The organism is Bacillus sp. T33-2 (assembly GCF_002860205.1).
GTDB lineage: Bacteria > Bacillota > Bacilli > Bacillales > Cytobacillaceae > T33-2.
The window spans coordinates 57,672-115,342 of record NZ_PGVB01000008.1 but is presented as its reverse complement, the minus strand read 5'-3'; the positions used below and the strand labels follow the sequence as shown (position 1 = coordinate 115,342).

The 57,671-nt window shown below is 45.8% G+C and carries 55 protein-coding genes, 2 pseudogenes and 1 riboswitch (2 of these 58 cut by a window edge); of the genes and pseudogenes, 43 read left to right on the top strand and 14 right to left on the bottom strand.

What is annotated here, in order from left to right:
- Positions 1-300 carry the 5' portion of a GAF domain-containing protein gene (locus CVD19_RS06040; protein WP_101580961.1) on the bottom strand. 180 nt of this gene lie to the left of the window's left edge, so the window shows 300 of its 480 coding nt (coding positions 1-300); its start codon is at positions 298-300; the stop codon falls past the left edge of the window.
- 154 nt (positions 301-454) lie between these two features.
- On the opposite strand from CVD19_RS06040, the gene refZ reads away from it, so the two are divergent.
- Positions 455-1,090 (top strand): forespore capture DNA-binding protein RefZ, encoded by a 636-nt coding sequence (gene refZ, locus CVD19_RS06035; RefSeq protein ID WP_101580960.1) that lies wholly within the window; start codon positions 455-457, stop codon positions 1,088-1,090.
- Between the two features lie 35 nt (positions 1,091-1,125).
- Here refZ and hisJ read toward each other — a convergent pair whose 3' ends face one another.
- Positions 1,126-1,932, bottom strand: a complete 807-nt coding sequence (hisJ, locus tag CVD19_RS06030) for a histidinol-phosphatase HisJ (RefSeq protein ID WP_101580959.1) — start codon at positions 1,930-1,932, stop codon at positions 1,126-1,128.
- A 206-nt stretch (positions 1,933-2,138) separates the two neighbouring features.
- On the opposite strand from hisJ, the gene ezrA reads away from it, so the two are divergent.
- The 7 genes and pseudogenes from ezrA to rarD all read left to right on the top strand — a co-directional run bounded on the left by ezrA (position 2,139) and on the right by rarD (position 11,231).
- The gene (gene ezrA, locus CVD19_RS06025) at positions 2,139-3,827 is read left to right on the top strand and encodes a septation ring formation regulator EzrA (RefSeq protein WP_101580958.1); all 1,689 of its coding nucleotides are present in this window, start codon (positions 2,139-2,141) and stop codon (positions 3,825-3,827) included.
- Positions 3,828-4,157: 330 nt separating this feature from the next.
- Positions 4,158-5,303, top strand: a complete 1,146-nt coding sequence (locus tag CVD19_RS06020; RefSeq protein WP_101580957.1) for a cysteine desulfurase family protein — start codon at positions 4,158-4,160, stop codon at positions 5,301-5,303.
- Positions 5,300-6,508 carry a tRNA uracil 4-sulfurtransferase ThiI gene (gene thiI, locus CVD19_RS06015; RefSeq protein ID WP_101580956.1) on the top strand — a complete coding sequence of 403 codons (1,209 nt, stop codon included), beginning with the start codon at positions 5,300-5,302 and terminating at the stop codon, positions 6,506-6,508. The genes CVD19_RS06020 and thiI overlap by 4 nt, the downstream gene beginning before the upstream one ends.
- A gap of 60 nt (positions 6,509-6,568) precedes the next feature.
- A pseudogene (locus CVD19_RS06010) lies at positions 6,569-6,789 on the top strand (small, acid-soluble spore protein, alpha/beta type).
- 133 nt (positions 6,790-6,922) lie between these two features.
- On the top strand, positions 6,923-8,509 hold the full coding sequence (gene mbcS / locus CVD19_RS06005; RefSeq protein ID WP_101580955.1) for an acyl-CoA synthetase MbcS: 1,587 nt from the start codon (positions 6,923-6,925) through the stop codon (positions 8,507-8,509).
- Between the two features lie 114 nt (positions 8,510-8,623).
- Positions 8,624-10,225 (top strand): amidohydrolase, encoded by a 1,602-nt coding sequence (locus tag CVD19_RS06000; protein WP_101580954.1) that lies wholly within the window; start codon positions 8,624-8,626, stop codon positions 10,223-10,225.
- 94 nt (positions 10,226-10,319) lie between these two features.
- Positions 10,320-11,231, top strand: a complete 912-nt coding sequence (rarD, locus tag CVD19_RS05995; protein ID WP_101581077.1) for an EamA family transporter RarD — start codon at positions 10,320-10,322, stop codon at positions 11,229-11,231.
- Positions 11,232-11,278: 47 nt separating this feature from the next.
- Here rarD and CVD19_RS05990 read toward each other — a convergent pair whose 3' ends face one another.
- The gene (locus CVD19_RS05990) at positions 11,279-12,079 is read right to left on the bottom strand and encodes an NAD kinase (protein WP_101580953.1); all 801 of its coding nucleotides are present in this window, start codon (positions 12,077-12,079) and stop codon (positions 11,279-11,281) included.
- 145 nt (positions 12,080-12,224) lie between these two features.
- Between CVD19_RS05990 and sppA the strand changes: the two genes are divergently transcribed.
- From sppA to CVD19_RS05945, 9 genes are all read left to right on the top strand, one after another.
- Positions 12,225-13,235 (top strand): signal peptide peptidase SppA, encoded by a 1,011-nt coding sequence (gene sppA, locus CVD19_RS05985; protein WP_101580952.1) that lies wholly within the window; start codon positions 12,225-12,227, stop codon positions 13,233-13,235.
- Positions 13,236-13,250: 15 nt separating this feature from the next.
- Positions 13,251-13,859, top strand: coding sequence for an RDD family protein (locus CVD19_RS05980; RefSeq protein ID WP_308314857.1), 609 nt, complete (start codon positions 13,251-13,253; stop codon positions 13,857-13,859).
- Positions 13,860-13,927: 68 nt separating this feature from the next.
- Positions 13,928-14,632, top strand: coding sequence for a DUF2953 domain-containing protein (locus CVD19_RS05975; RefSeq protein WP_142383508.1), 705 nt, complete (start codon positions 13,928-13,930; stop codon positions 14,630-14,632).
- A gap of 17 nt (positions 14,633-14,649) precedes the next feature.
- On the top strand, positions 14,650-15,183 hold the full coding sequence (gene ytfJ / locus CVD19_RS05970) for a GerW family sporulation protein (RefSeq protein ID WP_101580950.1): 534 nt from the start codon (positions 14,650-14,652) through the stop codon (positions 15,181-15,183).
- A gap of 163 nt (positions 15,184-15,346) precedes the next feature.
- Positions 15,347-15,847 carry a thiol peroxidase gene (gene tpx, locus CVD19_RS05965; RefSeq protein WP_101580949.1) on the top strand — a complete coding sequence of 167 codons (501 nt, stop codon included), beginning with the start codon at positions 15,347-15,349 and terminating at the stop codon, positions 15,845-15,847.
- A gap of 240 nt (positions 15,848-16,087) precedes the next feature.
- A complete protein-coding gene (locus CVD19_RS05960; RefSeq protein ID WP_101581075.1) occupies positions 16,088-17,074 on the top strand; it encodes a class I SAM-dependent methyltransferase in 987 nt (328 codons plus the stop codon).
- A gap of 246 nt (positions 17,075-17,320) precedes the next feature.
- Complete coding sequence (locus tag CVD19_RS05955; protein WP_101580948.1) at positions 17,321-18,508, top strand: acetate kinase; 1,188 nt, start codon at positions 17,321-17,323, stop codon at positions 18,506-18,508.
- 85 nt (positions 18,509-18,593) lie between these two features.
- Positions 18,594-19,436 (top strand): EcsC family protein, encoded by an 843-nt coding sequence (locus CVD19_RS05950; RefSeq protein WP_101580947.1) that lies wholly within the window; start codon positions 18,594-18,596, stop codon positions 19,434-19,436.
- The gene (locus tag CVD19_RS05945; RefSeq protein ID WP_101580946.1) at positions 19,433-19,945 is read left to right on the top strand and encodes a MogA/MoaB family molybdenum cofactor biosynthesis protein; all 513 of its coding nucleotides are present in this window, start codon (positions 19,433-19,435) and stop codon (positions 19,943-19,945) included. Before CVD19_RS05950 ends, CVD19_RS05945 begins: the two co-directional genes overlap by 4 nt.
- A 69-nt stretch (positions 19,946-20,014) precedes the next feature.
- Here the strand turns inward: CVD19_RS05945 and CVD19_RS05940 are convergent, their stop codons facing one another.
- Positions 20,015-20,329: an ABC transporter C-terminal domain-containing protein gene (locus tag CVD19_RS05940; protein ID WP_101580945.1), complete on the bottom strand. Its 315-nt coding sequence runs from the start codon at positions 20,327-20,329 to the stop codon at positions 20,015-20,017.
- A gap of 81 nt (positions 20,330-20,410) precedes the next feature.
- A complete protein-coding gene (locus tag CVD19_RS05935; RefSeq protein ID WP_101580944.1) occupies positions 20,411-20,944 on the bottom strand; it encodes a DUF1572 family protein in 534 nt (177 codons plus the stop codon).
- A gap of 181 nt (positions 20,945-21,125) precedes the next feature.
- On the opposite strand from CVD19_RS05935, the gene CVD19_RS05930 reads away from it, so the two are divergent.
- Positions 21,126-22,331 (top strand): argininosuccinate synthase, encoded by a 1,206-nt coding sequence (locus CVD19_RS05930; RefSeq protein WP_101580943.1) that lies wholly within the window; start codon positions 21,126-21,128, stop codon positions 22,329-22,331.
- A complete protein-coding gene (gene argH / locus CVD19_RS05925; RefSeq protein WP_101580942.1) occupies positions 22,328-23,722 on the top strand; it encodes an argininosuccinate lyase in 1,395 nt (464 codons plus the stop codon). The genes CVD19_RS05930 and argH overlap by 4 nt, the downstream gene beginning before the upstream one ends.
- A 27-nt stretch (positions 23,723-23,749) precedes the next feature.
- Here the strand turns inward: argH and CVD19_RS05920 are convergent, their stop codons facing one another.
- A complete protein-coding gene (locus CVD19_RS05920) occupies positions 23,750-24,205 on the bottom strand; it encodes a universal stress protein (RefSeq protein WP_101580941.1) in 456 nt (151 codons plus the stop codon).
- A 105-nt stretch (positions 24,206-24,310) separates the two neighbouring features.
- On the opposite strand from CVD19_RS05920, the gene CVD19_RS24615 reads away from it, so the two are divergent.
- From CVD19_RS24615 to CVD19_RS05910, 3 genes are all read left to right on the top strand, one after another.
- Positions 24,311-24,469, top strand: a complete 159-nt coding sequence (locus CVD19_RS24615; protein WP_180953540.1) for a hypothetical protein — start codon at positions 24,311-24,313, stop codon at positions 24,467-24,469.
- Between the two features lie 428 nt (positions 24,470-24,897).
- Positions 24,898-26,019, top strand: a complete 1,122-nt coding sequence (ald, locus tag CVD19_RS05915; protein ID WP_101580940.1) for an alanine dehydrogenase — start codon at positions 24,898-24,900, stop codon at positions 26,017-26,019.
- A gap of 119 nt (positions 26,020-26,138) precedes the next feature.
- Entirely contained in the window at positions 26,139-26,399 is a 261-nt protein-coding gene (locus tag CVD19_RS05910) for a DUF1292 domain-containing protein (RefSeq protein WP_101581074.1), read from the top strand.
- A gap of 121 nt (positions 26,400-26,520) precedes the next feature.
- Here CVD19_RS05910 and CVD19_RS05905 read toward each other — a convergent pair.
- The 3 genes and pseudogenes from CVD19_RS05905 to CVD19_RS05895 all read right to left on the bottom strand — a co-directional run.
- Positions 26,521-26,928, bottom strand: a pseudogene (locus tag CVD19_RS05905) (cytidine deaminase); the annotation flags it as partial.
- Positions 26,929-27,027: 99 nt separating this feature from the next.
- A complete protein-coding gene (deoC, locus tag CVD19_RS05900) occupies positions 27,028-27,702 on the bottom strand; it encodes a deoxyribose-phosphate aldolase (protein ID WP_101580938.1) in 675 nt (224 codons plus the stop codon).
- A 198-nt stretch (positions 27,703-27,900) separates the two neighbouring features.
- The gene (locus CVD19_RS05895; RefSeq protein ID WP_101580937.1) at positions 27,901-28,839 is read right to left on the bottom strand and encodes a sugar-binding transcriptional regulator; all 939 of its coding nucleotides are present in this window, start codon (positions 28,837-28,839) and stop codon (positions 27,901-27,903) included.
- Positions 28,840-29,042: 203 nt separating this feature from the next.
- Positions 29,043-29,089: riboswitch (PreQ1 riboswitch) on the top strand.
- A 109-nt stretch (positions 29,090-29,198) separates the two neighbouring features.
- On the opposite strand from CVD19_RS05895, the gene queF reads away from it, so the two are divergent.
- Positions 29,199-29,696, top strand: coding sequence for a preQ(1) synthase (gene queF, locus CVD19_RS05890; protein ID WP_101581073.1), 498 nt, complete (start codon positions 29,199-29,201; stop codon positions 29,694-29,696).
- Between the two features lie 136 nt (positions 29,697-29,832).
- Here queF and CVD19_RS05885 read toward each other — a convergent pair whose 3' ends face one another.
- Positions 29,833-30,930 (bottom strand): M24 family metallopeptidase, encoded by a 1,098-nt coding sequence (locus tag CVD19_RS05885; RefSeq protein WP_101580936.1) that lies wholly within the window; start codon positions 30,928-30,930, stop codon positions 29,833-29,835.
- Between the two features lie 163 nt (positions 30,931-31,093).
- On the opposite strand from CVD19_RS05885, the gene CVD19_RS05880 reads away from it, so the two are divergent.
- The 3 genes from CVD19_RS05880 (at position 31,094) to CVD19_RS05870 (ending at position 33,610) form a co-directional block, all read left to right on the top strand.
- Positions 31,094-31,774, top strand: a complete 681-nt coding sequence (locus CVD19_RS05880; protein ID WP_101581072.1) for a metal-dependent hydrolase — start codon at positions 31,094-31,096, stop codon at positions 31,772-31,774.
- A 120-nt stretch (positions 31,775-31,894) separates the two neighbouring features.
- Positions 31,895-32,143: a hypothetical protein gene (locus tag CVD19_RS05875; RefSeq protein WP_101580935.1), complete on the top strand. Its 249-nt coding sequence runs from the start codon at positions 31,895-31,897 to the stop codon at positions 32,141-32,143.
- A 147-nt stretch (positions 32,144-32,290) separates the two neighbouring features.
- The gene (locus tag CVD19_RS05870) at positions 32,291-33,610 is read left to right on the top strand and encodes a CBS domain-containing protein (protein ID WP_101580934.1); all 1,320 of its coding nucleotides are present in this window, start codon (positions 32,291-32,293) and stop codon (positions 33,608-33,610) included.
- Positions 33,611-33,723: 113 nt separating this feature from the next.
- On the opposite strand, the gene CVD19_RS05865 is transcribed toward CVD19_RS05870, so the two are convergent.
- Entirely contained in the window at positions 33,724-34,029 is a 306-nt protein-coding gene (locus CVD19_RS05865; protein WP_101580933.1) for a YtpI family protein, read from the bottom strand.
- A 122-nt stretch (positions 34,030-34,151) separates the two neighbouring features.
- On the opposite strand from CVD19_RS05865, the gene CVD19_RS05860 reads away from it, so the two are divergent.
- On the top strand, positions 34,152-35,084 hold the full coding sequence (locus CVD19_RS05860) for a DHH family phosphoesterase (protein ID WP_101580932.1): 933 nt from the start codon (positions 34,152-34,154) through the stop codon (positions 35,082-35,084).
- 84 nt (positions 35,085-35,168) lie between these two features.
- Here CVD19_RS05860 and ytrI read toward each other — a convergent pair whose 3' ends face one another.
- Both ytrI and CVD19_RS05850 read right to left on the bottom strand, forming a co-directional pair.
- The gene (ytrI, locus tag CVD19_RS05855; protein ID WP_101580931.1) at positions 35,169-35,678 is read right to left on the bottom strand and encodes a sporulation membrane protein YtrI; all 510 of its coding nucleotides are present in this window, start codon (positions 35,676-35,678) and stop codon (positions 35,169-35,171) included.
- Positions 35,675-36,013: a YtrH family sporulation protein gene (locus tag CVD19_RS05850; RefSeq protein ID WP_101580930.1), complete on the bottom strand. Its 339-nt coding sequence runs from the start codon at positions 36,011-36,013 to the stop codon at positions 35,675-35,677. The genes ytrI and CVD19_RS05850 overlap by 4 nt, the downstream gene beginning before the upstream one ends.
- Before the next feature lie 173 nt (positions 36,014-36,186).
- Between CVD19_RS05850 and dnaE the strand changes: the two genes are divergently transcribed.
- The 8 genes from dnaE to CVD19_RS05810 all read left to right on the top strand — a co-directional run bounded on the left by dnaE (position 36,187) and on the right by CVD19_RS05810 (position 47,425).
- On the top strand, positions 36,187-39,549 hold the full coding sequence (gene dnaE, locus CVD19_RS05845) for a DNA polymerase III subunit alpha (RefSeq protein WP_101580929.1): 3,363 nt from the start codon (positions 36,187-36,189) through the stop codon (positions 39,547-39,549).
- Between the two features lie 399 nt (positions 39,550-39,948).
- Positions 39,949-41,187, top strand: coding sequence for an NAD(P)-dependent malic enzyme (locus CVD19_RS05840; RefSeq protein ID WP_101580928.1), 1,239 nt, complete (start codon positions 39,949-39,951; stop codon positions 41,185-41,187).
- Positions 41,188-41,196: 9 nt separating this feature from the next.
- On the top strand, positions 41,197-41,811 hold the full coding sequence (locus CVD19_RS05835; RefSeq protein ID WP_101580927.1) for a FadR/GntR family transcriptional regulator: 615 nt from the start codon (positions 41,197-41,199) through the stop codon (positions 41,809-41,811).
- A 176-nt stretch (positions 41,812-41,987) separates the two neighbouring features.
- Positions 41,988-42,857 carry an acetyl-CoA carboxylase, carboxyltransferase subunit beta gene (accD, locus tag CVD19_RS05830; RefSeq protein WP_101580926.1) on the top strand — a complete coding sequence of 290 codons (870 nt, stop codon included), beginning with the start codon at positions 41,988-41,990 and terminating at the stop codon, positions 42,855-42,857.
- Positions 42,851-43,828, top strand: coding sequence for an acetyl-CoA carboxylase carboxyl transferase subunit alpha (gene accA, locus CVD19_RS05825; RefSeq protein WP_101580925.1), 978 nt, complete (start codon positions 42,851-42,853; stop codon positions 43,826-43,828). The genes accD and accA overlap by 7 nt, the downstream gene beginning before the upstream one ends.
- A 331-nt stretch (positions 43,829-44,159) precedes the next feature.
- Entirely contained in the window at positions 44,160-45,119 is a 960-nt protein-coding gene (gene pfkA, locus CVD19_RS05820; RefSeq protein ID WP_101580924.1) for a 6-phosphofructokinase, read from the top strand.
- Positions 45,120-45,153: 34 nt separating this feature from the next.
- Positions 45,154-46,914: a pyruvate kinase gene (pyk, locus tag CVD19_RS05815; RefSeq protein ID WP_101580923.1), complete on the top strand. Its 1,761-nt coding sequence runs from the start codon at positions 45,154-45,156 to the stop codon at positions 46,912-46,914.
- A 124-nt stretch (positions 46,915-47,038) separates the two neighbouring features.
- Complete coding sequence (locus CVD19_RS05810; RefSeq protein ID WP_101580922.1) at positions 47,039-47,425, top strand: FxsA family protein; 387 nt, start codon at positions 47,039-47,041, stop codon at positions 47,423-47,425.
- Positions 47,426-47,481: 56 nt separating this feature from the next.
- On the opposite strand, the gene ytvI is transcribed toward CVD19_RS05810, so the two are convergent.
- A complete protein-coding gene (ytvI, locus tag CVD19_RS05805) occupies positions 47,482-48,606 on the bottom strand; it encodes a sporulation integral membrane protein YtvI (protein ID WP_101580921.1) in 1,125 nt (374 codons plus the stop codon).
- A gap of 255 nt (positions 48,607-48,861) precedes the next feature.
- Between ytvI and CVD19_RS05800 the strand changes: the two genes are divergently transcribed.
- The 8 genes from CVD19_RS05800 to hflK form a co-directional block, all read left to right on the top strand.
- The gene (locus tag CVD19_RS05800) at positions 48,862-49,320 is read left to right on the top strand and encodes a DUF441 domain-containing protein (RefSeq protein WP_101580920.1); all 459 of its coding nucleotides are present in this window, start codon (positions 48,862-48,864) and stop codon (positions 49,318-49,320) included.
- A gap of 368 nt (positions 49,321-49,688) precedes the next feature.
- Positions 49,689-50,807, top strand: a complete 1,119-nt coding sequence (citZ, locus tag CVD19_RS05795) for a citrate synthase (RefSeq protein WP_101580919.1) — start codon at positions 49,689-49,691, stop codon at positions 50,805-50,807.
- 338 nt (positions 50,808-51,145) lie between these two features.
- The gene (gene icd / locus CVD19_RS05790) at positions 51,146-52,417 is read left to right on the top strand and encodes an NADP-dependent isocitrate dehydrogenase (RefSeq protein WP_180953545.1); all 1,272 of its coding nucleotides are present in this window, start codon (positions 51,146-51,148) and stop codon (positions 52,415-52,417) included.
- A 125-nt stretch (positions 52,418-52,542) separates the two neighbouring features.
- A complete protein-coding gene (gene mdh / locus CVD19_RS05785; RefSeq protein WP_101580918.1) occupies positions 52,543-53,481 on the top strand; it encodes a malate dehydrogenase in 939 nt (312 codons plus the stop codon).
- 127 nt (positions 53,482-53,608) lie between these two features.
- Positions 53,609-54,085, top strand: coding sequence for a MaoC/PaaZ C-terminal domain-containing protein (locus CVD19_RS05780; protein ID WP_101580917.1), 477 nt, complete (start codon positions 53,609-53,611; stop codon positions 54,083-54,085).
- 155 nt (positions 54,086-54,240) lie between these two features.
- Entirely contained in the window at positions 54,241-54,957 is a 717-nt protein-coding gene (locus CVD19_RS05775; protein ID WP_101580916.1) for a response regulator transcription factor, read from the top strand.
- Positions 54,954-56,720, top strand: coding sequence for a two-component system histidine kinase PnpS (pnpS, locus tag CVD19_RS05770; protein WP_101580915.1), 1,767 nt, complete (start codon positions 54,954-54,956; stop codon positions 56,718-56,720). The genes CVD19_RS05775 and pnpS overlap by 4 nt, the downstream gene beginning before the upstream one ends.
- 337 nt (positions 56,721-57,057) lie before the next feature.
- Positions 57,058-57,671, top strand: the 5' portion of a protein-coding gene (gene hflK / locus CVD19_RS05765; RefSeq protein WP_101580914.1) for an FtsH protease activity modulator HflK. Its footprint extends 352 nt past the window's final position; only the first 614 of its 966 coding nucleotides appear in the window; it begins with the start codon at positions 57,058-57,060; the stop codon falls past the right edge of the window.

Below are 57,671 nucleotides of genomic sequence, written 5' to 3'. Positions count from 1 at the left end.
GTGGACGTCCTCGACCCTTACTGTTTCCCTTTTGTGTGCTGCTTTCCCGCACACTCCTTTTCCAACTGGAATCCGTACACAGGCAGGCAGTCCCTGGAATGGTCCAAGAACAAGCTCTCCATCTTCCATTAGATAGAAGCCGGTCCAGTTCACCCGGTCCAAAAATTGATTTAGCAGGGCCGCTGCATTGCTCAAGTTTGCTATCGCATTTGTTTCTCCATCGATGAGTGCGCGAAGCTGCTTTATAACTAGATCATAGTTCTTTCCGCGTGCTGCATCGTAAGATTCGACTTTAAACATCGTATTTCCTCCTTATTGTTAAAAATTAATATCCATTTTATCAAATCGATCAAAAAAATGCAGACTTTGTCGTTCGGTTTATATCCGAAAATGGCTTGGCATCAAGTAAGATAAGGGTAACAATAAAAAAGGGACAAGGAAAGAGGGTCGGAGAGTGCGAAGGAATTCAAAAGACAAGATCGTAGAAGCGGCTATTTTCCTGTTTAATACAAAAGGCTTCACCGGAACCTCCATCCGCGATATCGCAGCCAGGGCTGACGTCAATGTCGCCAATATTGCTTATTACTTTAATAATAAGCAGGGTCTGCTTGAATATTGTTTTACAGTATTTTTCGAGAATTACCTGGCGGAGCTTGAAAAAGGGATTGCGAAGCTTGATCAAGGGGCGGCGGTTTGTCTGGAAAGCATCGTGTACAATCTGGTGAAATACCAGTCTGACCATCTTCACCTGACGCGTTTCATCCTGAGGGAAATGACGATTGATTCGCAGATTGTCAGGGAAATCATGTCCACCTACAATGTGAAAGAGCGTTTTTATTTTAAAAAAGTAATTGAAGCAGGATTGAAAACAAAAGAATTCCAGGCCATCTCCATTCAATTTGTCATCATTCAGCTAAAAGGCCTCTTGTCCATGCCGTTTTTGAATATGCATTATTTAACCGAGGTGCTGCACGTTTTGCCCAATGAGAAGTATTTCATAGAAAAATACAGCAATGAAATTTATAAATGGATCCATTCAGTGCTCTGCAGGGATCAGCCAGCCCGGCAAAAACATTTAGTTTCGTCGTAAAAACCGGAAGTTTGCAAACTCCCGGTTCTTTTTTGTTATGTTGCTAAAACTGTCCTGTCAATAGCAGAGAGACCCTGGCCGAGCTCTTTTGCCTGATGGGCGTCAGAACCGTATACAAGCGGAATGCCCAGGCGGACCGCTTCTTTTACGATCCAATCAGGGGGGTACGGTTCCCGGCAAAGCGGTTTTGCCGTCCCGGCGCCATTATAATCCAGCTCGTAGCCTTTTTGGCTTATCGCTGATAAAATAGCTGTTATTTCGTTTTGAAAACATCTTGAACTGGGATACTTCAATTGAAATTTACAGGCCAAAGTCATATGGCCGATCCGCCTCGGTTTATAAGGGCCCATGTCTGCCAGGATCGATTTTAGCACTGTTTGATAATATCTCTCGTGAACCATTTCGGTTGACCCATACCTTTCGGCCATGGACCCGAAGACACCTGGGCTGTAATCGAGGCAATCGTACACACCGGTATTCTGTAAGAAATGCACGGACAAAATGGCATCGTCCAAGCGAGGTCCGACCCTGTTTAAAAATGCAGTTGTCTGCTCTTCAAATCCCTCGATATAATCGATTTCCAGCCCTGCATAGATAATGATTTTCCCTGTGTAGGTGCGTTTTACCCTGTCCAGGTCAGCAAAATACTCTTCAAGCATGTCATTGTCCATCGCACTATCCCTTGTTGGGGCGGCATCGGTAAACCCGGCCGGCAAGGGAGCATGTTCAGCGAATGTAATTGTTTTATACCCAAGCGAAATTGCCATTTCTACATAGGCCTCCAAAGTATCTTTCGTCCCGTGGGGACAATACGGAGTATGTACATGGCCGTCTCTTATCATATCAAACACCCCCGACACCTAGTTTCAAACATAACGGCTTGTTTCCAAAAAACCTGTTATTTCACTAAATATATCAAAAAAAATGAAATTAATAGTCAAAAATTGTCGTTTACATGGTATCATAAATACATTAAAAAAACATTTACACTTAAGTGATGTATATAGGATCACTCGGAATTGTTTCTGAGAGGCCAGGGGGATTTAACATGGAATACATAATTGGCGCATTTGCTGTTTTACTATGCCTTTTTTTAATAGGATATTTTATGAAACGGAATTTGTTTAAAGAGGTTGACCGCTATGAAGCGTGGAAAATAGATATCATGAACCGGCCGGTGCTTGACGAGATGTCGAAGGTCAAACAACTGAACATGACAGGGCAAACGGAGCAGATGTTTGAGAGGTGGCGCCGGGACTGGGATGAGATTGTCACAAGCAAGCTTCCACATATCGAAGATTACCTTTTTGATGCTGAAGACTATATCGACAAATACCGTTTCAACAAAGCAAAGGATTCTCTTTACCAAATTGAACAGAAACTGGTTGAAATAGAAGAAAAAATTAAAAAAATCCTGTCTGAACTGAATGAACTTGTAGGCAGTGAAGAAAAGAACAGGGCGGAAATCGAAGGCCTTAAAGAGATATACCGCGAAAGCAAGAAAACTCTCTTGGCGCACCGGCATAATTACGGCCAGGCTGAAAAGAAGCTGGAACAGCAGCTTGATGAGGTCGTTGCACGATTCCAGGAATTTGACGAAAAAACTGAAAACGGCAACTATCTTGAAGCACGGGAAATTGTTTTGACCATTAAAGGCCAACTGGACAAAATCGCTTCAAGCATGGAGCTGATTCCAAGCCTGCTTCTGGAGTGCCAGACAAGCATCCCGGCACAAATCAATGTGCTAAAAGATGGCTTGAGGGAAATGGAAGGCCAAGGCTATGTGGTGGATCATCTGGATATCGAAAACAGCCTGAAGAACATTGAACTCGAGCTTGAAACCTATCTTCAGCTCCTGTATAAAACAGAGGTCCAGGAGGCTGATGAGGGAACCCGCCAAATAAAGGAACGCATTGACAACCTTATGGATCTGCTCGAGAAGGAATTCGAAGCAAAGCAATATATAAACGAGAATCAACTGCCTGTCAAAAATTTGCTCGAGACTGCGGAAGGTGAAGCTAAAAAGCTTAAGGCGGAAACTGAAACAGTCCAGGAAAGCTACCATCTATCTGAAAAAGATTTGGGAATACAAAGGGAAATTGACCAGCATCTCAACAAGCTTGCGAAGCGGTTTGAACTGCTGTCGGCAAGAGTTTCGGAGGCTGATACTGCCCAGAGCCTTCTAAGTGAAGAACTTCAGGAAATAAAAAAGCAGCTTGCATCATTGCAAGAAGAACAGAGGTCGTTCAGCGACAAATTGAGTGCCCTTAGAAAAGATGAAATGTCAGCCCGTGATAAAGTGGGAGAGCTCACCAAAAAAGCGGGAGAAATGATCAGGCTTGTCGCAAAAAGCAATCTTCCGGGAATGGCCCAGGATTACAAATACCTGCTGGATGATGCAAAGGAAAGCATCCAGAACGTATCGGAAAAGCTGCAGCAGAAACCACTTGATATCCCGGTTGTCCAACAGTACCTTGAAATTGCGGTGTTAACCGTTGAAAAGCTTGAGAACACCACAATTGAAACGATTGAAAATGTCGTGCTTGCTGAAAAAACAATCCAGTACGGCAACCGCTACCGCAGCAAATATCCTTCGGTGGCAAAAGGGTTGCAGGAAGCGGAGCAATCCTTTCGCAGCTATGATTACCGCCTAGCACTTGAGCAGGCTGCCACCTCGATTGAAGAAATCGAACCTGGTGCACTGAAAAAAATTGAAAAAATGCTTAATGAAGGATAACAAGCCAGGCCTCCAATCTACCGGATTGGAGGCCTAGTTTTTTACAGAGAATATAACAGTAGTCCCGTGCACCTAGGTCTAATAAGCAACTCATTTTCAAAACAGGCGGTTTATGTTAAGATTGACAGTCAGTAATAGGAATACAGGCTTGTTCAACAAACGGACTGCAACATTCTGTATAACTTGGTTAGCCAAAAACCGATTAATATATTTTTCGCAATGTCACCAGTATTTCCAGCCACAAAAATGGTTTTCAGCACAAAAATCGAAAAACAGGTTTCCGGCACAAAAGCGAGGACATCAAGATTTACTGCACAAAGGGGGAAGACCATGATTTATTTTGACAATAGTGCAACAACAAAGCCATACCAAGAGGTCATCGACTCTTATGTAAAAGTGTCTTCGGAGTATTTCGGGAATCCGTCCTCCCTCCACGGCATTGGCGGCCAGGCAGAAAAGCTGCTTACCCAGGCCAGGGCACAGCTCGCAAGCCTTTTGAACGTCAAGCCAAGTGAGATATTATTTACATCAGGCGGAACAGAAAGCAACAATCTGGCCGTAAAAGGTGCGGCGCTGGCATATAAAGGGAGGGGACGGCACATCATCACGACCGAGATAGAACATGCATCAGTCAGGGAGTCCGTCCAACAATTAGAAGAAGCGGGCTTCCGGATATCATACATTCCGGTAAATTCAGACGGCCATATAGATGTCCGTGCTATTGAACAAGAAATTTGTGATGATACTATCATTGTTTCCGTAATCCATGTGAACAATGAAGTGGGTTCCATCCAGCCTGTAAAGGAAATCGGAGAACTGCTAAAAGCCTTTCCAAAGGTTTTGTTCCATGTTGACTATGTACAGGGGGCCGGTAAAGTTCCGATAAACTTGTATGAGAGCGGGATCGACCTTTGCTCCATTTCAGGGCACAAATTCCATGGGTTGAAGGGCACCGGCGCATTATTCATCCGAGAGGGTGTCCGTTTGTCCCCCCTCCTGACCGGCGGGAGCCAGGAGGGTAAGCGAAGAAGCGGCACCGAAAATGTTGCCGGGTTTGTCGCTATGGCAAAAGCGCTTAGAATGACGCTTGAGCGCCGTGATACAAAAATGCCTGAAATGAACCAAATCATGACGACCTTGAGAACGGAACTAGCTAAAATAAAGCAGATTGTCATTCATACTCCTGAAGAAAATGCTGCTCCCCATATCCTGAATTTTTCAGTCGAAGGATTTAAGGCTGAGGTATTCGTGCACGCGCTGGAGGAAATGGACATATTTGTTTCAACGACCAGTGCGTGTTCGTCGAAACGTAAGTCTGCAGGCAAAACATTGCTGGCAATGGGCGTACCGGCGGCACAGGCGGAAAGTGCGATCCGCATCAGCCTGTCGTTCGATAACACGATGGATGAAGCCCGGCGGACAATACAGGCAATTGAAGCTACATTAAAAAGATTAGGCGAGGTAATGCGCAAATGATTTACGACAGGATTCTGATCCGTTATGGCGAAATCTCTACAAAAGGAAAAAACCGCAGCAAATTCGTTGAAAAACTAAGAAGGAACATCAAGCACATGCTGGCTGACTTTCCTGCTGCACGTATTGAATCTGACCGTGACCGGATGTTTATTTTATTGAACGGGGAAAATTCAGATGAGATCGGTGAAAGGTTAAAAAAAATATTTGGCATCCAATCTTTCAGCCCGGCAATCAAAAGTGAAAAAGACATTGAGGCCATGAAGGCTGCAGCAATTGGGTTGTTTAAACGCCTTTATTCAGAGGGCCAAACCTTTAAGATCACTACAAAACGGGCAGATAAAATGTTCGAGCTTGACACAAATGAGATCAATCATTTATTCGGCGGCCATTTATTAAAAAATATTCCGGGTCTGACAGTGGATGTAAGGAATCCGGACATCAACCTCCAAATCGAAATCAGGACTGAGGCAGCATACATTTCGGCGGAAACGATACATGGGGCCGGAGGGCTTCCGGCAGGATCAAGCGGTAAAGCGATGCTGATGCTGTCCGGCGGCATTGACAGCCCTGTTGCTGGTTACTTTTCGATGAAGCGGGGGCTTGAGCTCGAAGCCGTGCATTTTCACAGCCCTCCATTTACAAGTGAACGGGCCCGGCAGAAAGTGGTTGACCTGGCCAAGAAGCTGGCAGAAACACATGGACAGATCGTCCTGCATATTGTCCCATTTACTGAGATACAGCAGCTGATCCATAAGCAGGTTCCGGAAAACTACACTATGACATCAACAAGGCGATTAATGTTAAAAATTACAGATGAACTTAGAAAGCAGCGGGAAGGACTTGCAATTGTCACCGGTGAAAGCCTCGGCCAGGTAGCGAGCCAGACACTTGAGAGCATGTATGCCATCAACGAGGTGACCAATACACCCGTCTTGAGGCCGCTGATCACAATGGACAAAACAGAAATCATCGAGATGTCGCGCCAGATCGGAACACATGATATTTCGATCCTTCCATACGAGGATTGCTGCACTGTATTTGTCCCATCGGCACCCAAAACAAAGCCGCGGCGGGAAAAACTGCAGCATTATGAGAGCTTCATCGATTTCGATCCGCTTATTGCCAAGGCCATAAGTGAAACGGAAACGATAACGGTTAAACCTGGCTATGATCGGGACGTTCAACCAGAGCATGATTTATTCTGAATACATCATGCAAACTGCCAATATGTTTCAAGTATCAGGCCATGTGATATTTCACATCCTATAGGAACAAGGAGGTTATATCACAAGGCAAGCCGTGGTAACAGAAACCAACTTCTTGTACAAGGCGTCCAAGCCGCCATCGACCAATTAAAATATGAAATCGCTCAGGGTTCGGAGTTAGCCGTGGCGCCCCGCGAATCACGGCTTCATCCGGTGTTGAGATCACTGAGCATTTAGTAGTGAGGGTGCAAATGCATCCGAGCAGATTATCAAGACAATAAATAAACATTATGGCTACAAGGAGCGGGAAGACATCCCCGTTCCTTCTTTTTGCGTGTTTGTTTAAAAAATTCTAATAATTTTGTATAATGAATTCCTGAAGGTTGTTCTATTATTGTGCGGAGGGGGAGACACATGGACCGGGAGCAATTTATTGCACCAGACAGGTATAATCTAATTACTGAAATTGAGCGTTATGCAAATGTACCAGGAAGAAAAGCAATAGTTTGGGAAGATGAAAATGGAAATACCAAATCTGTTACATATGGGCAATTGCTGAGAAACTCAAACCAAATTGGGAATGTTTTTTTTAAAAGCGGACTTCAAAAGGGTGATATCATACTCGTTGTCATGCCGCGGCTCATTGAATCCTACCAGGTATATGTGGCAGCGCTCAAACTTGGCCTCGTTGTCATTCCAAGTTCAGAAATGCTGCGCCCAAAAGATCTGCAATACAGGATCAGCCATGGCGACGTAAAAGCGGTGGTAAGCTACTATCCGTTTGCCGGACAGTTTGATGAAATCGAAGAAGCGGTTCCGCTTCCGAAATTCTCTGTCGGCCGGGATGTTGAAAACTGGATCCATTTGGATCGTGAAATGGAAAACGCATCTGACCAGCTTGAAGTGGCTGATACACTAAGGGATGACATGGCGTTTTTATCCTATACCTCAGGCACGACTGGCAATCCGAAAGGCGTTGTCCACAGCCATGGCTGGGCATTTGCCCATTTACGGACAGCTTCCAAAAACTGGCTCAGCATTGAAGAAGGAGATATGGTTTGGGCATCAGCCGGCCCCGGCTGGCAAAAGTGGATTTGGAGCCCATTTTTGTCTGTGCTGGGGACAGGCGCAACCGGATTTGTCTACCATGGACGGTTTGAGCCGGACAAGTATTTGTCCCTTATGGAAAAATATCAGGTAAATGTCCTATGTTGTACGCCAACCGAATACCGGTTGATGGCCAAAGTCGAAAACCTTTCGAAATATCAATTGCCACAGCTGCACAGTGCGGTTTCTGCGGGCGAACCACTGAACAGGGAAGTAATCGATACTTTTAAGAAGTACTTTCATGTTGATGTCCGCGACGGATACGGGCAAACAGAAAATACGCTGCTTGTCGGAGTCACGAAGGGAATGGAACTGAGGCCTGGATCAATGGGCAAGCCAACCCCGGGCAACAGGGTGGACATTATTGACGAAAACGGCAATCCGTGCGCACCCGGTGAGGCAGGAGATATCGCAGTTCATGTTGAAACTCCAGCCTTGTTTAAAAATTACTACAAGGATCCTGAGAGGACCGCAATGCAGTATCGTGGAGATTATTATGTAACCGGGGACAAAGCTTCAAAAGATGAGGACGGTTATTTCTGGTTCGAAGGGCGTGGTGATGACATTATCATCAGCTCTGGCTATACGATTGGGCCATTTGAAGTGGAAGATGCGCTCGTTAAACATCCCGATGTAAAAGAATGCGCTGTTGTGGCAAGTCCCGATGCGGTCCGGGGCCATATTGTCAAAGCGTTTGTCGTCTTACGGGAAGGTGTCGACCGGAATGATCCGGAATTGGCGGCAAGGCTGCAGCAGCATGTGAAAGAGATCACGGCACCTTATAAATACCCTCGCCAAATTGAATTTTTGGAAGAGCTGCCAAAGACTACATCTGGAAAGATTCGCCGGGTGGAGCTTCGCCAGCAGGAGCTTTTCAAAGCACAGAGACAATAATGGGTGAGGCGTCAAGCTGGCTATAATAATTGATAATTGATAATGAGAGGAACTGCAGGCGCTTCCGTCTGCAGTTTTTGTTACATCAAAAATAAAAATTCAGGGAGTACAGCAATGGGAACACTCTGGTACGGCGGTAATATTTATACGATGCAAAATGAAGGCCATCAGACAGAGGCGGTCTTCACAAAAGGAAGCAGGATTGTCGGCGTAGGAGCTAAAAATCAATTGGAAACTCAATACGACGGCCAAATCCATAAGAGGGTTGACCTGATGGGATGTACGATGATCCCAGGATTGGTGGACAGCCACATACATTTGATCGGGCACGGGGAATCGCTGATTCGTCTGGACCTGTCCCGGTGTACATCTAAGCAGGAAGTCCTTGACGCTGTTCATAAGTACGCACTATCTCTGGAGGATGGAGAATGGGTCATCGGTGAGGGGTGGAATGAAAATTTGTGGGAAACTCCGGCACCTCTCCACCGCTCTGAATTGGACAGCCTGATCCCGGATAGGCCTGTCATCTTGAAACGCGTCTGCCGCCATGCTCTTGTGGCGAATTCGATGGCGCTTGAAAAGGCTGCAGTAACAGCCCAAACCGAATGCCCCGCAGGTGGTGTTATTGAGAGGGATTTAACCGGTGATCTTACCGGGCTGTTAAAGGACCAGGCCCAGGATTTAGTGACAGCTGCCATTCCAAAAGTGAGTTTGTCATACGTCAAAACCGCATTAAGGGCGGCCATTAAAGATGCTTACCGGCTCGGTCTTACGGGGGTCCATACCGAGGATTTGAATTATTACGGGAGCGCCTCGATGACGTATGATGCTTTCCGGCAGGTGATTATCGGGGAAGGTCTTCCTTTCAAGGCACATCTGCTTGTACACCATGAAGTGGCAGATGAGGCAGCAAATTTCACCGTTCCTGATTCCGGTCTGCTTGAATTGGGAGCGGTCAAGATTTTTGCCGATGGCGCCCTTGGAGGAAGGACAGCCCTGCTCAGCCATCCTTATGCCGATGATCCTTCCACTTCGGGCGTTGCCATTCATACTCACGAAGGATTAAAAAAGCTGGTGGAAAACGCTCGGAAACTGAACAAACCGGTCGCAATCCATACGATCGGGGATTTGGCGTTTGAATACGCTCTTGATGCGATCGAGGCTTTTCCACACACCGGTACTGGAAGAGACAGGCTGATTCACGCCCAAATATTGAACAAAGAGCTTGTAGATAGGGTGAAAAACCTGCCTGTCATCCTCGATATCCAGCCACGCTTCGTATCTTCCGATTTTCCGTGGGTCATTGAAAGAATAGGGGCAGAAAATATGGAATACTGCTATGCCTGGAAAACACTGATCGATGAAGGAATACATTGCGCCGGGGGCTCCGATGCCCCGATTGAACCGGCCGATCCATTGCTGGGAATACATGCAGCTGTCACAAGGACAAGGCACGGGGACAGCGAAAAAACAGCCTATATGCCAGAACAGGCTCTGTCTGCTTATGAAGCAGTGTCCCTGTTCACAAAGGGAAGTGCTTATGCCGCAGGCCATGAAAAAGACCGGGGCATCATCACCATCGGCTATACCGCAGATTTTACGGTCTTTAAGGAGGACATTTTCAACACAGACCCTCATCTCATCCCGGAAATAAACATTGAAATGACTGTAGTTAATGGCAATATTGTTTTTGAAAGAATACCAGATTTAAAATAAATAGATTGCCAGCCTTTTTTCATTCGTTTTATAATAGACATATTTCGAGTCTAGAAAGAAATGGGGTGTGCGGCTTTTGAACAACCAGAATGAAATGAAAACAGGAATTTTCTATGCCGCTTTTTCTTATATTTTATGGGGCGTGCTTCCTATTTACTGGAAGCTTCTTGGTGGCGTCGGTTCTGATGAAATCCTGGCCAACAGGGTGTTTTGGTCGTTTTTCTTTATGGTCGCCTTGCTTCTGGTAACAAAAAAAAGGCCGCTGTTTATCGAGACATTCCGCGGCCTGGCGGCCAACAGGAGACAAATGCTTGCCCTTATCACCGCGTCAATCCTGATCAGCATAAATTGGTTTATTTATATTTACGCTGTCAACACCGGCCAGATGATCCAGGCGAGCCTCGGTTATTATATTAATCCGCTCGTGAGTGTCCTGCTTGGAATGATATTTTTGAAAGAAAAGCTTTCCGTGTGGCAGTACTTGTCTTTTGGCATGGCTGCAATCGGGGTACTGATTTTGACGTTTTCCTATGGGCAGTTCCCGTGGATTGCCCTGACACTGGCAATCTCGTTTGGATTGTACGGCCTGGCGAAAAAATTGATTAAGGTCGAGGCTGCAGTGGGTTTGACACTGGAAACATTGGTAGTCATGCCTGTAGCGGCAGTGTATATGGCTGTGTTGTTCCTCAATGGAACAAGCACGCTTTTCAACTCCGCGGTGGTGGTTGACATCCTGCTTATAGGTGCAGGAGCAGCGACTGCGGTCCCACTTCTGTACTTTGCCCGCGGAGCACAGAGCATTCCGTTGTCGATGCTGGGATTTCTTCAGTATATCGCACCGACTATCACTCTGCTGCTTGGCGTGTTTATGTACGACGAAACTTTTTCTAAAGTGCATTTATTATCATTCACATTCATATGGGCGGCAGTAACCATATATTCTGTATCCCGCACGAAGCTGGCGCTTAATTTTAAGACCAGAAAAGGCAAAGGGATTGAGCTTTAAGAACTTAAATGTGCAAAGTAAAAAGCGGCCATAGCGGCCGCTTTTCCTTATAAAAAGGTCCTTTTCACTTTTTCCCAGAACGAATTGTCCTTCAGCTTGACCGTCTTTATCACCCTGCCGCTTAATTCGACATCAATTTTTTCAACGTGCTGAATGCTCAGGGCTTCATTGTCCATCCCCATGATTGGATAGTCATTCCCGTCCTGAACGACTCTTAGCGTAAGCTTCCTGCTGCCGCCCAGTATGAATGATGACCCGAGAGTCCGGAAGCGGTTGTTGTTCATTGACGCAAGTTCACTAACCTGGATGCAAGGCAGCAATGGATCGACGACAGCTCCTTTGACGGATTTGTTAAGGGCCGTGCTTCCTGTAGGAGTGGCAACAATCAGTCCGTCCCCGCGGAAGGTTTCAAAGTGGATCTGATCAATAAAAACATCCATTGCAATCGGTTTGATGATGGCTGAGCGGATGCTTAGTTCATTTAAACACTCAAAAGAGGTTTGGCCGTCAACGGTGACAGCGATTGTCGGATACTTTCTCACCTCAATCTCTACGTTTGTGATTGCCTCGATCATCCGGGACTGGTCATCTATATTGAAATCGCAGTACATGCTGAGTCTTCCGGTCGTTGAAATTCCTGCGTACAGGCAGTCGTCCCTGAAGCCGGTTTTCCGGACCGCCTGGAGAAACGCGCCATCCCCGCCTATGCTGACAATTATGTTCGCGTCCCGGTAATGTTTTACAACGGTAAAGTCATATCTTTTAGCAAGGTCATAAAGTGGCTGGACTTTCTCCAACATGGTTGAATCAGGTGAATGGTAAAAATAGAGGTTGCGGCGGCCAGGCATTTGTATTCCTCCAGACATAATGTATTCTTTTTCATATTTTGACCCAATGATTAAATATTTTGCTAAAATAGAGGTTGCTGGCATAAGTGTATCATATTGTTTGAACATTTTGATAGTCAGAGTGAATACGAGGAGGAACATCACGATGAATGGGAAAAGGTGGGCGGCACTGGCAATAGCTGCTGGTTTGTTTTTAGTTTCGGTACTGGTCAATTTTCTGTCTGCTTTTGCTTTTGAGGAAGTCGAAAGCTCTTTTACAGATTTATTTGCCGTAAGCGACGAAATGTTTGTGGAGGACATTATCGAAAACGGGAGTGAATTTGATAAAATCGCCGTTTTGTCTGTTGACGGAGTGATCCAGGATACAGGGGCACCGACAGGATTTCTTGAAACTGCCGGATACAACCATAAACTGTTCATGGACCAGCTTGACCATGTAAAAGAAGATGATGCAGTCAAGGCAATCATCCTCCGGATTAACTCGCCTGGTGGAGGAGTCGTTGAAAGCGCCGAGATCCATGACAAGATCAAGGAAATCCAAAAGGAAACTAAGAAGCCGGTCTACGTGTCGATGGGCGCAATTGCCGCTTCGGGAGGATACTATATTTCAGCACCGGCTGACAAGATCTATGCTAGCCCGGAAACAATGACCGGATCTCTCGGGGTCATCATGCAGGGGATCAATTATGAGGGGCTAGCCGAAAAGTATGGGGTAGATTTCGTGACAATCAAAAGCGGGCCATACAAAGACATCATGAGCCCGACAAGGGAAATGACAGAAGAAGAACGGAGCATCATGCAGTCGATGATCAATAATTCATATGAAGGCTTTGTGAAAGTAATTTCCGAAGGCCGGGGGATGTCGCCTGAACAGGTAAAATCAATTGCCGATGGCAGAATTTATGACGGCCGGCAGGCCAAGGATCTGAAGCTAATCGATGGCTTTGGCTATTTCGATGATGTTGTCGAGATTGTAAAAAAGGATAAAAAGCTGGGTGATGCCCAGGTGGTAAGCTATTCAGAGAACATTGGCTTTGGTTCCCTGTTTTCGATGGGAGCTCATAAGCTGATGGGCAAAGACCTGGAAATGGCCGGATTGATGAAGATTCTTTCCCAGCCTAACTCTCCACGGCTGATGTATTTGTATGCGGAGTAAGGGGGAACTTCTGCGATGAGCTCAAACGACTATAAAAATGATTTGTACCAGGATGGCGATCATGCACATAAGCTGGAACAAATGGCAGGCACTGAGAGCGGACCGCCTGCAGAAACGGCAGATACTAGCAGTGTCCGCGGGCAGTTTGCAGACGAGCCGGGTCCACAGCATCAGTCCGTTGATAGATATCATACGCAATCAATTCATACTGCAGTTCGATATGCCGGTTTTTGGATGAGATTTTGGGCCTATTTGCTCGACTTGATCGTCATTGGCAGCCTCAACCGTCTAGTGGTATATCCGCTGTTCAGGGCGTTTGATATACCGGTTGGCGTTACAGGTATATTCGAGCCTGTGTCAATCGCAACAGCTGTGATTTTTTACTTGTATTTTGTCCTAATGACGAAATTTTTTGGCCAGACGCTCGGTAAAATGGTATTTGGCCTTAAAGTCATTGACCTTGATGGAAGCAGCCTTACATGGGGAACCGTCCTGTTCAGGGAATGGATTGGCCGCTTCATTTCGGCGACTGTATATATCGGATATTTAATCGTTGCATTTTTACCGAAAAAACAGGGGCTCCATGACCTGTTCACAGACACTACAGTGATTCACAAAGGATGATGGATAAACCTGCCCGCCGGCAGGTTTATTTTTTTGTGGTTCAGCCTATAATAAAAGGCTGAAAGGTTGTGACGACGGTGACCTGGCTGATCATCATCATGCTTTTTATTGTCATGCTGGCTGTGATTCTCGTCCTGGCCAGGATAAAAATTCATTTGGATTATTACCATGGGCAGGGCAACGACCGGTTAAAGATAGTTTTCAAAGCGATGTTTGGATTAATTACATATAAGATCGATGTTCCCAAGAGCGAAAAGGCTGACGGTTCGCTGTCACTCCACGACAATGGCAGTGCGCATGCCGGGTCCAGTAGAGACACAACACAAACAGTAAGCATTGAACAAATGGAAGAGGATTTGCTGAATATATTTCATGACATTAAGGATTTCCTGGCTTGTGTGGGCGGAATGTACAAGATTGTCAGGCACTTCCTGAAAAAAGTGGAGGTTAGGAATTTGGAATGGCATACTGGGGTGGGAGCCGGGAATGCCGCACATACAGCGATACTCTGTGGTTCATTCTGGGCCGTAAAAGGGGGCATCATGGGCTTAATCAGCAACTATATGCGACTTAAAGATATGCCTGTGCTGAATGTTTGTCCAAATTTCCACCAGGCTCTGTCACAGACCCGGCTGACATGTATTTTTCATTTGAGACTCGGACATGCTATATTCGCAGGAATCAAGCTGGTTAAATACTGGAAAGGCGCTGGAATGCATTTTAAATCAAAGCCTCTGTCCCACCTTTCCGGCGATAAAATAAAATCTGTGTAGACGAGGAGGAGCTGGCAATGCCCGACCACCCACTTCAAGGACTTATGACTACGGCAATGGAAAGCTTAAAAGAAATGATCGACGTGAACACGATCATCGGTGACCCCGTGGAAACACCGGATGGAAGTGTAATTCTGACTGTATCAAAAGTAGGGTTCGGCTTTGCAGCCGGCGGCAGTGAGTTTAAATTAGACAGTTCCCAAAATTCCCAGAGTTCAAAAGGTTCGGATGGCCAACAGGGAAAGTCAAGCCACCCGTTTGGAGGGGGAAGCGGAGGCGGGGTATCGATTACACCAATTGCCTTCCTGATTGTCAAAAAGGATGAGATAAAATTGCTGCATCTCGCAGAAACCACTCATCTTTATGAGAGGATTCTCGACTTTGCACCCCAGGCTGTCGAAAAAATCCAGCAAATGCTTTCCAAGAATAATCAAGGCCCAAAAAATGATGGTGACCAGCAAAATAATAATAAAGACAAGCAGAAGAAAAAAGAAAGCGAAAGTAAAAACCAGGATGAATCTGGCGGCTCAGAAGATGAATCTGCTTCTTAAGGGATCAGAGTTGTTAACTCTTTTGAAGAGAAGGTTGACTGCTGTATGCACTAGCGCATATCCATCATATCAGCAAATGTTTTTGTCAGTTTGAAATAATTGCAAAGTGCGTGTTTAACAGATATATTTACCTTGTACATAATTTGGCAAGGAGGATGAGGAAATGGCATCAATTACATTTAAGGGGAACCCGGTTACATTGCTGGGAAGCGAAGTAAAGGTTGGGGAAAAAGCACCGGATTTTACAGTGCTTGCAAATGATCTGTCCGAAGTGACCCTCCAGGATTCAAAGGGGCAAGTAAGGCTGATCAGTGTTGTGCCTTCACTTGACACTGGGGTATGTGACGCACAGACAAGACGTTTTAACGAGGAAGCGGCAAAGCTTGATAATGTCAAGGTTCTGACTGTCAGCGTCGACCTGCCGTTTGCACAGAAGCGCTGGTGCGGGGCGAATGGCATTGAAAACGTGCAGACGCTATCAGACCATCGCGACCTTTCTTTTGGAGAGGCATACGGGACAGCAATCCAGGAATTGCGTTTATTGGCCCGTGCGGTATTTGTCGTCGATTCGAATGACCAGGTTACTTACGTTGAATACGTCAGCGAAGCGACAGATCATCCAAATTATGAAGCAGCGATTGAAGCAGCGAAACAGGCAAGATAATTCCAAAATGTTACGGAGGCCGCAGGAAAAGCTGCGGCTTTTATACTTTCGTAGCTGAAATTGAAGAAGAAAACTAGACGCCGTGGGCAATTTTAGGAATAAGTATAAGTGCAACTACGCCTCTGTCTTCGCCTTCAGGCTTGCCAATCGGCGGGATTTTCTTTATCATGCCGAATCCTTGTTCTGCGGGTTTTACCCCGTTACAATATATGAAGGTCAATTATGCAGGAGGAAAGAAAAGTGAGCGTTACTCCGGTAGAAAAGCTTTTTGCCGTTTTGAATGAGACGGCTGATATTTTAAAGGAAGAATTGTCATGTACATATTTGGATGCTCTGGCTGAGACGGGTGAGAACCTGTTTCACGGAACCATCCTCCAGGAGGAACTGAGTGAGATCACCCAGAAACGGCTTGAAAAGGTTTATAAAGATATCAATTTATCAGGATTCTCATCAGAGCAAATCCGCAAGGCTTACCAGCTGGCCATTCTAAAAGGGATGCAGGAGAACGTCCAGCCAAACCATCAGATGACCCCGGATGCAGTCGGAATGTTTATCGGCTATCTCGTGAACAGGTTTATCGGGCAGGGCTCTTATCGGCTGCTCGATCCCGCTGTGGGCACCGGGAACCTTCTTTCGGCTGTTTTAAACCAGCAGCCCGATAAAACGATAACCTCAATTGGGATCGAGATTGATGACCTGCTTATCAAACTCGCTTATACAAACGCAAACCTGCAGCAGCATGGTGTCCAGTTTTTCAATCAGGACAGCCTTGAGCCATTATTTGTGGATCCAGTCGATGCAGTCGTCTGTGATTTGCCTGTTGGCTATTATCCTAATGATGTAAGGGCGGCAGAATACGAGATCAGGGCTGAACACGGGCATACATACGCCCATCATCTGTTCATTGAGCAAGGAACGAGGCACCTGAAGCCTGGGGGCTATTTATTTTTTATCATCCCAAATGGCTTGTTTGAAAGTGAGCAGTCACCGCAGCTGCATGATTTTATAAAAAAACACCTGAATATGCAGGCAGTGCTGCAACTACCGCGGTCGCTGTTTAAGTCGGAACATGCGGCCAAGAGCATCCTGATCGCCCAAAAAAAAGGGGAAAATATCAAGGCCCCTAAACAGGCGCTTCTTGCACAATTGCCGAAGCTTTCCAACGGCCCGGCCATGGAGAACATTATCCAGAAAATAGACACATGGATAGCTGAAAATAAAGGATAAACCCAAGCCGGTGTCACAGCGCACCGGTTTTTTTGCGATTGACAGTCTGTTATTCGGGGTAAAAGAATCAGAAAATAAACTCATTTTAACTGTAAGCGATACCAATGTAAGCTTGACTTGAAAAGTGGAAAGGACAGTGTTTAAATGGGAAATTGAGAGATATAATTGCAGCCTGCTGTACAAAATAAAACTGTGCTACCCATTATTTTTAGGCCAGGCTGTTATATAAAAGGAGCGGTACATATTATGGCAAAGATTATTGCAATCAACGCCGGCAGTTCTTCTTTAAAGTTTCAATTGTTTGAAATGCCGAGCGAAGAAGTGGTCACGAAGGGAATTATTGAGAGAATCGGCATTAATGATTCCATCTTCACTATCACTGTAAACAACGAAAAAATCAAAGAAGTGTCAAATATTCCTGACCATGAAGTGGCTGTCAAAATGCTGCTGGACAAGCTTACGACACTTGGAATCATTGAATCCCTGAATGAGATAGAAGGTGTTGGCCACCGTGTTGTCCATGGTGGGGAAGAATTCGACGATTCCGCGTTAATTACGGACGAAGTCCTCAGGAAAATTGAAGAGCTGTCTGAACTGGCGCCGCTCCATAACCCGGCAAATGTAACTGGCATCAGGGCATTCCAGCGCGTGCTGCCAAATGTTCCGGCTGTTGCGGTGTTTGATACGGCTTTTCACCAAACGATGCCGGAAAACTCTTTCCTTTACAGCCTGCCATACGAGTATTATGAAAAGTATGGAATCCGCAAATACGGATTCCACGGTACTTCACATAAGTATGTTTCCCAGCGCGCAGCTGAAATGCTCGGCCGTCCGATTGAACACCTCCGCCTGATTTCATGCCATTTGGGCAATGGTGCAAGCATCGCGGCCATTGAAGGCGGCAAGTCAATCGACACATCAATGGGATTCACTCCATTGGCGGGTGTGACAATGGGTACAAGATCCGGGAATATTGACCCTGCTTTGATCCCGTACATCATGGAAAAAACCGACAAAACCGCAGAAGAAGTGCTTGAAGTCCTGAATAAGAAAAGCGGTTTGCTCGGCGTTTCTGGTTTTTCCAGCGATCTGAGGGATATTCAACAAGAAGCATCAAAAGGAAATGAACGTGCCGAACTTGCCCTACGGGTGTTTGGCGATCGAATCCATAAGTATATCGGTTCTTATGCAGCCCGCATGTGCGGTGTTGATGCCATTATCTTTACTGCAGGGATCGGGGAAAACAGTGCCTCCATCCGTGAAAGGGTATTACGGGGGCTGGAGTTCATGGGCGTTTACTGGGATCCTGCTCTGAATAAAGTACAGGGCGAAGAAGCATTCATCAGCTATCCGCACTCACCTGTAAAAGTAATGGTCATCCCGACAGATGAAGAAGTAATGATTGCAAGGGACGTTGTCCGTTTGGCGAAATAATGGTAAAAGGCAAAAGCCCCCGTGCTTTTGCCTTTTACTATTTATGCTATACTTGAATAAAATCTTTTATGTTGGAGGGTTTTGGATGCCTTTGACGGAACGGGAAAAAAAGGTGCTGAATGAAATTAAAGAGTGGGAGGAAAAGCTGTACAACTACGAGCCCAATGATTTTGAACTGGCGTACGAACGATATCTGGACCGGTCTTTTTCCTTGCTGCCGGAGGAAACCAGGTCGCAGTTTTTTTCCGTTTTTGACAGCTGGCTGTTCCATCTTCATGCACTGATACAGGGTTCCCAGCTGCAAATGGAGGCCAAGGAGAGGATTCTATCCGCAGGCCGGGTGTTCGATCCGGATCTCGAAACTGTACAGGACCTGAGAAAGCTGACGATTGAACAACTGCAATACATAGCAGACCAGCAAATATCGCGGCACCGCCTTTATTCTTTCATCCAGGGGGGATTGTCGGGCAGCGGCGGAAATCTGGTGCTTGGAACGGACCTGCCCGCCATGACGGTCATTAATCTGAGGGTGGTACAGATGATTGCCATGACGTATGGATTTGAGGTCAATACTCCATTTGAAATGATGGCCGCGCTTAAAGTTTTTCACGCAGCAACTTTGCCATCGAGGATGCAGAGCCACGGCTGGGAAGAACTGATGCGGGATTTGGAAAGTGCGGAAGACTATTATTTTTACGAAGGAAATGACCGTCTGACAGATACATCGTGGCTGGAGCAGCCGATCAAACAAATTTTTAAAGGGATCGCAATCCTGCTATTCAGGAAAAGAAAGCTTGAGGGACTTCCAGTTATCAGCATGGCAATTGGCGCGGGCACGAATTACCAGACGACAAGAAGAGTCACCGAGTTTGCGCATAGATACTACCAGATGAGATATTTTTTAGATAAAGGTGTTGTGAGACCGTGAGTAGCCAGGAGCATAAAAAGAAAGCCCCCCGACAGGTCAGGTGCAAGGTCATCACTGTCAGTGATACAAGAAATGAGGAAACCGATAAAAGCGGACGGCTTATGATGGACATGCTTGAGGAAGCCGGCCATACAATCACTGATTACATCATCGTGAAGGATGAAGCGGAGCCAATCAGGGCAGAGGTATTAAAGGGCTGCGACAATCCCGGCATAGATGCTGTGCTTACAAATGGCGGGACAGGAATTGCCCGGCGCGATGTCACGATTGAAACCGTGCAGGGATTATTTGAAAAGGAGATCCCTGGCTTCGGCGAACTTTTTCGGATGTTGAGCTACCAGGAAGATATCGGTGCTGCCGCCATTCTGTCCAGGGCTGCGGCTGGAGTCATTAAAGACCGTGCCATTTTCTCCACTCCCGGATCAACAGGGGCAGTGAGGCTTGCCATGGAACGGCTCATTCTGCCGGAAATCGGCCATGTCATAAGCGAACTCAAAAAAGATTTATAACAGAAAGTATCCCTCCGCCAGGAGGGATTTTTGTGTTATGAATCAGCTTTTTTATCAAAAGCCACTTAGTCAATGATGCACTTTTCCGGAAATATTCTGGTTCGTACGGTACCAGAGCCACAGATCGTTTATGATGGAAGCCAGTTCGGCAATCTCCGTGTTCAGGCGGCATGACCGTTTAAAGTCACTCTCGTCCGACAGCTCGGCTTGCTTTGAATTAATCTCGGCCTCAACTTCAGCAATCCTGTCCGGAATTCTCCCACGAATCTTTTCCCAATCCAAAAGAATCGACTGCCGTGTTTCATAGTTATATTGATCCCAGTCCATATTCAAAACTGGTACGGGAATTCCCAGGCGGTCATCATATTTAAAGTATTGCTCCATGTATCCGGGCCTCCAATCGTAGTATCTCTGTCTACATTCTACTACATTAAACAGGAGGCTTGTATGAATTATCTGTGTATTTCATCTTTCCGATAATTTTTGTACCAAATACTGCTGCGATTTTCCTTTAGGGATGCTTAATGACTCCCAGTCTTCCTTTAAAAGCCATTTCCCCAAATAGACGATTTGGCCGACATGATTGGAATAATGGACAATCTGCCTCTGCACCGCTTTCAGAACGCTGTGTGCCTCGCCCCTGATGAAAATCGTTTTAGAAAGGTCATCGATTGTCAGTGACCCAATCGCATTGAATACCGCTTCCCATCCTTCCTCCCATGCCGCAACTACTTCATCAGCTGACGAGTACGATTCAACAAACTCGTCGTCCCTGTTTCGGTACGGCTTTTCACCGTCTTCCGTCAAGAAATTAATCCATCTGGAAATCATGTTCCCTCTCATATGTTTGACGATAACCGCGACGCTGTTCGAGTCTGGATGGGGCGTCCAGTTTAATGCTTGGAAATCCAGCCGGGCCAGCGTCCGGTCGCCAAGTTTCTTGATAGACTCAAAATCATTTCTTACAGTTTTTAAATATTCTGTTTCGAACAAAGCCATTATATTATCCCCTTTCATCAAAAAATGTCCTGTTGAATATATTGGCTATATGTGGTGTTTATTCCTTTTAATAAAAAAACATTCATTTTTTTGTTGAAATTTTTAATGAAACCTGATAACTTTTATTTTATGAATAAAAATATATGGGTTTGTATAATTATACAAAAGGGGAGAAAGCAAAATGAACCAATCAAAAGTTGTACTCGCATATTCCGGAGGCCTGGATACTTCCGTAGCGATAAAATGGCTGCAGGAACAGGGATTTTCAGTCATAGCCTGCTGCCTTGATGTAGGGGAAGGAAAGGATCTTGAATTTGTTAAGCAAAAAGCATTGAAAATCGGTGCCATAAAGTCCTATGTCCTGGATGTAAAAGAAGAATTCGCAACCGATTACGTTTTGTTGGCTCTACAGGCGCATGCCATGTATGAGGGTAAATATCCGCTTGTATCGGCACTTTCAAGGCCGTTAATTGCGAAAAAGCTTGTTGAAATTGCAGAACTGGAGGGCGCAGTAGCAGTTGCCCACGGCTGCACAGGCAAAGGGAATGACCAGGTACGATTTGAAGTATCGATTAAAGCGTTGAACCCCAATCTGAAAGTGCTTGCGCCTGTAAGGGAATGGAAATGGTCGCGTGAAGAAGAGATTGCGTATGCGGCCGAAAATGGCATCCCTATCCCAATTAACCTTGACAGCCCATTCTCAATAGACCAGAACCTATGGGGAAGGAGCAATGAGTGCGGGATTTTGGAAGATCCGTGGGCAGCACCGCCCGAAGAGGCTTACGAGCTTACTTCAAGCCTTGAAAATGCTCCCGACAAGCCTGATACGATTGAAATCGAGTTCAAGGAAGGAATCCCGACCGCAATCGACGGGAGGGCCTATCCGTTATCAGAGCTGATCCTCAACCTCAATGCCCTCGCCGGCAAGCACGGCGTCGGCAGAATCGACCATGTTGAAAACCGCCTTGTCGGGATTAAATCGCGTGAAGTTTATGAGTGCCCTGCCGCAGTGACATTGCTCAAGGCCCATAAAGAATTGGAGGATATCACGCTTGTAAAAGAAGTAGCGCATTTTAAACCGGTCATAGAGAAAAAAGTCGCCGAACTGATATACGAGGGCTTATGGTTTTCACCGCTTAGGGACGCGCTCGAGGCATTTCTAAAAACAACCCAGCAGCATGTGACAGGTACCGTGCGCGTCAAGCTGTTCAAGGGCCATGCGATTGTTGAGGGAAGAAAGTCCCCATATTCACTGTACAATGAGAAGCTGGCAACCTATACTTCCGAAGATGAGTTCGACCATGCCGCGGCTGTCGGCTTCATCGAATTATGGGGACTGCCTACGAAGGTCCAGAGCATGATCCAGAATAAGAAGGTGACAGTGTGAAAAAATTATGGGGCGGCAGGTTTACAGCGTCAGCAGAAGAATGGGTCGATGAATTTGGCGCCTCCATTTCCTTTGACAAGGAACTTGTCATGGAAGATATAGAAGGAAGCATCGCACATACCGAAATGCTGGCTAAAACGGGAATCCTTTCTGGCAGCGAGGCAGAAGCAATCATCAGCGGCCTGAAAATTTTAAAAGACAGGGCAGCGGCCGATGAGCTTCCTTTTTCGGCAAAGCTTGAAGATATTCATTTAAATCTTGAGCATCTCCTGACAGAGCTGGTCGGGCCGGTGGGCGGCAAGCTTCATACAGCAAGAAGCCGGAATGACCAGGTCGCGACGGACATGCATTTATATTTGCGCAGGCAGGTAACAGAAGTGATCGCGCTCATTGGTGAATTTCAGAAAGCAATCCTAGAAAAGGCGGGCGACCACGTTGAGACGGTGTTACCAGGCTACACCCATCTGCAGCGTGCCCAGCCAATCTCGTTTGCCCATCATTTAATGGCCTACTTTTGGATGCTTGAAAGGGATAAACAGCGCTACAAGGAAAATCTTGGCCGGATTAATATGAGCCCGCTTGGAGCCGGTGCATTGGCCGGAACGACTTTTTCAATTGACAGGGAGTTTTCCGCGGAACTCATGGGGTTTGCAGGAATTTACGAAAACAGCCTTGACGCCGTGAGCGACCGCGATTTTATCATTGAATTCCTGTCGTCAAGCTCCATCATGATGATGCATTTATCAAGGCTGTGTGAAGAAATCATACTATGGTCGAGCGAGGAGTTCCGGTTCATCGAGCTGGCCGATACTTTTTCAACGGGCAGCAGCATCATGCCACAAAAGAAAAATCCGGATATGGCAGAGCTGATCAGGGGAAAAACAGGCCGGGTATATGGCAGCCTCGTCGGTCTGCTCACGGTCCTGAAGGGTCTTCCACTTGCTTATAATAAAGATATGCAGGAAGATAAAGAAGGCATGTTTGACACAGTGAAGACGATAAAAGGGTCGCTCCGGATTTTTACAGGAATGATTGAAACGATGAAGGTCAACATCGGGACGATGGAAAATGCGGTGAAACGAGATTTTTCGAACGCAACAGAGCTTGCCGATTATCTGGCAGTAAAAGGGGTGCCGTTCCGCGAGGCACATGAAATCGTCGGGAAGCTTGTGCTAGCTTGCATCCAGCAAGGCTGTTATCTGGCTGACCTTTCTATTGAAAAATATAAAGAGTCAAGCCCTTTGTTCGAAGAAGATATATATGTGGCACTGAACCCGTTCACGGCTGTCAAGCGGAGAATATCCAAGGGCGGCACGGGATTCGCAGAGGTTGCCGCCCAGATCGAAAAAGCGAAAACATTGATTGGGGAAAAAGAAGAGCACGCAACCTGATGGCTGCGTGCTTTTTATGTGCAAAATTCAAATCTCAATTTCCTGTTCCGTCCGTACTATGAGGACATCGCAAGGAGCATACCGGGCAATGTGTTCAGAGACACTGCCGATGAAGAAGCGTTCAACCGCATTCATCCCAGTGGCACCGCACACAATAAGGTCAGCGTTGTATTCACGGGCGATGTCTTTTGCAATTTTCACCTTAGGAGATCCGTAATCAATTTCATATTGGACATCTGCCACACCGGCTTCGATGGCCTGCTGCTTATAAGCTTCCAGAAGCTCAGTGCCATAATCGTTGGCCCGTTCTGCAATGGTGCGGTCGTATGCTTCAACAGTGGCAAAAGTCCGCAAATCAATGATGTGGACCATGAACAGCCTCGCGTTGTTCCGCTTCGCAACCTGTATGGCTTTTTTAAAAGCCCATGCTGCTTCTTTAGATCCATCCACGGCAACTAAAATATTTTTATATGATAGCCCCATAGATATCCCCTCCTTTACCTATATTATACAATAGTGTTTTTCTGAATAGCTGTTACAATCTGTCGAACAATAAGAAGGAGTCCAGCAGAGAAGGAGAAAAGAGACGTGGAAAAACGGCAGCCTCGAGGTTTATCAGAGTTTTTATATAATGATGACGGAGTGAACGAAGTAAGCAGGCAAATCACGGATTCATATTTCAGTGGTGTCCATGGCCATTCGGAATTCGGCTCATTATTGGCCAGCCAGGAAAATGAAGCAGAATGAAGCTGAAGGACAAGCTGCCGGTGCAGCTTGTTTTTTTTATACGTTTGGAAAGTATAAATTGGCAGCAAGAAGCAAGCTCGGCGTAGGGGCCAATTTTTGGATCTAAGTATAAGTGCATAAAGGAATGCTTCGTAAGCATCAGCATCGCAGGCGGAAAAGTGGAACTTTTCCGTTGAACTACGCCTCTGTCTTCGCCCTTCGGGGCTCGCCAATCGGCGAGTTTTCTTTATATGTTCTATTGCCGGATCCTTCCCAAATAGCGGAAATGATCCCGTGCCGGTGCGGATTCTGGCTTTGGGTCAAAAAACAATGTAAGTGTTTACATTTTTCTATCATAATATCACTTTTATCTTTCTGTTATTGTTTTAAAATGTTATATTAGAAACGGTTTTGAAAATCATTTGATATTTGCTGGGGAGGCATGCAATATGCGTATCGGCGTACCAACAGAAATAAAAAACAATGAAAACCGTGTAGCAATGACACCTGCCGGGGTTGTAAACCTGGTTAAATTCGGGCACGAAGTGTATATTGAATCAGGCGCAGGGCTGGGATCCGGCTTTACCGATGAAGACTATGCGAATGCTGGGGCCCGTATTGTAAATACCGCTGAGGAAGCATGGTCACAGGAAATGGTCATGAAAGTAAAGGAGCCTCTTCCAGAAGAATACCGGTATTTTCGTGAAGGCCTGATCCTGTTTACATACCTGCACCTGGCTCCGGAGCCTGAATTGACGAGAGCACTGATTGAAAATAAAGTGGTGGGCATCGCCTATGAAACCGTGCAGCTTGCCAACGGAGCGCTGCCTCTGTTGACGCCGATGAGTGAAGTGGCCGGACGGATGGCTCCGCAGATTGGTGCCCAATTTTTAGAAAAAGTCCATGGCGGCAAAGGGATTCTTCTTTCTGGTGTGCCAGGAGTCCAAAGAGGGACGGTTTCCGTTATCGGCGGGGGAGTTGCGGGCACAAACGCTGCTAAAATGGCAATTGGCCTCGGTGCAAAAGTGACCATCATTGACTTGAATCCGGACCGTTTGCGCCAGCTGGATGACATTTTTGGCGCAGACGTAACTACTCTCATGTCAAATCCTTATAATATCGCAGAAGCTGTAATGGAATCCGACCTGGTAATCGGCGCGGTCCTTATCCCTGGTGCGAAGGCGCCAAAGCTTGTTACAGAAGAAATGATCCAATCGATGACACCCGGGTCTGTTGTTGTTGATATCGCGATTGACCAGGGTGGCATTTTTGAAACAACTGACAGGATCACCACCCATGATAACCCTACTTATGAAAAGCATGGTGTCGTCCACTATGCCGTGGCGAATATGCCTGGAGCCGTACCGCGCACTTCTACAATCGCGCTCACGAACGTAACTGTCCCTTATGCTGTCCAAATTGCCAACAAAGGCTTTAAACAGGCCTGCCTGGATAATGAAGCACTCTTAAAAGGGATTAACACCCTGAATGGCTACGTTACATACCAGGCTGTTGCGGAAGCTCATAATCTCGAATATTCCGAGACAAGAAAACTGCTTGAGCAGCTATAATCATTTTTTTGCCAAAAGACCCGGTGGACAAGCACCGGGCTTTTATTTTTGAATTGCACCTTCAATTCATAAGTTTCCCGGGAGAAGGGAAAAGTAATTTTGAACTTTTGGAGGTGGTCATGTTGGAAAAAAGTGATTCAATCAGGGATCTTATCACGATAGAAGATGAGCAAGGGGTAGAGAAACAGTATGAGGTAGAGGCACTGTTCGATATGAATGGTGAATCGTATGCCCTGTTGCGCTCCGAGGAAGAAACGATTTTGATGCGTGTTGAGGATGAAGGCGGCGAGCAGTTTTTAGTTGGAATCGAGGATGAATCTGAAAGAGATTCAATTTTAGATGCATACGAAATCGCTGTCGATGCAGCCCCGGCTGAATAGAAACGCAAAAGAGCTGTTTCCAATGACAGCTCTTTTACATTTACAGGAGAAGAATGGAGACCCATGACCGCATCGGTGTAACTGTGAATTAGCAATCTCTGTAAATTTGCACGTATCATCATTATTTATGCATATCTTTTGATGTAAAATACCCCGGCAGGATTTCACTGATTGTGGTTTCCTTGATGTCACCTTTTAAGTTGGCCAGGATAATTTTTGTGTTTTCATCACAGAATTCCGCCATAACCTGCCGGCAAGCACCACATGGAGAAACAGGCCCGTCAGTATCCGCGACAACGGCGATAGCCTGAACCTCTTTCTGTCCTTCAGAAACTGCCTTGAAAATAGCTGTCCTTTCGGCACAATTCGTCAGCCCGAAAGAGGCATTTTCAATGTTGCACCCCAGAAATATTTCCCCGCTTTTTGTGATGAGAGCGGCACCGACCTGAAAATTTGAATATGGAACATATGCTTTTCTCTGAGCTTCACTTGCTTTTTCAACGAGCATTTTTACATCCATTTTCATTCTCCATTCCGTGTTTTGTTTAACCTGGACAAATAAATAGCAGTCTAATACGGTTGAGCCATGTAATTTTGAACTTTTGCGTCAAACAAATGTATTACCCGCTCAGTATGATGAGGTTGAAGCAATGCCATTCATAATGGCAACACCAGAGCTTGCCCCGATGCGGCTTGCCCCGGCTTGGATCATGTTTTGCGCATCTTCGAGTGTCCTGACACCACCGGATGCTTTCACGCCAATCTCCGGTCCCACTGTTTTGCGCATTAGCGCGATGTCTTGGATTGTGGCTCCGCCTGTTGAAAATCCAGTAGAAGTTTTTACGAAATCCGCGCCAGCAGAGACTGCCAGTTTACAGGCCATTTCTTTTTCCTCATCCGTAAGCAGGCAGGTTTCAATAATTACTTTTGTCAGGGCTTTGCCTTTGGCTGCTACAGTTACTGCCTTAATGTCAGCTTCGACTATGTCGTATTGCCTGTCTTTTAATGCGCCGATGTTAATGACCATATCCACTTCAGTTGCACCATTTGCCATCGCATTTTCCGTCTCGAATGCTTTAACCTCTGGAGTTGAGGCTCCAAGAGGAAATCCGATTACAGTACAAACCTTCACATCAGGTGTACCTTTTAGAACTTCTGCGGCTGTTTTCACCCAGCCGGGGTTGACGCAAACAGAAGCAAAGGAGTATTTCTTAGCCTCTTCTGCAAGTTTGATAATTTCCGCCTCGCAAGCATCCGCTTTAAGTAATGTGTGGTCAATCATACGAGCCAGTCCGTAGGCCATCTTGTCATCCCTCTCTTTTTATGTGCCAAAAGCTGAAACCGCCTTCAGCATGAAATAAAAAATATAGTAACACGTTCCTCACCAATATATCAGGAGGATGAACGAGTGTAAACCACATATTGAACAAATGTAAAACAGGCGATTTTCTGACTAACTGATTGGCGAAAAATTCTATCATAAAGACAGTTATAAAAAAGACTAATCTTTATCGAGGAGGAACCGGGCGGTAAACTGGTCTGTTATCAGCACATTCGCGAAACCGCCTTTTAAGGCCCCATAGATGCCCCGAATTTTCTCTGGTCCGCCGGCAACGAGAATGGAATACTCTTTTTGTTTCAGATCTTCCAGGCCGATGCCCAATGTCCTGTTATCCAGGCTGTCATTTAAGATGGAACCATTGTCGTCAAAGAATCTTGAACAAATGTCGCCGGCCGCATTTGAATAGATTATTTTGAGATCTTCTTCAGAAAAATAACCAAGCTGGAACAGCAGGGATTCCTGTCTGATCGGCCCAGTCGTGAACACAGCGATATTTGCCTGTTTTCCCAGGTCCAATACCCGTTTTATATGCCTGTCTGCTTCCATGGCCTGCTTGACTACAACGTGGTCAACAATCGCGGGAAGCGGGAGATGGACTGGATTGGAATCAAAGGCTTTCCCGAACAGATAAAGGATTTCGGAAACGTAAGTATTTGTTTCGGAATGGCTTACTCCCCCCTTTAGCTGGACTACTTTTACATCCTTTAAATATTTTTGTTTGAGCTCGATCGCAACATGGTATAAGGTAGTTCCCCATGTAACTCCGATCGTGTCCCCGTCTTTCGTTATTTCATGAAGGTAGGCCGCAGCGCTCTCCCCAAGATAATTCTTTATCAGATTATTTTCATACTGGGGAATGGAAGAAACAACCGCCTTTTTCAGTTCAAACCGGTCTTGAAGCAATTTTGAGAGATTTTCCACGTCCTCTGTCGGATCATTTATTTTGATCTGGACAATGCCTTCAGTTTTGGCAGTTTGCAGCAGGCGGGAAACGGTCGGCCGCGAGACGCCCAATATGTTCGCGATATCATTTTGGTTATAGTCCAAAAGGTAATACATCCGGGCTGCTTCGATTACTTTTTTCAGTCTCTCTTCCATCGATCCACCTTATTTCACGTTTATTTTGATTCCTATTTTAACAAAAATTCAGTAAAAATGAACATTCATAAAGTAAACAGGCTCAGCATCGAGGGGGAAGGTATACTGATTAATCAATCAGAGCCTGCTGAAAAATTCTTTTGACTTCAAAGCGATTTTTGTATATATTGATTTTTGTAATTAAATAGTGGACCCCGTTCAATGCGGGAGAGGTTCATAGCGGACACCCTCTATAAAAAACTATGGATTTGAAAAATTTCAGACATATCCGTGCGGATAAGGTTTTTTGTTTTTTAAAGGAAATAGTCTTTTGTTATGCCTCCCTGATTGGACGGAATAAATATCAGGGAGGCATTTTTATGGCAGGCAGGACAGATGAAGAATTAAAAGATATAACATTACTGGGAAATCAGGGGACCAAATATATTTTTCAGTATGCCCCGGAAGTGCTCGAAGCGTTCGACAACAAGCACCCAAACAGGGATTACTTTGTGAAATTAAACTTCCCGGAGTTTACAAGCCTTTGTCCGAAAACAGGGCAGCCGGATTTTGCAACAATCTATATCAGCTATATTCCCGGTGAAAAGATGGTTGAAAGCAAGTCCTTAAAGCTGTATTTGTTCAGCTTCCGAAACCATGGTGACTTCCATGAAGACTGCATGAATATCATCATGAATGACCTCATTTCCCTCATGGATCCGAAATATATTGAAGTATGGGGCAAATTTACTCCCCGGGGAGGAATTTCCATCGACCCATACACAAATTATGGCAGACCAGGCACCAAGTATGAGCAAATGGCGGAATACAGGCTTATGAACCACGATTTATATCCTGAGAAAATTGACAACCGATAGTACTGCCGATTTGAAATTTATTATCATATGTGCATGTCCTCTACCTGTCTATTTTATTTGTCAGGTTGATTAAACGAGAACCCGGCATTGCACAGGTTAAAACGAAGAGCAGCCCCATCGGAGGCTGCTCTTGCACTTATTTAATGATAGTCAGGTCCTTAGGGTATTTAGTTAGTATTTCGATTCCATCACGTGTTACCACTACATCATCCTCTATCCTTACACCGGCTACATCCGGCACATAGATTCCCGGTTCAATGGTGAACACCATTCCTTCCTCAAGAACGAGCTGGTTCGTCTCTGTCAGGGAAGGGAATTCATGTACGCTGATGCCAAGTCCATGGCCGAGCCGGTGCGGAAAAAACTCCCCATATCCTGCACCAGCAATTACGTTCCTTGCGGCAAGGTCAATTGCCGAGCAAGCGGCCCCGGGGCGTACGGTGCTAATTGCTTCAAGCTGGGCCTTCAAAACAGTTTGATAGATTTTTTCCTGTTCTACATTGATGTCATGATAGGCAACCGTCCTGGTAATATCTGAACAATAGCCATCAACGACAACGCCTAAATCAAACAGTACCAGATCACCTTTTTTAATCTTGTTCAGTCCTGGAGTGCCGTGGGGGGAAGCAGCATTTTTTCCTGCCAGCACCATCGTGGCAAAGGACATTTCCGTTACCCCTTTTTTCTTCAGTGCATATTCGACCGCCGCAAGAACATCCAGCTCTGTCCGGCCCTCTTTAATTTCCTGGACGCCGGTTTCAATCGCAAAATCGGCAAGCTCACATGCCTGGCGGATCTTGTCCAATTCTTGTTCGTCTTTTTTTAACCGCAAAAGCCTCAGCTTATCTTCAGCAGAAATAAACCTCGCGCCCGGAAACGTGTGATTAAGTGTTTCGTAGCGTTCAACATTTAAATGTTCTTTTTCAATCGCAATCGTCCCGATGCGGGGAATTCTCGCTGCAACAGCTTTCTGGACAAGCTCCCATGGGCGGTCAATGTCGCTGTGCCCGACGATCTCATGCTCCCAGCCGGCATTTTTTGCATCGTTCTTTTCCATGGCCGGACAAACCAGGAACGGCTCCCCGTCCTGAAAGACGGCTATTCCAAGCAGGCGCTCATGGGGCTCGCTTAAAAATGCGCTTAAGTAAAACACGGTGTCCGGGGAGGTGAGGAAGGACAGGTCGACCCCATTTTCCTTCATCCAATCCCTTAAACTTTCCAATCGCTCATTCATTGCATTTCCCCCTATTAAGTAACAGCTTATTTCGAGATTAGCAACTACCTTTCGAAAAGTAAACTTTTAGTTTAAAAAATTTGGGGAATAAATGACAGAAGGAAGGATTCATGCACCAGATGTTGAAATTAGTTTATTATCTTATTTGCAGGAGGAGATTTTTATGAAAGTTTCATTCCATGGACATGCGGTTGTAAAGATTGAAACCAGTGGAAAAACCATTTTCATTGACCCTTTCATCACAGGAAATTCACAGACAGACCTTAATGTCAGCGATGTAAAACCGGATGTGATTATCCTGACCCATGCCCACGGGGACCATGTTGGCGACACGGTCAGCCTTGCAAGGGAAAATGGTTCACTCGTCATCGCCAATGCGGATTTGGCCCAATATTTAGAATGGCAGGGAGTGAAAACACATGCGATGCATATAGGCGGGGCGTACCAATTTGATTTCGGGAAAGTAAAGTTCACTCCCGCTTTTCACGGATCAGGCCTTGTTACTGATAACAAAGAGATCGTCTACGGCGGGATGCCGGCCGGTGTTCTCGTGATGGCGGAAGGAAAAACGATTTACCATGCAGGGGATACTGCACTGTTTTCAGATATGAAGCTGATTGGCGAACGCCATCCAATCAACCTTGCTTTCCTGCCGATCGGGGATAATTTTACGATGGGACCTGAGGACGCGGCGCTGGCTGCAGATTTTTTGCAGGCAAAGCAGGTTGTGCCGATCCACTTTAACACTTTCCCGCCTATAAAACAGGATCCGCAGAAATTTATCGCGCTATTGAAAAACGGTACAGGCAAAGTAATGGAGCCGGGGGAATCCATAGAATTATAGTGTAATACATGCTGCACGGCGTCTGCTGTGCAGTTTTTTTGCGTTTTGGTCTGTTGAAAATGCTTTTTCACTATTGACTGGCATATATATTAATACAAGCCTTAGTGTAGGAGGAAACACATGAATCATAACCGTTATCTTCTCTGTCTTTTGATATGTGCGATGCTATTGTATTTTGGTGTGCCAAAGCTTAATGTTTTGGCACCGGGCAAGGAAGGGCTGTTCGCTGCCGCCTGGCTTTTGCTTGCGTTCCTGTCTGCTGCTGGCAACCTCGCAGCATTCCTTTATGCGCCAAAAAGTCGAAAAGTTCCGTTGGATCGCCAGCCACACCTTAAGGAGAGAAAAGTGCCGCGCGGCTACGGTAATTGATGAAGCGCCCGGCGGTTAAAGGTGTCTTAAGGCCGCAGTGGAGAATAAACAATTAAATCGAATTGAATCAGGACATTGTTCACCTTATAATAAGATAGGACAACTATTTTTCGAACGGAAATTACTATTTTATAAAGGGTGAAGGTCTTGGCAACGAAGCATGAACAAATTTTGCAATATATCGATGAGCTTCCAATCGGCCAGAAAATTTCAGTGCGCCAGATCGCCAAGGCGCTGACTGTCAGTGAAGGCACAGCCTACCGGGCGATCAAGGATGCCGAAAACAAAGGGTATGTAAGCACCATTGAACGGGTTGGCACGATCAGGATCGAACGGAAAAAGAAAGAAAACATCGAGAGGCTGACATATGCTGAAGTGGTTAATATCGTTGATGGGCAAGTTCTTGGCGGACGGGCCGGCCTTCATAAAACACTCAATAAATTTGTTATTGGTGCGATGAAGCTCGAGGCGATGATGAGATACACAGGGCCGGGTAACCTCCTGATTGTCGGGAACAGGACGAAAGCGCATGAGCAGGCACTGAAAGCTGGCGCAGCGGTATTGATCACCGGTGGTTTTGATACAGAAGAAAGTGTGAAAAGGCTTGCTGATGAGCTTCAGATGCCGGTCATTTCCAGCAGTTATGACACATTTACTGTCGCAACGATGATCAATAGGGCCATTTATGACCAGTTGATCAAAAAGGAGATTGTCCTTGTTGAGGATATCCTGACGCCCCTTTCAGAGACAGTTTATTTAAAAACGGACGATCAGGTAGCGGACTGGTACCGTCTCAAGGAAGAAACGCTGCACAGCCGTTTTCCGGTGGTAGACCATAATTTGAAGATCCAGGGGATGGTAACCCCTAAGGACGTCATGAGCTCCGAGCATCAATTGCTGATTGAAAAGGTCATGACGAAGAATCCGATGACAGTAAGCGGAAAGACGAGTGTGGCGTCTTCGGCGCACATGATGGTGTGGGAAGGGATTGAAGTGCTTCCGGTTGTGGATGAGGCGAACAGGCTCGAAGGAATGATCAGCAGGCAGGATGTCCTGAGGGCGCTGCAGATAATCCAGCGCCAGCCGCAAGTCGGGGAAACTCTTGATGATACCGTCACGAGCCAGATGGTAGTCACAAAAGGCAAACTGAAAGAGGAAGACATTTTCCGCTGCCAGGTTACCCCGCAAATGACAAACCACCTTGGAACCATTTCATATGGCGTGTTTACGACGATTGTCACTGAAGCTGCAAACAGGGTTTTGAGGGGCTATAAGAAAGGTGACCTTGTTGTCGAAAACATGACCATTTATTTCATCAAGCCTGTCCAAATCGACAGCACACTGGAGATTTATCCGAAGGTTCTGGAAGTAGGCAGGAAATTCGGCAAAGTCGATGTTGAAGTGTTTAATGAAGGGATGCTTGTTGGAAAAGCAATGATGATGTGCCAGCTCATAGACAGGAATTAAAAGATTGAGATGCACACCTGCGGTTAAAGCAGTCCTGGGTTCACAAGAAAATGGTGATTCAGCCGGACAATAAAAAAGAAGCCGGTTGTGCATGAACGGCTTCTTCCTCTTGATTAATTGTTTCTTGCGTCCTGAGCTTCTTTGGCTGCATCAGGGAGGTAAAATTTATAGGATTTGAATCCTGCCCAAACGCTCAAGCTGCCGAGGAATATGAAAATTCCGGCAACAATGTATGTCATTGCAGTTTGAAATAAAAACAGCTGGTTCAGCCCAAACAAAGCAACGAATAAGCCGAGGGCGATGCTTGATTTGGCAGATATCCATTTCTTCTCGGCGGGCCTGTTGCTCCGGACATATTTTATTTTATAAAATACATATAGAGCTAAGCTGAGCATGATTAATAGTGCGAGTACCGGCATATTGCAACTCCCCCAGATTTAAAAATCTCTCCTTATTTTAGCGGTAATTTGCCGGAATTGCCATTGAATCTTACTATTTTGAAATATAAGCGAAAAAAAATATGTATTACGAAGGAGCAGTTATGAAGGAACAAATCCTGGAAGCAATTAAAAAGTATGACACGATCATCGTGCACAGGCATGTAAGGCCTGACCCGGATGCTTACGGATCCCAGGGCGGGCTTGTTGAGATTTTGAAGGAATCCTTTCCCGAAAAAAAAGTGTATGCGGTCGGACAGGAGGAAGAATCGCTCAACTATCTGAGAAGGATGGATTCCATTCCGGATGAAACCTATTCAGGGGCATTGGTGATTGTCTGCGATACAGCCAATCAGGAGCGGGTCTGCGATTCCCGTTACACTATGGGCGCATTGCTCGTTAAAATTGACCACCATCCTAACGAAGATCCATATGGAGACCTTTTATGGGTGGATACAACTGCGAGTTCTACAAGCGAAATGATCTATGAATTCTATTTATACGGAAAAAATCATGGGCTGGAAATAACAAATGAGGCAGCAAGGCTGTTATATGCTGGCATTGTAGGGGATACTGGGCGTTTTCTTTACCCCAGCACGACCGAAAAAACTTTTGCATATGCAGGTGAACTGATCCATTATCAATTTTCCCGGACCGAACTATATGACCGCATGTACGAACTACCGCAAAATGTCATTAAACTGAACGGTTTTGTCCTGCAAAACTTTGAAGTCCGCCCAAGTGGAGCAGCGAGTGTGATAATCAACCGGGAACTGCTGGATCAGTTTTCAGTGAAGCCTTCAGATGCCTCACTTCTTGTCAGCACCCTTGGCAATGTCGAAGGGATAAAGGCATGGGCCTTTTTCATAGAGGAAAAAGACCAAATCAGAGTCCGGCTCCGTTCAAAAGGTCCCGTCATCAACGGAATCGCAAAGAAATACAAAGGCGGAGGACACCCGCTTGCATCAGGGGCGTCCATTTATTCCTGGAGCGAAGCAGAAAACGTAATGAAGGACCTTGACGAGGTGTGTAAATAATATCCGGGGCCTGCCCCTGCACGCTAACGCGTTACCTCAGCGGGGGCCAGTCCCCGGCATGGTAATGTATTAACGCGGCGGGGGTCAGGCCCCTTCAAGATGGATGTCGAGCTGGATGGATATTGATGTGTAAATGAAAAAGGACTTCACTTCTATTTTATATCGTTTATTGTTGATTTTAAGGGATTTGTTCTCAATGATTTTCATGACCATGTCCTTGCTCTTAAAAACTGTCTCCAGGTCTTTCGCTATTAAAAATTTGCTGATAAGGTCATTGATTTCTTCTTCGCTTTGAAACACACTATAAGTATCCAGTCTGTATTTTTCCCAGTTTAAAATCTTCACTTTAACTTCCTGGACGGTCATTTTTTCTTCATTCTTTTTATTTAAAAGCTTGTATTCTTCCTGCCAGATTTTTTTCTCATTTTGAAGATTTTCAATATCATGCTTCTGTTCGTCGATTTTTTTTGATAATTTTTCAATCGTCGCTCCGTTAATATACAGGAAGACAAACCAGCTCGCGACACCCCCTGCAGCCATTCCGGAAAGAAATCTTTGCCAGGCGGGTTTCCGGTAATATGGCGGGATCCTCACTGGGAGACATGCTCCTGTGTCAGCCAGTTAATAATCAGTGCGCCAGTCTGCGCTCCGCCCATGGCAGACAATATTAACAAAAACTGCTTGACAATATCTTTAGTCTCCCCCTCCAGGAAGCCTCTCTCAAAGCTGTACACAGTATCAAATGTGCCGCCGATCGCAGCGATAATTGCCCAGATGCGTATCAAATCAGAAATACGGACAATTTCCGTCAGGAGAGGCTGTCCGGTGAGAAACGAAGCAAGCCCGCCAATGACGGAGCCGCCGAGCAGTACGCCAAGCGCGATGAAATAAGCTTCAAATAAATGGGTAAAAAACGGCTGATTCATCATCCTGAAACCACCCTTTTGTAAAGTTCGATCCCTTGCCGATACTTCATCATATGGACAAACAGGGGGGATTATGTTTTAAATGTTCCTGTACAAAAAGGGAACATATATTTTCTTTTTTTATGGATAGGTTCTATAATAAATACATGAAGAAGTATCAAAAGGTGTGAGAAAAAATGTCATTTATTCACCTTCATGTTTACAGTGCCTACAGCCTGCTGACCAGTACGGCAACTGTGGAACAGCTTGTCAAAGAAGCGAAATCGAAAGGATTTACTTCACTGGCATTAACCGACCGGAATGTGATGTATGGGGCAATAGCCTTTTATAAAGAATGTCTAAAAAATTCATTGAAGCCAATTATAGGCCTGACAATTGATGTAGCCAGCGAATTCCGGGAAAAAGAAGCTTTCCAGCTGGTGCTGCTGGCCATGAACAATCAGGGTTTTCAAAATCTGATAAAAATCTCCAGTGCGGTGCAAACGAGATCACCAGATGGAATCCCTGTCAAATGGCTGAAGGCTTATTCAGGGGGGCTTATAGCAATAACACCCGGGACTGGCGGAGAAATAGAGCAATTTTTATCTGCTGGCGAACAAGACAAAGCTTCAGCGGCAGTTGATTTATATAGCAGCATGTTCGGCAGCCAGAAATTTTTTATATCACTCCACAACCAGGAGCTCCCTGGACAGGCCGCCTTAAATAAACAACTGGCTGCCCTGGCTGAAAGCCGTGGCATCCGGACAGTGGCTGCCAACCCAGTCCACTATTTGCACCGGCAAGATGCTTTTGCCCAGGAATGCCTTCTGGCAATCAAAAATGGGCAAAAGCTGCAGGATGAAGAAAGGGAGAAGCTTGGCAGCGACGATTTTTATCTCAAAACAGCCGCCGAGATGGCGGAATTGTTTTCCGAATACCCCGATGCACTGGAAAACACACTCAAGATTGCGGAACAATGCAATGTACTGATTGACCTCGAAACAAAGCATCTTCCACAGTATCCAGCACCACCAGGGGAAACCTCCGACGGGCTGCTAGAAAAGCTGTGCCGCACCGGGTTTGAAACAAGGTATGGGAAGGCGCCTTCCGGACATTGGCAGAGGCTAGAATATGAGCTGTCTGTGATAAAGAGGATGAAATTCAGCGACTACTTTTTAATTGTCTGGGATTTTATGAGATTTGCCAGGGAAAACGGCATTCTTACAGGGCCCGGCCGCGGTTCGGCAGCAGGTTCGATGGTTGCATACGTTTTATTCATTACAGATGTAGACCCGATCGAACATCAGCTGCTTTTTGAGCGTTTTTTAAATCCCGAAAGAATTTCAATGCCGGATATAGATATCGATTTCCCTGACCACCGCCGTGACGAGGTAATTGAATATGTTGCCTCAAAATATGGGGAGCTGCATGTAGCACAGATCGTCACGTTCGGGACTTTGGCCGCCAAAGCGGCACTCAGGGATACCGGAAGAGCTTTTGGCTTGAACACTAAAGAATTGGACAGGCTGTCAAGGCTGGTCCCTTCTAAACTTGGCATCTCGCTAACGGATGCATTCAAGGAGTCTGAAGGGCTCCGGTCGTTCATTAAGGAATCAGACATGAACGCAAAGCTGTTTGAAACTGCGCTAAAGCTCGAGGGCCTTCCACGCCATACCTCCACCCATGCCGCGGGGGTTGTGATCAGCGGACAGCCGCTCACCAATGTTATCCCGATCCAGTCCGGCTCCGAGCGAGTGTTGCTCACCCAGTATTCCATGGAGCACCTGGAAGAAGTAGGCCTGCTGAAAATGGATTTTCTTGGCTTAAGGAACCTGTCGCTGATCGAAGCAATTCTTGAATCGATCCACCGGAAAACCGGCCGGGAAATCGACATCCACAACATCCCGCTTGACGACCGCCAGACGTTCGAACTGCTTAGCGAAGGGGACACAACCGGCATCTTCCAGCTGGAATCCGAAGGGATGCGCAAGGTTTTAGTAAAATTAAAGCCTTCCAGATTTGAAGATATTGTTGCTGTCAATGCATTATACCGGCCCGGCCCGATGGAGAACATCCCCCTCTTCATCGCCAGGAAGCATGGCAGGGAGGAGGTTGCTTATCCGCATGATGATTTAAAGGATATATTGGAGAATACTTACGGGGTCATTGTGTACCAGGAGCAAATCATGCAAATAGCCTCGACAATGGCGGGCTTCTCGCTTGGTGAGGCAGACCTGTTGCGCAGGGCGGTCGGAAAGAAAAAGAAAGAAGTTTTGGACCGTGAACGAGGCCATTTTGTCAGCGGCGCACTTAAAAAGGGCTATGATGAAAAAACCGCAAATGATATTTATGACTTGATTGTCAGGTTTGCCAACTATGGGTTTAACAGGAGCCACGCCATTGCCTACAGCTTTATTGCCTATCAGCTCGCATACTTAAAAGCCCAATATCCACTTTATTTCATGGCTGCACTTTGTACGTCCGCAATGGGAAACGACGCAAAAATTGCCCAATATGCCAGGGAATTAAAGCAAATGGAAATACCCCTCCTACCGCCGTCGATAAACAAGAGCAGCTACAGTTTTCAGGCAGAGGGAGGCAAGATCCGATACAGCCTGGCGGCAATCAAAGGTGTGGGTGCCCAGGCGCTCAGGGAAATCTTTCAAGCGAGGAAGCAGAGGCCCTTCAAGGATCTATTTGATTTTTGCATCAGGGTTTCCCAGAAAGCGGTCAACAGAAAAACAATGGAAGCACTTGTGCATTCCGGGGCCTTTGACGAATTTGGGCAGGACAGGGCCAGCCTTCTGGCATCCCTTGATGTCGCGATTGAACATGCCCTGCTTGTTGCCCCGGATGAATCCGGCCAGTTCGATCTGTTTGCTGAAGCTGAATTTTCAATAAAGCCAAAATATACGGTCGTTGATCCTATGCCGGTTGAACAGAAACTTGCGTATGAAAAGGATGTGCTTGGTTTTTACCTGTCAAAGCATCCTGTATCCATCTTCGAGGAGGTGTTTAAAGCGGCCAATGTTCAGTTGCTGGCGCTAAAACAAGGCGGGCAGCGATGCCGGATCGGTGTTTATATTACCGAAACAAAAAAAATACGCACGAAAAAGGGCGATCCGATGTGTTTTCTTACTTTGAGTGATCCGAGCGGTGAAACTGAAGCGGTCGCCTTCCCGAATGAGTACAGACGGTTTGGCCCAGATTTGAAACAGGGGGAAATTACGCTGCTCGAGGGAAAGTTTGAAGAGCGCGATGGGAAAGTCCAATTCATAATCCAGTCAGTTTTAAATAAACATGCCGCACTCGAGGCTGCAAGGGAAACGGGCAGGAAATTATTTATCAGAGTCGGCCAGGGCCGGCATTCAGTAGAGATGCTAACCGAGCTTAAGGCTATGCTCAAAAAGCACTACGGGGAAATTCCGGTGATCCTGTACTACGAACATAATCAAAAAACAGTCCTTTTGCCTGCGGAGTTCAAGGTGAATGCCGACCACGGCTGCCTCAAGGAATTGCGCGGTTTTCTTGGGAAAGAAAACGTAGTACTAAAAAATTAGTCCTTTACATGTATAAGAGATGTGTTATATTGATAAAAAGATAACTGGTCTGACCACTTAGAAAAGCGGAAGCGCATTCGGAACAAGCAAAAAGCGTGCTCGTTCCTGCGAGGATTATTCTCAGAAGCTTTCCTTAATGTTCAGCCCCGACAGGCATAAGACGCATCACGGAGGATAATCGTGATTTCCGTAGTGAGGTGGCTTATGACTCGAGCTGCTCAAAGCTAACGCTTCTCGCAAGATACTCCAAGAAGATTTTTCAGGATAAAAAACTGGCTAGGTGCTGGTCGACTAAATACGCCACGTCCTGTGGCAACGTCGACACTAGGACATCCTGTCCGTCGGAGCTGGACATCGGTTTCAATATTTTTTTCTTATTAATGAAGGAGTGACATGGCCTTGACTTTACGGGAAGAAGCTTTGCATATGCATCGGGTTAATAAAGGGAAATTGGAATCAAAATCAAAGGTGCCGGTAAGGAATGCCAGGGATTTAAGCCTGGCTTATTCACCAGGTGTGGCAGAGCCGTGCAAGGCTATATATGACAAGCCGGAAACAGTATATGAATATACCATGAAAGGGAACATGGTTGCTGTTGTATCCGATGGGACAGCTGTGCTCGGCCTGGGAAATATCGGCCCGGAAGCTGCCCTGCCAGTCATGGAAGGCAAGGCCGTGCTTTTTAAAAGCTTTGCAGGGGTCGATGCTTTTCCGATTTGTCTGAATACTACAGACATTGATAAAATTGTGGACACTGTAAAATTGCTGGAACCTACATTCGGCGGTGTCAATCTTGAAGACATTGCCGCGCCCAATTGCTTTGTTATCGAGGAGCGCCTCAAGAAGGAAACGAATATTCCGGTTTTCCATGACGACCAGCATGGGACAGCCATTGTTACGGTCGCGGGGCTTGTCAATGCCCTTAAAATTGTCGGCAAAACAATGAATGAGATAAAGGTTGTAGCAAATGGTGCAGGTGCTGCCGGGATTGCAATCATAAAGCTGCTGTACACCTATGGCGTACGCGACATCATTATGTGCGATACGAAGGGTGCGATTTACGAAGGCAGGCCCCAAGGGATGAATACCATCAAAGAACAGGTCGCCAAATTCACGAACCGCGAAAATGTGAAGGGTGATCTTGCCGAAGCGATCAAAGGAGCAGATGTATTTATCGGTGTTTCAGTCGCAGGCGCATTAACCCAGGATATGATTCAATCAATGAACCAGGATGCAATTATTTTTGCAATGGCAAACCCTGTTCCGGAAATCATGCCCGACGAGGCAAAGGCTGCAGGGGCGAAAGTGATTGGGACAGGCCGATCTGATTTTCCCAATCAGGTTAACAACGTGCTCGCGTTTCCCGGGATATTCCGGGGGGCACTGGATGCAAGGGCAACCCATATCAATGAAAAGATGAAGGTAGCCGCAGTTGAGGCAATTGCCAGCCTGATCAATGAACATGAACTGTCAAGTGATTATGTCATTCCGGGCCCATTCGACCCAAGGGTTGCACCCGAGGTGGCCGCAGCCGTGGCCAGGGCTGCGATGGAAACAGGGGTAGCCAGGTTAAGGATTGATCCGGAAGAAGTGAAGCAGCGGACACGAAAGCTTGCAATCATTGAAAAAAGTGAGTGATCGGCATCAGTGAACGAAACTGAGAATAACACAAAAGTGTATATTGAAATTGTGAAACAGCTCAGGGATATGATTGAGAAGGACAACCTTAAAAGCGGAGACAAAATCCCTTCTGAACGGGAACTATCCGAGCGCCTGAGTGCCGGGCGCTCATCCGTACGGGAGGCTCTCCGTGCCCTGGAATTGCTGGGATTGATTGAAACAAGGCGGGGGGAAGGAACGTTTATCCGCGATTTTCGCGGCAATCACCTCGTAAAGCTGTTGAGCACGTTTATTTTGCAGGATGAAAAAGCAAAGAAGGATGTCATTGAGACTAAATATATGATTGAAATGGATTGTCTCCGGCTCGCTGCCGCAAAAAGCGGTCTTGGACAGCTCAAAAGCTGGGCAGAAACGACAGCATTTTCTGATGAAGAATTCTTTACCAGAATTGCAGCTCTTGCGGACAATCACTTGTTTTACCGGATTTGGGAAATTTTAAAGGACTATTATAACTCGCTCCAAATAAACGAACAATCCGCTGCTAGGGATGACTACCTCAAACTGGCGGATTCGTTGGTATTGGGCAATGAGGATCAGATCCTTTCGATGTATCGGCGCTTGCGTAAATTGTCGCTAAGTTGACGACACTGTTTAACAGCATTTGTATTCCGTCTGTTCTATAGTAAAGGACAGGCTTGATGCGCCCGGTGGAAGGGACAGATCCCGTTTTCAGGCTCAAGTGGTCTGGCCACCGGGGAATGCGAGGACGGAAGTCATGCATTCAATTGTTAAACAGCAACATTTTGAGGAGGCTTCACATGATAAAAGAGCTTTTTTCCAAGCCAAAAAAGAAAAAGTACGCTACGATTCCTTCGGAGGCAGCCAAACAGGATGTACCTGAAGGAATCATGACTAAATGCCCGAATTGCAAGAAAATCATGTATACAAAAGAATTAAACAAGAATTTGAAGGTTTGTACCCATTGCGGATACCATTTTCAAATGAATGCTAGGGAGCGCCTGCAAAGCATACTAGATACGGGAAGCTTCCAGGAGCTCGATAAAAATATGATTTCAGAAAATCCATTGCAATTCCCTGATTATATAGAAAAACTTGAAAAAGACCGAAAGAAAACCGGAATCAATGAAGCGGTCGTAGCCGGGACAGGAAGCATCAATAAAATGGAAACCGTTGTTGCCGTCATGGATGCAACCTTCCGTATGGGAAGCATGGGGTCTGCTGTTGGTGAAAAAATTGCCCGTGCCATTGAAAAAGCCGATGAATTATCTGTCCCATTTATTATCTTCACGGCGTCAGGCGGTGCGAGAATGCAAGAAGGTGTTTTAAGCTTGATGCAGATGGCCAAAACCAGCGCAGCCCTGAAAAAATTCAGTGACAACCGCGGCTTGATCATTTCTGTCATGACCCATCCGACAACCGGAGGGGTTTCTGCAAGCTTTGCCTCGCTGGGTGATTATAATCTTGCCGAACCAGGAGCACTGATCGGGTTTGCCGGAAGAAGGATCATTGAGCAAACAATCCGTGAAGAACTTCCCGAGGATTTTCAGACAGCGGAATTTTTACTTAAGCATGGCCAGCTTGATGCAGTCGTCTCAAGGCTTGACTTGCGGGAAAAACTAGCGGACATTCTTGAAATCCATCAGCCAGGAGGGAATTTCGATTGGTAGGGGAGTTAGAATTTGAAAAGCCGGTAATTGAATTGCGGAACAAAATTGCCGAGCTGAAGCAATTTACATTAAATGCAGATGTGGATCTGTCGTCTGAAATAGAAAAACTTGAGGTACGGCTTGAAAAGCTGGAAAAGGACGTTTATGAAAATATGAAACCTTGGGACAGGGTGCAAATAGCCCGTCATCCGAGCCGTCCAACGACGCTTCAATATATATCAAATCTTTTTACTGATTTTTTTGAATGCCATGGTGACCGGCTGTTTGGTGATGATGAAGCCATTGTAGGCGGGATTGCCAAGTTCCATGGGCTTCCGGTCACAGTCATCGGCCACCAGCGCGGCAAGGATACTAAGGAAAATATCCGCCGCAATTTTGGCATGCCCCATCCGGAAGGATACAGGAAAGCACTAAGGCTGATGAAGCAGGCAGAAAAATTCGGCCGCCCGGTAATCTGTTTTATTGACACAAAAGGTGCATATCCTGGCAAAGCAGCAGAGGAAAGAGGGCAAAGTGAGGCAATTGCCCGCAACCTTTTCGAAATGGCAGGACTTAAAGTGCCGGTTGTGTGCATCGTGATTGGTGAAGGCGGCAGCGGGGGCGCGCTCGCTCTTGGGGTAGGAAACCACATTCATATGCTCGAAAACTCCACATACTCGGTTATATCGCCAGAAGGTGCGGCTGCACTGCTTTGGAAGGATGCTTCGCTTGCCAAAAAAGCAGCCGAAACAATGAAAATTACAGCACCCGACCTTAAAGCGCTCGGCGTAATTGATGAAATCATTCCGGAAATCAAAGGCGGCGCACACAAAAATGTCGTTGAGCAATCTGCCGAAATGGAAAAAGTATTGATTGCTTCTCTTACACAGCTAAAAAAGCTCACTGAGGAAGAACTCATCAGCCACAGATATGAAAAATACAGGGTGATCGGGGAGTACTCGTTTGTCGATCAATACATTGGGGTAAAGTGAAGGCGTGCTGTGAAAGCACGCTTTTTCCTTTTGGACAGGAAGCAAATGGCGAGTCTATTTAGTATCCTTTTTCCAATTTGTCGAACCCCACTAAAACTGCCAATTATCCGTTTCATGACTGGTTTTTAAATATAAAACGCTTTCATTTAACCGATAATTCCGTCTTTATGATAATATTGTGGATTAAGTTGTGATACCTATATCTTCATGTTATTTTAGAAATATTAGCAGGTATTTTGTCCATAATAAGAGAAGCAATCCAAGGATTCTCTGAAGTCTATGGCGCACCTGGAAATTGTACATAGTTTCGATGAATAAAGAGGTGGTTTGAGTGAAAAGAATCGGAGTTTTGACCAGCGGCGGGGATTCTCCTGGAATGAATGCTGCCGTACGCGCAGTAGTCCGCAAGGGTATTTACCATGATGTTGAGGTTTACGGCATATATGGCGGTTATGCAGGATTGATGAGCGGCAATATTTCCAAGCTTGAGCTTGGTTCTGTAGGGGATATTATCCACCGCGGCGGAACCTTCCTTTTCTCTGCCCGTTCCGAGGAATTTAAAACAAAGGAAGGCCAGCAAAAAGGCATTGAGCAGTTAAAAAAGCATGGCATTGACGGACTTGTGGTGATCGGTGGGGACGGGTCGTACAGAGGTGCAAAGGCATTGACCGAACAGGGCTTTCCATGTGTTGGCGTCCCGGGGACAATTGATAATGACATCCCCGGCACCGAGTTTACGATCGGCTTTGATACAGCTTTAAACACAGTCATAGACGCTGTCGATAAGATCCGTGATACAGCATCTTCCCATGAAAGAACTTTTGTCATCGAGGTTATGGGCCGTAACGCAGGAGACATTGCGTTGTGGGCCGGGCTTTCCGGCGGGGCCGAAACGATCCTGATTCCTGAGGAAAACTATGATATGAACGAAATCGCAGCAAGGCTAAAAAAAGGCCATGAAAGAGGCAAAAGGCACAGTATCATTATTGTCGCTGAAGGCGTCATGAGCGGGGTGGAGTTTGCGAAACAGCTTCAGGAAATGACCGATTTTGATACACGTGTAACCACTCTTGGCCATGTGCAGCGTGGCGGTTCGCCAACTGCGTTCGACAGGGTGCTCGCAAGCCGTCTTGGGGCACGCGCAGTAGAACTTCTTATTGAAGGAAGAGGCGGCAGGGCAGTCGGAATCGAGAAGAACAGACTTGTCGATTATGATATCATTGAAGCACTTGCAAAACCGCACACGCTTGATATGAACTTATATAAATTATCCAAAGAGCTTTCAATATAATCCCGTTTTCAGTAAACCAGGAGGTTGCTTGATTATGCGTAAAACAAAAATTGTCTGTACGATAGGACCGGCAAGTGAGAGTGTTGAAAAACTAGTTCAGCTAATGGAAGCAGGAATGAACGTTGCCCGCCTGAATTTTTCCCACGGTGATCATGAAGAACATGGCCAGCGCATTAAGAATATCCGTGAGGCAGCCATGCAAACCGGCAAGAACGTTGCTATACTGCTTGACACGAAAGGTCCTGAAATCCGCACCAACAACATGGAGAACGGGGCCATCGAGCTCCAATCTGGCCAGGATGTCACAATTTCCATGAAGGAAGTGACTGGAACAGCTGAAAAATTCTCAGTAACATATGAACGGTTGATTGAGGATGTTCACACCGGAGCAAGAATCCTCCTTGATGACGGCTTGATTGGCCTTGAAGTGACAGGAATCGATAAAGCAAACAACGAAATTAAAACAAGAGTCCTAAACAGCGGAACCCTTAAAAACAAAAAAGGTGTGAATGTGCCGGGCGTGTCGGTGAAGCTGCCGGGAATTACTGAAAAAGATGCCCAGGACATTTTATTCGGAATCGAGCAGGGCATCGATTTTATCGCTGCTTCCTTTGTAAGAAGGGCCGCAGATGTTCTTGAAATTCGCCAGCTGCTTGAAGAAAATGGCGCCAGTTACATCAATATCATTCCTAAGATTGAAAACCAGGAAGGTGTTGACAACATTAACGAAATCCTTGAAGTGTCCGACGGTTTGATGGTAGCGCGCGGGGATTTGGGTGTGGAAATTCCGGCAGAAGAAGTTCCATTAGTGCAAAAGGATCTGATTAAAAAGTGCAACGCTCTTGGAAAACCAGTCATCACAGCTACCCAAATGCTTGATTCCATGCAGCGCAATCCACGCCCGACCCGTGCGGAAGCGAGCGACGTGGCAAACGCGATATTCGACGGCACCGATGCAATCATGCTTTCCGGCGAAACAGCGGCTGGTGCGTATCCGGTCGAAGCAGTCCAAACGATGCACAACATTGCCTCCCGTGCAGAGCAGGCATTGAACCATAGGGAGTTATTATCTACACGGAGCAAGGATACTGAACACAATGTGACCGATGCGATTGGCCAATCTGTTGCCCATACTGCTTTGAATCTGGATGTCAATGCTATAATCACGCCGACTGAAAGCGGGCATACTGCGAGGGCGATCTCCAAATACCGTCCAAAAGCACCAATTGTGGCAGTTACATCTAACGACAATACGCGCCGCCGCCTGGCGCTTGTCTGGGGTGTGTATGCCCAGCTTGGACAGCAGGCAAGAACAACTGATGAAATGCTTGACAGCGCTGTGGAGGAAAGTGTGAACAGCGGAATCGTGTCCCATGGTGATTTAATAGTAATCACAGCCGGCGTTCCGGTAGCGGAAGCGGGCACGACCAACCTGATGAAAATCCATGTCATCGGCGATATCCTCGTAAAAGCGCAGGGGATTGGGCGCAAAACTGCATACGGTAAAGTAGTCCTTGCCAAGGATGCGAGAGAAGCTCTGGGCAAGGTCACTGAAGGCAGCATTCTTGTAACTGTCGGATCCGACCGCGACATGGTGCCTGCAATTGAAAAGTGCAGCGCTTTGATCACGGAGGAAGGCGGTTTGACAAGCCATGCGGCTGTTGTCGGTTTGAGTATCGGCATTCCAGTAATCGTAGGCGTCGAGAACGCAATGACCCTTTTCCGGGACGGACAGGAAATCACGGTTGACGCAGCGCGGGGCGTTATCTATAACGGCCACGCAAGTGTACTATAAGCAAAAAGGATGGGGCTACCTCCATCTTTTTTTGCTTTAACTGTCGGATAGTTTGTTGATGTTTGCCACGGAAGGGGCATATAATAATTAGACATGCTTGCCGGCATAATTCGAGGAGGTGTTTATGAGGTATTTTCTTCTATTTTTAATCATTGTCCCGGCGGCTGAAATCGGACTCTTGCTTTTATCGGGCAGGACAATAGGGGTATGGCCGACAATCTTGATGATCATCGGTACTGGGTTTCTTGGGGCATATCTGGCCAAACGGCAGGGACTCGAAACAATCCGGAAGGCCCAGGAGCAGCTAAGGCAAGGAAGAATGCCAGGGGAGACTGTCCTTGATGGGATTTGTATCCTTGTCGGGGGCACGCTTCTGTTAACACCTGGTTTTGTCACTGACCTTCTTGGACTGTTGCTGCTGGTCCCGCCAACGAGGAAATTTTTTAAGATGATGATGCTAAAGGCATTCAGAAAATGGATCAATAAAGGCAATATCACCATATTACATTAAAAAAACGCCAACTATTTACAGTTGGCGTTTTCAATTAGATCACTTATAGTTACTGATTACGTTATTTCTTCGTCTTTCCCCTTAATAAAGTTCCAGAGGTCACGGAACACATTTGCACGCTGCAGGGTCGTAATAATAACAAGCGTTACGGGTCCGACAATCAAGCCAAGAAAACCGATCAGTTTAAAGCCGACAAACAGGGCAATCAGTGTGGCGAGCGGATCGAGGCCGATGCTGGAGGACAGGATTTTCGGCTCCATGATCTGGCGCTGGACGAGCACTACTACATATAATATACCCAGGCCGATCGCCAGGCTCATTTCACCGGCGATCGCTTCATATATAATCCAGGGGACAAAAACTGCACCGGTGCCAAGGTAAGGGATGACATCGACAATCCCACTTACTATCGCAATTGTAATCGCGTAGTCGACCCTTAAAATGAGCAACCCGATCAGAATAATAACTGTTGTAATCGATATAAGCGTAAGCTGTGCCCTGATAAAACCGAACAAAGCTTTCTTAAGGTCGGCAAAAACGGTTTTGCTGCTTGATTTGGCCCGGTTCGGCAAAATCCGGGAGCCAATGGCCGATAGCCTGTACCAGTCCTTGCTTATAAAAAATGTGCCGAGTAATGAAAAAATCAGCACGGTAGCGGCGTTTGGAAACCATGAAAGGATATTGGGGATATTCCCGAAAAAGTTTTGGATGAAATCTCCAACTGTGGAACCAATAGTTGCCCCGACGTTTTGAATATTGTTCATGATTGTGTCCTGCTGGCCATCATCGAGGTTTTGGAATAAACCTGTGAGCTGGTTGTATAGCGGGATGATTTGCGCGGCAAACAGCTCCTCAATATAGTCTATCAATGTATCCAAATGGAGTGGAACCACCCTGGCAAGATATTCAGCGCCAGAAACGATCTCTGCAATTAAAAGGGTAATCAATCCTGCAAAAATGGCAAAAATAAGGATCAGGCAGACCAAAACAGCGAGAGAGCGCGGCATCCTCGTTTTACGCTCAAAGAAATTGACCAGCGGATTGATTAAAAATGCAATGGCAAGCCCGATCAGAAATGGATATGTAACCCGTGATAAATGATAAAAGGCAAGCGCTGCTGCCACCACCACACCTATGACAAAGAAAAATCTCACGGTGCGGTATATGTATGCTGGATTCAAAAAAGTACCTCCTTAAACCAATAATAAAAGATTAATCTCACGCATTGTTTATTCTATTTTAACAGCTGTCTGGAAATTGGTGAAGCTGCTCTTCATACGATTTTCGCCTGGAAAAAGATTCCTTTCCATATAAATAAATGCAACCTATAAAAATAATTACGCCATATTAAATTCAAAATTTAATTAAAAACGGTTAAATTTAATGGGAATATTTTAAATTATGTTACAATAGTTTTAGCTTTGGGGGTTAATAAATTGGCTCAACCATTCTTGTTCCTGTTTCTCTTGCTGGCGATTGCTTTCGTTGCAAAAAACCAATCATTGATCATTGCGGTCATTGTCCTTCTGATTATGAGGATTGCCGGTGCGGATTCGAAGATTTTTTCCATTTTGCAGGCGAAAGGGATAAACTGGGGCGTAACGATCATTACGATTGCTGTCTTGGCCCCGATTGCGAGCGGACAAATTGGCTTGAAGGATTTATCCGCTGCATTCAAATCTCCCTATGCATGGATTGCGCTCGTATCAGGGATGCTTGTCGCACTTCTTGCAAAGGGCGGAGTCACACTGCTGTCACAGGATCCGCACATAACGACTGCCCTTGTCATCGGTACCATTCTGGCTGTGTCCCTCTTTAAAGGCGTGGCTGTCGGGCCGCTGATTGGAGCCGGTATTGCTTTTGCAGCAATGAAATTGTATGAACTAATAAAATAGTTTTTTTGTAAGATAATAATTTTTTGGATTTTAAGTGCTTTTCATTCACAAAAGTCTGATAATTGTTTATAATAGGACTTGTAATTCTTGCTTCTTCCCTTTAGAAAGGTAAATTGGCAGGATTGCTTTCCCTTGTAGCAAAATGTAAGCATTTTCTTTTTGTCTGCCGTCCGAGCAAGCGCTCAGGAAGTGCCGGTCATTGGAGGCTGTGCAAATAACAAAGGTCTGTCGTCCGGTGTATCACCGGCTTTTGGCCATTTAGGCCTATAAAAGTCAGAAATGTCTATTTTTCTGATCGATATAATAGTTGTTTACTTATACAGACAAAAGGGTATTGGGGAAACTTACTACGCAAAGGAGAGATTCATATGACAGTCACACGCGGACTCGAAGGGGTAGTGGCAACAGCCTCCTCCATCAGCTCAATTATTGATGACACACTAACGTATGTGGGATATGACATTGATGATTTAGCTGACAATGCAAGCTTTGAGGAAGTAATTTATCTTTTATGGCACCGCAGGCTTCCGGCCAGGCCTGAACTGGATGAACTAAAACAGCAATTGGCCCAAAATGCGGCTTTGCCAAAAGAAGTTCTCGACCATTTTAAAATGTATCCGATTGAAAAGGTACATCCAATGGCTGCCCTTCGTTCAGCAGTTTCTTTGCTGGGTCTGTATGATGAAGAATCCGATTTAATGGATGAAGCGGCCAACTACCGGAAGGCTGTCCGGCTGCAGGCAAAAATGCCGGCAATTGTAACAGCTTTTTCCCGTGTGCGAAAAGGGCTCGACCCAATCGCTCCACGGGAAGACCTCAGTTTTGCCGCTAACTTCCTGTATATGCTTACGGGGAATGAGCCTGATGAAATCGCAGTTGAGGCCATTAATAAGGCCCTCGTTCTTCACGCTGACCATGAGCTGAATGCATCGACCTTCACTGCGCGAGTTTGTGTTGCGACCCTTTCAGATGTTTATTCCGGTGTGACTGCAGCAATCGGGGCCTTAAAAGGGCCGCTTCACGGTGGGGCAAATGAAGCAGTGATGAAGATGCTGAAAGAAATCGGCACATTGGAAAATGTCGCACCTTATGTCAGGCAGAAATTGCAAAATAAAGAAAAAATCATGGGATTCGGACATCGGGTATACCGCCAGGGCGACCCACGTGCCAAGCATTTGCGTGAAATGTCCAAAAAACTGACGGAATTGACAGGTGAACCGCACTGGTATCAAATGTCCACCCAAATTGAAAACATTGTTACGGGCGAGAAAAACCTTCCGCCTAACGTGGATTTCTATTCGGCATCTGTTTACCACAGCCTCGGAATAGACCATGACCTGTTTACGCCAATATTTGCCGTCAGCCGTGTTTCCGGATGGCTGGCCCATATTCTTGAGCAATTTGAAAACAACCGTTTAATCCGTCCTCGCGCTGAGTATACAGGGCCTGGAAGACAGGAATATGTTCCAATTGATTTAAGAGGATGATAGGAAGCCGGTTTCATGAATTTACAGCCAGCAGCATCTTCCACCTAATTGGCAGATTCGCTCAGGCAGGTATGAGATATTCGCAGAGAGAAATTAATTTTTATATAGAGATAGACACAGCATTTTACTTTTAAGAGAAAAATTGCTGTAATAGGAGTGTACAACAAGCAGGTCCGCCACTTCAGCCAAACCGCAGTTTTTACTTTATGTAAAAAGAAGGTTAGCAGGCTCAACCAATCTGCTAACCTTCGATTCTGATGCCGGGATATCCAGGGCAGAAAAACCGCTTCCGGCTTAAGGGTGGACAGGCGAGCATTACTACATTGGAGGGAGAAATAATTATGCAAGGTGAAAAAATCACGGTTCAAAATGGAGTATTGAACGTACCAAACAACCCGATTGTCCCGTTTATCGAAGGAGACGGCACAGGGCCCGATATTTGGGCAGCCTCTGTCAGGGTGCTTGATGCAGCAGTCGAAAAAGCGTACAAGGGTGAACGCAAAATTGTCTGGAAGGAAGTGCTTGCAGGAGAGAAGGCTTTCAACCAGACGGGAGAATGGCTTCCTGCAGAAACATTGGAACTGATCAATGAATATTTAATTGCCATCAAAGGACCTTTAACCACACCGGTCGGCGGCGGCATCCGCTCGTTGAACGTTGCGCTTCGCCAGGAACTCGACCTGTTCGTGTGCCTGCGTCCCGTGCGATGGTTTGAAGGGGTTCCATCTCCGGTGAAACGCCCCCAGGATACTGATATGGTGATTTTCCGTGAAAATACTGAAGATATTTATGCCGGAATCGAATATGCCAGCGGTTCCGATGAAGTGAAAAAGGTGATTGATTTCCTTCAAAAAGAAATGGGTGTCAAGAAAATCCGATTCCCTGAAACATCAGGCATCGGAATTAAACCTGTTTCCGAAGAAGGTACAACCCGTTTGGTGCGGGCGGCTCTCAACTACGCGATCAAAGAAGGCCGCAAGTCACTTACGCTTGTACATAAAGGCAATATCATGAAATTTACTGAAGGTGCCTTCAAAAACTGGGGCTACGAACTTGCTGAAAAAGAGTTCGGAGACAAAGTATTTACATGGGCCCAGTATGACCGGATCAAAGAAGAGGAAGGTACAGAAGCAGCCAACAAAGCACAGGCGGACGCTGAGGCTGCAGGTAAAATTATCGTGAAGGATGCCATCGCTGATATTTTCCTCCAGCAGATCCTGACTCGTCCAAAAGAGTTTGATGTCGTTGCAACAATGAATTTAAACGGTGATTACATTTCCGACGCACTGGCTGCACAGGTGGGCGGTATTGGAATCGCACCTGGTGCAAACATCAACTATGAAACTGGCCATGCGATTTTTGAGGCTACGCATGGAACTGCCCCTAAATACGCCGGGCTGGACAAAGTAAATCCATCCTCTGTCATCCTTTCAGGCGTGTTGCTGCTTGAGCACCTGGGTTGGATTGAAGCTGCCAGCTTAATCATAAAATCAATGGAGAAAACAATTGCTTCAAAAGTGGTTACCTATGATTTTGCCCGCCTTATGGAAGGTGCAACAGAGGTTAAAGCCTCTGAGTTCGGAACTGAATTGATCAAAAATATGGAATAATGAAGCTGGGCTATTCTTAATGCTGGAATAGCCCTTACTTAAACCTTATAATCGGAACATTTATCATTTTGCTATGACTGTAGCGTAATGATTATCATTCGATTCTGAATTGAGGAGGAACCGGCATGTCATTGAAGCGTAAAAAGATTTCAGTTATCGGTGGAGGTTTCACTGGAGCCACTACCGCATTTTTGCTCGCTCAAAAGGAGTTGGGAGATGTTGTCCTTGTGGACATCCCACAACTGGAAAATTCAACAAAAGGGAAAGCTTTGGATATGCTTGAAGCAAGCCCTGTCCAGGGGTTTGACGCAAATATAACAGGAACTTCAAATTATGAGGACACGAAAGACTCCGATATCGTTGTCATCACTGCAGGGATCGCACGGAAGCCGGGCATGAGCCGGGACGACCTTGTCCAGACAAACCAGAAGATCATGAAGAGCGTTGCCCAGGAAATTGTCAAGCACTCTCCTGATTGCTTTATCCTTGTCCTGACGAATCCAGTAGATGCCATGACGTATACGATTTTCAAGGAATCAGGATTCCCCAAAAACCGTGTTATCGGACAGTCCGGCGTTCTTGATACTGCCCGCTTCCGGACATTCATTGCACAGGAACTGAACCTGTCTGTTAAAGACGTTACAGGTTTTGTTCTTGGCGGCCACGGGGATGACATGGTTCCGCTAGTACGCTACTCTTATGCAGGTGGAATTCCGCTTGAAACGTTAATTCCAAAAGACCGGCTGGAAGCCATCGTTGAGCGCACACGCAAAGGCGGCGGGGAGATCGTCAACCTTCTTGGAAATGGCAGCGCCTATTATGCCCCAGCCGCATCACTTGTGGAAATGGTTGAGGCAATCCTGAAAGACCAGCGCCGCGTTCTTCCTTCAATTGCTTATTTGGAAGGTGAGTATGGCTATGAAGGAATTTATCTCGGCGTCCCGACAATCCTCGGTGCGAATGGAATAGAGAAAGTCATCGAGCTTGAGTTGACAGCCGATGAAAAAGAAGCACTTGATAAATCTGTGGAATCTGTCCGCAGCGTAATGTCTGTGCTGGTATAACATAAAATGGTACATGGGTTTAGACCATTATCACAAAAAAATCGGGGCCTTTCCCCGATTTTTTTACAATTTAAATCTTTAATAAAATAATTATGTATCACCGCAAATTCATTGGAGGTGCCCGCGTATGCTGCTTGGGAGAAAACGCAAGCTTGGAAGGAATATTGACGAAATCTCTATTGGCGAGAAACTTTCACTGACTGAAAAGATAGAAGATAAAGACTTGCTTTTATATCTGGGCCTGACCAACGATGCAAACCCGCTATACATACAGCATGATTACGCGTCGCAAACTCCTTATGGAAAACCGATTGTTCCGGCGATCATGCTTGGAGGCATCGTGACTTCTGCAGTTTCAAAATACCTTCCCGGGCCAGGAAGCCATATTTTAAAGCAGGACCTTGAATTTATAAAGCCTGTTTATCATTACAGCACAGTCCAGTTTTTACTTGAGGTTACAGAGGTCAACAAAAGCAGCCATTCTGTAGAAATCCTTGTAACCGGTAATAATGAAGAAGAAGAGCCTGTATTAAAGGGCAAAATTCTCGTCTGCCCGCCCCACTTGCAGCAGAAAATGGACGGCAACGCACTGGATAACTTTTAATCCTGAGATACAAGCATGTATCTCTTTTTTTGTGTGAATCAGTGATCTCTTCACAGGAAAAGCCTAACTATTGATTATCCGCGATTGTTTTATATTATAATAATAGTTAAGCAATTGGATGAAGCCGGGGTTAATAAAAATTATTGGAGGCTTTTATGGAAAAAAAAGTGCTGGTTGTCGATGATGAACAATCAATCCTGACGTTGCTGCAGTATAATCTTGAACAGGCAGGCTACCGGGTTGTCACAGCAATGGATGGTGAGGAGGGCAAAAATCTTGCCTTGGCAGAGAATGCTGATCTGATCATTTTAGATTTGATGCTTCCAAAGCTTGATGGCATTGAAGTTTGCAAGCAGCTTCGCCAGCAGAAAATAATGACACCCATCTTAATGCTGACTGCCAAAGATGACGAGTTTGATAAAGTTCTTGGCCTTGAGCTTGGTGCGGATGATTATATGACTAAGCCTTTCAGCCCGCGGGAAGTTGTGGCCAGGGTAAAAGCCATTCTTCGCAGGGCACAGCACAATAAAGAAGGGCAGGAGAATATGCAGGACGATGCATCCCAGCTCAAGATTGGAGAGCTGAAAATCCTGCCGGAGCATTATGAAGCCTATTTTGCCGAAGAATTGCTGGAACTTACACCAAAAGAGTTCGAATTGCTTTTATATCTCGCAAAACATAAAGGCCGTGTCCTGACAAGGGACCAGCTGTTAAGCGCAGTATGGAACTATGACTTTGCCGGGGATACAAGGATTGTTGATGTACATATCAGCCATTTAAGAGAGAAAATCGAACATAATACGAAAAAGCCATCATATATCAAAACAATCAGGGGACTTGGATACAAGCTGGAGGAACCAAAAGCAGAATGACAAAATATCGGACAAGGCTGGTTGTGGCGCTGATTACGCTGATCATTGGCGTTTTGGTCGGCCTAGGGCTGCTCTTGGGACAACTTTTCAAAAATTATTATGTCAACACCTTCAATGAACGCCTCAAAAAGGAAGCCAGCATCGTCACAACATATGTAGAGGAAAACGGCGGCCTTGCCAGGCTGAACGAGGATGAAATCTCCAAAATGAGCGATTTGCTTAATGCCCGTGTGACCCTTGTGGACCTGGATGGGAACATCCGTTATGATTCAGGGGAAATATCCAATATAAATATGAGAGAGCACCAGGACATTATCCGGGATATTGTCTCGGAACGGCCGGAGAAAGAAAATGAACTTAAAGTCGGGGGCAAATATGATCTCCATTATTACTGGCACCCGCTAAATTCTGATGGTGAAAAAGATGGATACACATTCCTGACAATCAAAATCAATGAACTTAAAAAAGCTTACCGCCAGATCTGGTGGCTGCTCTCCATCAGCCTCGGCCTTGCTTTGATCGTTATCATATTGCTGGTGACCCGGATTACGGCCAGGTACACAAAGCCGATTGAAGCTGCCACAAATGTTGCTATTGAACTCGCAAAAGGAAACTATCGTGCGAGGACATATGAAGACCATATTGACGAAACAGGTATGCTCAGTGCTTCAATTAATATATTGGCGAGGAATCTGCAGGAGCTTATGAAAGCGCAGGAGATTCAGCAGGATCGGCTGGGCACCCTGATTGAACATATGGGAAGCGGTTTAATATTAATTGACAGCAAAGGTTATATCAACCTGATCAACAGGGCGTACAAGGATATTTTCCATGTTGATCCCGGTGAATATTTGTACAAGCTGTATTACGATGTCATTGAACATCGGGAAATTACCAATATGATTGAAGAAATTTTCATGACTGAGCAAAAGGTCAGGAAACAGGTTTTACTTCCTATCGATATTGAGCGGCGCCATTTTGAAGTTTACGGGGTTCCCATAATAGGCACCAATAATGTATGGAAAGGGATTTTGCTCGTTTTTCATGACATTACCGAGCTGAAGAAGCTTGAACAGATGAGGAAGGATTTTGTTGCAAATGTATCGCATGAACTAAAAACACCCATTACTTCAATTAAGGGTTTTTCCGAGACCCTGCTGGATGGTGCGATGAATGATAAGAATACTCTTGAGGCGTTTCTGTCGATTATTTTAAAAGAAAGCGACAGGCTGCAGTCGCTGATCCAGGATTTGCTCGACCTGTCCAAAATTGAGCAGCAGGGCTTTAAACTCGAGGTCCAGCCATTCGATGTGACAGAGGCAATATCCGAAGTTGTCACGATATTAAATGGCAGGGCAGAGCAGAAGAACATTGCGCTTGAATTCAAGGACAATGGCAGCAATGTCATGATTGAGGGTGATGTTGACAGACTGAAGCAGGTATTCATCAACCTGGTGACCAATGCTTTAAACTACACCCCAAATGGCGGCAAGGTGTCAGTCACTGTAAAAGAGAACTCAAGCTCGGTGACAATTAAGGTAAAAGATACAGGCATAGGGATTGATAAGGAAGAAATCCCGCGGATTTTTGAGCGCTTTTACCGTATTGATAAAGCAAGGAGCAGAAATTCAGGCGGTACAGGATTGGGCCTTGCAATAGTAAAACATATTGTTGAAGCACATAAAGGCAGCATAGAGGTTAAAAGCGACATTGGAAATGGCACAGTATTCAGCATCAAGCTTTTTAAAGTATTCCCGAAATAAACATGATGTTTGTTCAGGTGAATGGAGGTTCTGTCGGATAGGGTATCCACCAAAAACGGATTCATTCAAGATAATTCTAGAGATTCCTGGAAGTTTACAGTACTTTTACATCCTGTTTATTTCGACTTTACAATTTCTTGATAGAATGATTTGTGAAAACCCCTTCATCCAAGGAGCAACGAAAAGGGCACAGGCAGACCCCGCCTGTGTCCTTTTTCGTGTGCAACAGTTATTTTAATGGACGTTTGCCGCTTTTTATTTTGCCATTTGCTGAAACCTTTAACAAGAAAGGCCGTAATATTAGACAAAGATAGATAAAGGGAAAGAAGGGGAAACGATGATTAGTTTGAAAAGGGTTTATGTCGTGATAGGCATTGTGTTTCTGGCGTTATTTGTAAGTTTGCTTGCTTTTACGACCTGGTACACAGTTGATGAATCCGAACAAGCCGTGATCCTGACATTCGGTAAGGTGGAGGAAGGAATAAGTGATGCAGGCCTTCATTTCAAACTTCCCTGGCCGATACAGAGTGTAGAAAAACTCTCCAAGGAAACATTCAGTCTCCAGTTCGGCTATGAAGAGAAGGATGGGGAGATCAAGGAATTTCCGGACGAAACAAAAATGATCACAGGTGATGAAAACATTGTGCTTGCGGACCTTGTCGTCCAGTGGAAAATAACCGACCCTGCGAAATATCTTTATAACGCAGACGATCCAAAGGAAATATTATATGACGCGACCTCAGCTTCAGTCCGGAGCATCATCGGAAGTTCAAAAATTGATGATGCCCTTACTTCTGGAAAAGCTGAAATCGAAGCTGATGTCAGGGATTTGCTGTCATCCCTTGTTGGAAAATATGATATGGGTGTTTCCGTGCTTGCGGTAAAGCTCCAGGATGTGGAACTGCCAAACAAGCAGGTCCGGAAAGCGTTCACCGATGTTACGGATGCGAG

Bases quoted from the DNA above. Each gene is read 5' to 3' on its own strand.
- deoC (WP_101580938.1), bottom strand. From the start codon at position 27,702: ATGGCCTACGGACTGGCTCGTATGATTGACCACACATTACTTAAAGCG.
- pnpS (WP_101580915.1), top strand. From the start codon at position 54,954: ATGACAAAATATCGGACAAGGCTGGTTGTGGCGCTGATTACGCTGATC.
- CVD19_RS05850 (WP_101580930.1), bottom strand. From the start codon at position 36,013: ATGATGAATCAGCCGTTTTTTACCCATTTATTTGAAGCTTATTTCATC.
- CVD19_RS05875 (WP_101580935.1), top strand. From the start codon at position 31,895: ATGAATCATAACCGTTATCTTCTCTGTCTTTTGATATGTGCGATGCTA.
- citZ (WP_101580919.1), top strand. From the start codon at position 49,689: ATGACAGTCACACGCGGACTCGAAGGGGTAGTGGCAACAGCCTCCTCC.
- thiI (WP_101580956.1), top strand. From the start codon at position 5,300: ATGATTTACGACAGGATTCTGATCCGTTATGGCGAAATCTCTACAAAA.
- CVD19_RS05955 (WP_101580948.1), top strand. From the start codon at position 17,321: ATGGCAAAGATTATTGCAATCAACGCCGGCAGTTCTTCTTTAAAGTTT.
- CVD19_RS05940 (WP_101580945.1), bottom strand. From the start codon at position 20,329: ATGGAGCAATACTTTAAATATGATGACCGCCTGGGAATTCCCGTACCA.
- CVD19_RS05980 (WP_308314857.1), top strand. From the start codon at position 13,251: ATGAGCTCAAACGACTATAAAAATGATTTGTACCAGGATGGCGATCAT.
- tpx (WP_101580949.1), top strand. From the start codon at position 15,347: ATGGCATCAATTACATTTAAGGGGAACCCGGTTACATTGCTGGGAAGC.
- CVD19_RS06000 (WP_101580954.1), top strand. From the start codon at position 8,624: ATGGGAACACTCTGGTACGGCGGTAATATTTATACGATGCAAAATGAA.
- CVD19_RS05930 (WP_101580943.1), top strand. From the start codon at position 21,126: ATGAACCAATCAAAAGTTGTACTCGCATATTCCGGAGGCCTGGATACT.
- CVD19_RS05810 (WP_101580922.1), top strand. From the start codon at position 47,039: ATGAGGTATTTTCTTCTATTTTTAATCATTGTCCCGGCGGCTGAAATC.
- CVD19_RS05885 (WP_101580936.1), bottom strand. From the start codon at position 30,930: ATGAATGAGCGATTGGAAAGTTTAAGGGATTGGATGAAGGAAAATGGG.
- CVD19_RS05780 (WP_101580917.1), top strand. From the start codon at position 53,609: ATGCTGCTTGGGAGAAAACGCAAGCTTGGAAGGAATATTGACGAAATC.
- CVD19_RS05865 (WP_101580933.1), bottom strand. From the start codon at position 34,029: ATGCCGGTACTCGCACTATTAATCATGCTCAGCTTAGCTCTATATGTA.
- mdh (WP_101580918.1), top strand. From the start codon at position 52,543: ATGTCATTGAAGCGTAAAAAGATTTCAGTTATCGGTGGAGGTTTCACT.
- ezrA (WP_101580958.1), top strand. From the start codon at position 2,139: ATGGAATACATAATTGGCGCATTTGCTGTTTTACTATGCCTTTTTTTA.
- CVD19_RS05990 (WP_101580953.1), bottom strand. From the start codon at position 12,079: ATGCCTGGCCGCCGCAACCTCTATTTTTACCATTCACCTGATTCAACC.
- CVD19_RS05950 (WP_101580947.1), top strand. From the start codon at position 18,594: ATGCCTTTGACGGAACGGGAAAAAAAGGTGCTGAATGAAATTAAAGAG.
- CVD19_RS05775 (WP_101580916.1), top strand. From the start codon at position 54,241: ATGGAAAAAAAAGTGCTGGTTGTCGATGATGAACAATCAATCCTGACG.
- CVD19_RS05910 (WP_101581074.1), top strand. From the start codon at position 26,139: ATGTTGGAAAAAAGTGATTCAATCAGGGATCTTATCACGATAGAAGAT.
- CVD19_RS05920 (WP_101580941.1), bottom strand. From the start codon at position 24,205: ATGGGGCTATCATATAAAAATATTTTAGTTGCCGTGGATGGATCTAAA.
- queF (WP_101581073.1), top strand. From the start codon at position 29,199: ATGGCAGGCAGGACAGATGAAGAATTAAAAGATATAACATTACTGGGA.
- sppA (WP_101580952.1), top strand. From the start codon at position 12,225: ATGAATGGGAAAAGGTGGGCGGCACTGGCAATAGCTGCTGGTTTGTTT.
- CVD19_RS06020 (WP_101580957.1), top strand. From the start codon at position 4,158: ATGATTTATTTTGACAATAGTGCAACAACAAAGCCATACCAAGAGGTC.
- pyk (WP_101580923.1), top strand. From the start codon at position 45,154: ATGCGTAAAACAAAAATTGTCTGTACGATAGGACCGGCAAGTGAGAGT.
- dnaE (WP_101580929.1), top strand. From the start codon at position 36,187: ATGTCATTTATTCACCTTCATGTTTACAGTGCCTACAGCCTGCTGACC.
- mbcS (WP_101580955.1), top strand. From the start codon at position 6,923: ATGGACCGGGAGCAATTTATTGCACCAGACAGGTATAATCTAATTACT.
- ytfJ (WP_101580950.1), top strand. From the start codon at position 14,650: ATGCCCGACCACCCACTTCAAGGACTTATGACTACGGCAATGGAAAGC.
- CVD19_RS05860 (WP_101580932.1), top strand. From the start codon at position 34,152: ATGAAGGAACAAATCCTGGAAGCAATTAAAAAGTATGACACGATCATC.
- accD (WP_101580926.1), top strand. From the start codon at position 41,988: ATGATAAAAGAGCTTTTTTCCAAGCCAAAAAAGAAAAAGTACGCTACG.
- CVD19_RS05895 (WP_101580937.1), bottom strand. From the start codon at position 28,839: ATGGAAGAGAGACTGAAAAAAGTAATCGAAGCAGCCCGGATGTATTAC.
- ald (WP_101580940.1), top strand. From the start codon at position 24,898: ATGCGTATCGGCGTACCAACAGAAATAAAAAACAATGAAAACCGTGTA.
- CVD19_RS05935 (WP_101580944.1), bottom strand. From the start codon at position 20,944: ATGGCTTTGTTCGAAACAGAATATTTAAAAACTGTAAGAAATGATTTT.
- CVD19_RS05880 (WP_101581072.1), top strand. From the start codon at position 31,094: ATGAAAGTTTCATTCCATGGACATGCGGTTGTAAAGATTGAAACCAGT.
- hisJ (WP_101580959.1), bottom strand. From the start codon at position 1,932: ATGATAAGAGACGGCCATGTACATACTCCGTATTGTCCCCACGGGACG.
- rarD (WP_101581077.1), top strand. From the start codon at position 10,320: ATGAAAACAGGAATTTTCTATGCCGCTTTTTCTTATATTTTATGGGGC.